The 50,355-nt window shown below is 39.4% G+C and carries 47 protein-coding genes (1 of these 47 running past the window's edge); 25 read left to right on the top strand and 22 right to left on the bottom strand.

What is annotated here, in order from left to right:
- Positions 1 to 115: 115 nt before the first annotated feature.
- From QVH07_RS06470 to QVH07_RS06405, 14 genes are all read right to left on the bottom strand, one after another.
- The gene (locus tag QVH07_RS06470) at positions 116 to 763 is read right to left on the bottom strand and encodes a hypothetical protein (protein ID WP_289999341.1); all 648 of its coding nucleotides are present in this window, start codon (positions 761 to 763) and stop codon (positions 116 to 118) included.
- Positions 760 to 1,677: a DUF5655 domain-containing protein gene (locus QVH07_RS06465; RefSeq protein WP_289999340.1), complete on the bottom strand. Its 918-nt coding sequence runs from the start codon at positions 1,675 to 1,677 to the stop codon at positions 760 to 762. The genes QVH07_RS06470 and QVH07_RS06465 overlap by 4 nt, the downstream gene beginning before the upstream one ends.
- 321 nt (positions 1,678 to 1,998) lie before the next feature.
- The gene (locus QVH07_RS06460) at positions 1,999 to 5,169 is read right to left on the bottom strand and encodes a type I restriction endonuclease subunit R (protein WP_289999339.1); all 3,171 of its coding nucleotides are present in this window, start codon (positions 5,167 to 5,169) and stop codon (positions 1,999 to 2,001) included.
- Positions 5,170 to 5,200: 31 nt separating this feature from the next.
- Positions 5,201 to 5,551 carry a four helix bundle protein gene (locus QVH07_RS06455; protein WP_289999338.1) on the bottom strand — a complete coding sequence of 117 codons (351 nt, stop codon included), beginning with the start codon at positions 5,549 to 5,551 and terminating at the stop codon, positions 5,201 to 5,203.
- Between the two features lie 88 nt (positions 5,552 to 5,639).
- The gene (locus QVH07_RS06450) at positions 5,640 to 6,917 is read right to left on the bottom strand and encodes a type II toxin-antitoxin system HipA family toxin (protein WP_289999337.1); all 1,278 of its coding nucleotides are present in this window, start codon (positions 6,915 to 6,917) and stop codon (positions 5,640 to 5,642) included.
- Between the two features lie 2 nt (positions 6,918 to 6,919).
- Positions 6,920 to 7,231, bottom strand: a complete 312-nt coding sequence (locus QVH07_RS06445; protein WP_289999336.1) for a helix-turn-helix transcriptional regulator — start codon at positions 7,229 to 7,231, stop codon at positions 6,920 to 6,922.
- A gap of 116 nt (positions 7,232 to 7,347) precedes the next feature.
- Positions 7,348 to 7,734: a DUF413 domain-containing protein gene (maoP, locus tag QVH07_RS06440; protein ID WP_289999335.1), complete on the bottom strand. Its 387-nt coding sequence runs from the start codon at positions 7,732 to 7,734 to the stop codon at positions 7,348 to 7,350.
- Positions 7,735 to 7,761: 27 nt separating this feature from the next.
- Positions 7,762 to 9,165, bottom strand: a complete 1,404-nt coding sequence (locus QVH07_RS06435; protein WP_289999334.1) for a hypothetical protein — start codon at positions 9,163 to 9,165, stop codon at positions 7,762 to 7,764.
- A 200-nt stretch (positions 9,166 to 9,365) separates the two neighbouring features.
- A complete protein-coding gene (locus tag QVH07_RS06430) occupies positions 9,366 to 10,034 on the bottom strand; it encodes a hypothetical protein (protein WP_289999333.1) in 669 nt (222 codons plus the stop codon).
- On the bottom strand, positions 10,031 to 11,053 hold the full coding sequence (locus tag QVH07_RS06425; RefSeq protein ID WP_289999332.1) for a hypothetical protein: 1,023 nt from the start codon (positions 11,051 to 11,053) through the stop codon (positions 10,031 to 10,033). Before QVH07_RS06425 ends, QVH07_RS06430 begins: the two co-directional genes overlap by 4 nt.
- An 8-nt stretch (positions 11,054 to 11,061) precedes the next feature.
- Complete coding sequence (locus tag QVH07_RS06420; RefSeq protein ID WP_289999331.1) at positions 11,062 to 12,996, bottom strand: ATP-dependent nuclease; 1,935 nt, start codon at positions 12,994 to 12,996, stop codon at positions 11,062 to 11,064.
- Between the two features lie 11 nt (positions 12,997 to 13,007).
- The gene (locus tag QVH07_RS06415) at positions 13,008 to 13,301 is read right to left on the bottom strand and encodes a WYL domain-containing protein (protein WP_289999330.1); all 294 of its coding nucleotides are present in this window, start codon (positions 13,299 to 13,301) and stop codon (positions 13,008 to 13,010) included.
- 11 nt (positions 13,302 to 13,312) lie between these two features.
- Positions 13,313 to 14,641, bottom strand: coding sequence for a restriction endonuclease subunit S (locus QVH07_RS06410; RefSeq protein ID WP_289999329.1), 1,329 nt, complete (start codon positions 14,639 to 14,641; stop codon positions 13,313 to 13,315).
- Complete coding sequence (locus QVH07_RS06405; protein ID WP_289999328.1) at positions 14,631 to 16,211, bottom strand: class I SAM-dependent DNA methyltransferase; 1,581 nt, start codon at positions 16,209 to 16,211, stop codon at positions 14,631 to 14,633. Before QVH07_RS06405 ends, QVH07_RS06410 begins: the two co-directional genes overlap by 11 nt.
- A gap of 334 nt (positions 16,212 to 16,545) precedes the next feature.
- Here QVH07_RS06405 and QVH07_RS06400 point away from each other — a divergent pair, with 334 nt between their 5' ends.
- On the top strand, positions 16,546 to 18,381 hold the full coding sequence (locus QVH07_RS06400; protein ID WP_289999327.1) for an alpha/beta hydrolase-fold protein: 1,836 nt from the start codon (positions 16,546 to 16,548) through the stop codon (positions 18,379 to 18,381).
- A 7-nt stretch (positions 18,382 to 18,388) separates the two neighbouring features.
- On the opposite strand, the gene QVH07_RS06395 is transcribed toward QVH07_RS06400, so the two are convergent.
- Positions 18,389 to 19,687: a serine hydrolase domain-containing protein gene (locus QVH07_RS06395; RefSeq protein WP_289999326.1), complete on the bottom strand. Its 1,299-nt coding sequence runs from the start codon at positions 19,685 to 19,687 to the stop codon at positions 18,389 to 18,391.
- 310 nt (positions 19,688 to 19,997) lie between these two features.
- Here QVH07_RS06395 and QVH07_RS06390 point away from each other — a divergent pair, with 310 nt between their 5' ends.
- Genes QVH07_RS06390 through QVH07_RS06380 form a run of 3 tightly spaced genes read left to right on the top strand, consistent with a single transcriptional unit; the run spans position 19,998 to position 21,386 of the window.
- Entirely contained in the window at positions 19,998 to 20,450 is a 453-nt protein-coding gene (locus QVH07_RS06390; RefSeq protein WP_289999325.1) for a hypothetical protein, read from the top strand.
- Between the two features lies 1 nt (position 20,451).
- Positions 20,452 to 20,793: a hypothetical protein gene (locus QVH07_RS06385; protein WP_289999324.1), complete on the top strand. Its 342-nt coding sequence runs from the start codon at positions 20,452 to 20,454 to the stop codon at positions 20,791 to 20,793.
- Positions 20,794 to 20,810: 17 nt separating this feature from the next.
- On the top strand, positions 20,811 to 21,386 hold the full coding sequence (locus QVH07_RS06380) for a uracil-DNA glycosylase family protein (protein WP_289999323.1): 576 nt from the start codon (positions 20,811 to 20,813) through the stop codon (positions 21,384 to 21,386).
- A 1-nt stretch (position 21,387) separates the two neighbouring features.
- Here QVH07_RS06380 and QVH07_RS06375 read toward each other — a convergent pair whose 3' ends face one another.
- Entirely contained in the window at positions 21,388 to 23,610 is a 2,223-nt protein-coding gene (locus tag QVH07_RS06375; RefSeq protein WP_289999322.1) for an alpha/beta hydrolase family protein, read from the bottom strand.
- Between the two features lie 142 nt (positions 23,611 to 23,752).
- Positions 23,753 to 24,190, bottom strand: coding sequence for a hypothetical protein (locus tag QVH07_RS06370; protein ID WP_289999321.1), 438 nt, complete (start codon positions 24,188 to 24,190; stop codon positions 23,753 to 23,755).
- A gap of 191 nt (positions 24,191 to 24,381) precedes the next feature.
- On the opposite strand from QVH07_RS06370, the gene QVH07_RS06365 reads away from it, so the two are divergent.
- The 9 genes from QVH07_RS06365 (at position 24,382) to QVH07_RS06325 (ending at position 32,363) form a co-directional block, all read left to right on the top strand.
- Positions 24,382 to 24,747 carry a VOC family protein gene (locus tag QVH07_RS06365; protein ID WP_289999320.1) on the top strand — a complete coding sequence of 122 codons (366 nt, stop codon included), beginning with the start codon at positions 24,382 to 24,384 and terminating at the stop codon, positions 24,745 to 24,747.
- 135 nt (positions 24,748 to 24,882) lie between these two features.
- Positions 24,883 to 25,383 (top strand): azurin, encoded by a 501-nt coding sequence (gene azu, locus QVH07_RS06360; protein ID WP_289999319.1) that lies wholly within the window; start codon positions 24,883 to 24,885, stop codon positions 25,381 to 25,383.
- Positions 25,384 to 25,498: 115 nt separating this feature from the next.
- A complete protein-coding gene (locus QVH07_RS06355; protein WP_289999318.1) occupies positions 25,499 to 26,926 on the top strand; it encodes a serine hydrolase in 1,428 nt (475 codons plus the stop codon).
- A 368-nt stretch (positions 26,927 to 27,294) separates the two neighbouring features.
- On the top strand, positions 27,295 to 27,912 hold the full coding sequence (locus QVH07_RS06350) for an NADPH-dependent F420 reductase (RefSeq protein ID WP_289999317.1): 618 nt from the start codon (positions 27,295 to 27,297) through the stop codon (positions 27,910 to 27,912).
- Positions 27,913 to 28,012: 100 nt separating this feature from the next.
- Positions 28,013 to 28,672 (top strand): ROK family protein, encoded by a 660-nt coding sequence (locus QVH07_RS06345; RefSeq protein WP_289999316.1) that lies wholly within the window; start codon positions 28,013 to 28,015, stop codon positions 28,670 to 28,672.
- 72 nt (positions 28,673 to 28,744) lie between these two features.
- Positions 28,745 to 30,991 carry a heavy metal translocating P-type ATPase gene (locus QVH07_RS06340; RefSeq protein ID WP_289999315.1) on the top strand — a complete coding sequence of 749 codons (2,247 nt, stop codon included), beginning with the start codon at positions 28,745 to 28,747 and terminating at the stop codon, positions 30,989 to 30,991.
- A gap of 18 nt (positions 30,992 to 31,009) precedes the next feature.
- Positions 31,010 to 31,219 (top strand): heavy-metal-associated domain-containing protein, encoded by a 210-nt coding sequence (locus tag QVH07_RS06335; RefSeq protein ID WP_289999314.1) that lies wholly within the window; start codon positions 31,010 to 31,012, stop codon positions 31,217 to 31,219.
- Position 31,220: 1 nt separating this feature from the next.
- The gene (locus QVH07_RS06330; RefSeq protein WP_289999313.1) at positions 31,221 to 31,742 is read left to right on the top strand and encodes a CHY zinc finger protein; all 522 of its coding nucleotides are present in this window, start codon (positions 31,221 to 31,223) and stop codon (positions 31,740 to 31,742) included.
- 126 nt (positions 31,743 to 31,868) lie between these two features.
- Complete coding sequence (locus QVH07_RS06325) at positions 31,869 to 32,363, top strand: 3-keto-disaccharide hydrolase (protein WP_289999312.1); 495 nt, start codon at positions 31,869 to 31,871, stop codon at positions 32,361 to 32,363.
- 10 nt (positions 32,364 to 32,373) lie between these two features.
- Here the strand turns inward: QVH07_RS06325 and arfB are convergent, their stop codons facing one another.
- Positions 32,374 to 32,799 (bottom strand): alternative ribosome rescue aminoacyl-tRNA hydrolase ArfB, encoded by a 426-nt coding sequence (arfB, locus tag QVH07_RS06320; RefSeq protein WP_289999311.1) that lies wholly within the window; start codon positions 32,797 to 32,799, stop codon positions 32,374 to 32,376.
- An 85-nt stretch (positions 32,800 to 32,884) separates the two neighbouring features.
- Between arfB and QVH07_RS06315 the strand changes: the two genes are divergently transcribed.
- Entirely contained in the window at positions 32,885 to 33,916 is a 1,032-nt protein-coding gene (locus QVH07_RS06315; protein ID WP_289999310.1) for a sugar phosphate isomerase/epimerase family protein, read from the top strand.
- Here QVH07_RS06315 and QVH07_RS06310 read toward each other — a convergent pair.
- Positions 33,913 to 35,058 carry a methionine aminotransferase gene (locus tag QVH07_RS06310; protein ID WP_289999309.1) on the bottom strand — a complete coding sequence of 382 codons (1,146 nt, stop codon included), beginning with the start codon at positions 35,056 to 35,058 and terminating at the stop codon, positions 33,913 to 33,915. The two genes, QVH07_RS06315 and QVH07_RS06310, sit on opposite strands and share 4 nt — an antisense overlap.
- Positions 35,059 to 35,151: 93 nt before the next feature.
- On the opposite strand from QVH07_RS06310, the gene QVH07_RS06305 reads away from it, so the two are divergent.
- The 5 genes from QVH07_RS06305 to QVH07_RS06285 are packed head-to-tail and all read left to right on the top strand — an operon-like array spanning position 35,152 to position 39,439.
- Positions 35,152 to 36,612 carry a hypothetical protein gene (locus QVH07_RS06305; RefSeq protein WP_289999308.1) on the top strand — a complete coding sequence of 487 codons (1,461 nt, stop codon included), beginning with the start codon at positions 35,152 to 35,154 and terminating at the stop codon, positions 36,610 to 36,612.
- Positions 36,609 to 37,118: a YdeI/OmpD-associated family protein gene (locus QVH07_RS06300; protein ID WP_289999307.1), complete on the top strand. Its 510-nt coding sequence runs from the start codon at positions 36,609 to 36,611 to the stop codon at positions 37,116 to 37,118. The genes QVH07_RS06305 and QVH07_RS06300 overlap by 4 nt, the downstream gene beginning before the upstream one ends.
- A gap of 40 nt (positions 37,119 to 37,158) precedes the next feature.
- On the top strand, positions 37,159 to 37,884 hold the full coding sequence (locus tag QVH07_RS06295) for a LamB/YcsF family protein (protein ID WP_289999306.1): 726 nt from the start codon (positions 37,159 to 37,161) through the stop codon (positions 37,882 to 37,884).
- Complete coding sequence (locus tag QVH07_RS06290) at positions 37,881 to 38,570, top strand: 5-oxoprolinase subunit B family protein (protein WP_289999305.1); 690 nt, start codon at positions 37,881 to 37,883, stop codon at positions 38,568 to 38,570. Before QVH07_RS06295 ends, QVH07_RS06290 begins: the two co-directional genes overlap by 4 nt.
- Positions 38,567 to 39,439, top strand: coding sequence for a 5-oxoprolinase subunit C family protein (locus QVH07_RS06285; protein ID WP_289999304.1), 873 nt, complete (start codon positions 38,567 to 38,569; stop codon positions 39,437 to 39,439). The genes QVH07_RS06290 and QVH07_RS06285 overlap by 4 nt, the downstream gene beginning before the upstream one ends.
- Positions 39,440 to 39,442: 3 nt before the next feature.
- Here the strand turns inward: QVH07_RS06285 and QVH07_RS06280 are convergent, their stop codons facing one another.
- Together QVH07_RS06280 and QVH07_RS06275 are read right to left on the bottom strand one after the other, a co-directional pair.
- The gene (locus tag QVH07_RS06280; protein WP_289999303.1) at positions 39,443 to 40,537 is read right to left on the bottom strand and encodes a hypothetical protein; all 1,095 of its coding nucleotides are present in this window, start codon (positions 40,535 to 40,537) and stop codon (positions 39,443 to 39,445) included.
- Between the two features lie 325 nt (positions 40,538 to 40,862).
- Positions 40,863 to 41,921, bottom strand: coding sequence for a hypothetical protein (locus tag QVH07_RS06275; RefSeq protein ID WP_289999302.1), 1,059 nt, complete (start codon positions 41,919 to 41,921; stop codon positions 40,863 to 40,865).
- Positions 41,922 to 42,278: 357 nt separating this feature from the next.
- On the opposite strand from QVH07_RS06275, the gene QVH07_RS06270 reads away from it, so the two are divergent.
- The 4 genes from QVH07_RS06270 (at position 42,279) to QVH07_RS06255 (ending at position 47,626) form a co-directional block, all read left to right on the top strand.
- Positions 42,279 to 43,457: a histidine kinase gene (locus tag QVH07_RS06270; RefSeq protein ID WP_289999301.1), complete on the top strand. Its 1,179-nt coding sequence runs from the start codon at positions 42,279 to 42,281 to the stop codon at positions 43,455 to 43,457.
- Positions 43,454 to 45,277 carry a sensor histidine kinase gene (locus tag QVH07_RS06265; protein ID WP_289999300.1) on the top strand — a complete coding sequence of 608 codons (1,824 nt, stop codon included), beginning with the start codon at positions 43,454 to 43,456 and terminating at the stop codon, positions 45,275 to 45,277. Before QVH07_RS06270 ends, QVH07_RS06265 begins: the two co-directional genes overlap by 4 nt.
- Positions 45,274 to 46,026 carry a LytR/AlgR family response regulator transcription factor gene (locus QVH07_RS06260; RefSeq protein WP_289999299.1) on the top strand — a complete coding sequence of 251 codons (753 nt, stop codon included), beginning with the start codon at positions 45,274 to 45,276 and terminating at the stop codon, positions 46,024 to 46,026. Before QVH07_RS06265 ends, QVH07_RS06260 begins: the two co-directional genes overlap by 4 nt.
- 91 nt (positions 46,027 to 46,117) lie before the next feature.
- Positions 46,118 to 47,626, top strand: coding sequence for a DUF4301 family protein (locus QVH07_RS06255; RefSeq protein ID WP_289999298.1), 1,509 nt, complete (start codon positions 46,118 to 46,120; stop codon positions 47,624 to 47,626).
- A 27-nt stretch (positions 47,627 to 47,653) separates the two neighbouring features.
- Here the strand turns inward: QVH07_RS06255 and QVH07_RS06250 are convergent, their stop codons facing one another.
- Entirely contained in the window at positions 47,654 to 48,814 is a 1,161-nt protein-coding gene (locus QVH07_RS06250) for a THUMP domain-containing class I SAM-dependent RNA methyltransferase (RefSeq protein ID WP_289999297.1), read from the bottom strand.
- Between the two features lie 127 nt (positions 48,815 to 48,941).
- Here QVH07_RS06250 and QVH07_RS06245 point away from each other — a divergent pair, with 127 nt between their 5' ends.
- Complete coding sequence (locus tag QVH07_RS06245; protein ID WP_289999296.1) at positions 48,942 to 50,327, top strand: 3-keto-disaccharide hydrolase; 1,386 nt, start codon at positions 48,942 to 48,944, stop codon at positions 50,325 to 50,327.
- A gap of 11 nt (positions 50,328 to 50,338) precedes the next feature.
- Positions 50,339 to 50,355, top strand: partial view of a Gfo/Idh/MocA family protein gene (locus tag QVH07_RS06240; protein ID WP_289999295.1) — the 5' end (the start) only. The gene runs 1,330 nt beyond the window's last position; 17 of the gene's 1,347 nt are visible here — the first part of the coding sequence; it begins with the start codon at positions 50,339 to 50,341; its stop codon lies beyond the right edge, outside the window.

The following is a 50,355-nucleotide window of genomic DNA, read 5'->3' as shown; positions in this document are numbered from 1 at the left end:
CCTTATTTAGCTGTTTAGCGATAGTTTTTGTTGCTTATTTGTACCTATAAGCACGTAACTACCTGATAATCAACGTACATTATATTTTGTATCGGGAAGTAACACTAAGAAAAAATCATTCTATGGTCTTACCATAGCTCCAAAAAATGAAATCCAACTTCTTTAAATCAGATAAGCCATTATCAGGAAAGAACTCATCAAAGTCAGATAAGAGTGATTTAAAGGATTTTCTATCTAAAATATAAGAATAGGTTTTCCTTATTACCTTATGTCTACTTTGATAAACATTAAATTTGTGATCAAATGTGCCCGCAGGATTGTAAGCTGATCCTACGATAGCCTTTGAAACTTTTGAATCATAAATAGGGAATTCTGGATCAACGGTATTTAGAAGTTTCGATACAAATGAAAATTGAAAACTACCTTTTTTCTGATTCTTTTTATTCTCCTTGATTCTGGGATATTTTTCGAGTTCAAGGAGTAAATCCTTAATTCCAATCGATTGATTATCTCGTTTTTCCTCCATCAATTCAAAATATCTTGATTTAAACTCTGGGGTTAATCCAGCATTATCAAGGCGATAGTATGATCGAAATACGAATTGAAAAAGATAATTTTTGCTAACATCCCCCTTTCTAAACTCAGAAATTAGAAACCTGTAAACATCAATAGCCTCCCTATCAAGGTTTGCTAATATTCCTTTTGTGTTTTCCTTGACACATTTAATAAGCTTTTCAGCGTCTGATTCATTAAAGGCGTTCACTGACTATTATGATAATTATAGCTCTGCTTAATCAAGCTCATTAAGTAGTCTAAATCGGTTTCAGAAGTAATTGGAGCCTCATAATCTCCGTATCCGAAATGTCCTACATGTGAGACATCTCTAAAAAGACCCTTTGGATCGTCTAGTTGACCTTTGTTTAGATTAATCCTCATCTTCAGTCTTGCCTTTTGCACTTCGACGTCAAAAATCCATTTTTTACTAGCTTTAAAATTTATCCAGTGTTTCAAGGGGTTAATATCAAAATCTCCAATCCCTGACACTTTTTCTTTCAATTCCTCATAGAGCTCTTTCAGAGTATCAGAAGCTTTAGCAAAGTGATCTTCCTCAGTATAAACCACAATTTCTTTGCTCACTTCCTTTGCCCTGTTGTCTTTAGAGCTAATTGATTTTACGCTCTCTTGACTTACAGATTTATGCTGGCTTAATGCAATCGTATTGTTGGAGTACTTCTTTATTTCCCATAATTCGAAAGGTAAATCTTTGAAATCTATACTTTTCCTCTGATAAGTAGTGAATTGCGGAGATATAAAAATGACTCGAGATTGACTCCAGTCTATTTCATTCCTTTTTAAGTTGAGTCCTGTTCGTTCTTGATACTCCAGAATGAAGTCAGCTTTATTATTTATTAATAGCGCCAAATAAGAATACCCTTGATCTATTACTGAATCATTCTTTCTCTTTTTATACTCAATGATCACAAAGGACTTTGATTGCTTATCGAACCCTAATGAATCAATTCGTAGACCGTTTAATTGAAATTCACTCGTAACAAACTCAAGTCCAAAGAGTATCTCAAGATTTCCTTCCACCAAAGATTGAATATCCTTTTCTAGTTTAAAAGGTAAATTTTTTACTTCCTCGAGTTTGCCACTTTTGAGATTGTAGAGATCCATTTAGCTATAATTATTTAGAGTTTCTTAGTACTTAGATTTTTTGTAAAACCTCCATTGATAAAAGTTAGGATTACTTGTATCCACGATAGAGTTTGGAACTATTGCTTTGAACAAACCTGCTTTGTGCATTTTTCTCAAAAACTGATTGAATTCCTTCCCCGTCGGGAATTTGTCCTTCAAGCCCTCCTATCTCCTTATATAATCGTAAATGTCAGTTGATCTGGTTTCTGGATTAGAATTTGGAGCCTTGAAATATTTATTAATTTCTTTTGAAATCCTTTTCAACAAATTAAAATCTTCATTTGAAACATTCATATTTACCTAATTTGAATACCTCCTAAAATTCTCTGCCTGCTCAAATATCTCTTTATAGACTTCATCTCGATCTACAGGAGGATAATCGTTTTCTGCCAATAGGATGATCAAATCCACTTTCAGCTCGGCCTTGATATCATCCCTCTTGCTCCAGTCGGTGTATTTGGCTTTGTCATCAACTACATCTTTGACAAGCTGAGCTAGATGGATCAACTTATCTTCAGGATAGACGAAGTCATATTTGATCGCCAACTCCTTCAAAATATCATAAAAGGCCTTTTCCTCAAAGTCTATCCCCATCTCTGCAAAAGAATCTTTCTCCTTTTTCATCGCATAATAAAGGTCAATGATCTCATTAGTAAAGTCCTCTAAAACTTCACTTTGCAGGACATCAGCTTCTTTCCGCTCGTTATATTTCTCAACCAAGTGCTGCATCTTCTTAGAAAAATCAATGCCTTTAATCTTGTTGATCTGCTTGAATTCATCAATCGCTTTGGAAAGCAGTTTCTGCAAAAGCTTGATTTTGGTATTGGGCAGCTTAATCTTATCGATCTTGGCCAAATAATCAGGATCAAAAATATCCACTCCTTTTTTGCCGGTATCCCCAAGTTTAAAAATCTCTTCCACCCCTTCGCTAAGTATGGCTTCCTGGATCATCTCCCGCACTTTCGCATTCATCTGGTCGGTATCAGGGGCTTCTCCCATGGTCAGTTTGAAGACTATGGAGCGAACCGCGATGTAGAAATGAATCTTATCCTTAGCTTCATTGGTGAATTCCGCAGAACCCGAACAGATATCATAAGCGGCTTTCATACGCTTAACCAGATTCATAAATCGCTTTTCTAAGGACTGGGTAACTTGAACAAATTCCGCCGCTTGATTTAGGGTATGCAACTGCTGTAAGGGCGTTCCATCGAAATAGTCACTTGAATCAAATTTATGGAAAATGGCATCCAACAAATCCAAGTGATCTTTAACCACGATGATAGACTGTTCGATATCTTCAAAGTTTTGGCTGTCCTGAGTAGAATACTGCTTCAAGGCCAAATTCATCTGCTTTTTGATTCCGATGTAATCCACCACCAAACCCTTTTCCTTGCCTTCAAATTTCCGGTTTACCCTAGAAATGGTCTGAATCAAACTATGCTGCTGCACTGGCTTATCAATATACATGGTATCTAAAAAAGGAACATCAAAGCCTGTCAGCCACATATCCACCACGATGGCTATCTTAAAATTACTCTTTGCGTTTTTAAACTGCCTATCCAATTCCTTTCGATCATCTTTTGTCCCCAATAGGTTGTACAAAGCTTCAGGGTCATCTTTTCCCCTGGTCATGACCATATTTATTCTGGCCATGGGTAGAATTTCTTTTTGTTCTTTTTCGCTAAGCTCTACTCCTTCTGCGGCGGTAATTACTTCTCCCCATTCAGGTCTTAGCGCAAGAATCTCCTGATACAACTGAAAGGCTATTTGCCGGTTACTGCAGACAAACATGGCCTTTCCCAATATAGTGCTTCCCTCCTCAAGCCTATTTTCATAATGTTTTACAAAGTCTTTTGCAATGGCTTCTATCCTTCCCGGATCACCGAGTATAGTGCCCATTTGGGTCATTTGCCGCTTGCTTTCGTCGATCTGGTATTCATTCCCTCCAGATTCGGCCACCATAGAATAATACTCTTCTATCTCCTGAAGCTTTTTATTCTCTAATAAGACCTTGGCAGCCCGACCCTCGTAGACGATCCGTACCGTTATATCATCCATTACCGATTCAGTCATGGTGTAGGTATCTACGATTTCACCAAATACATCCATTGTCGCATCGATTGGTGTTCCCGTAAAACCCACATAAGTAGCATTCGGTAATGAATCATGAAGATGCTTCGCAAAGCCAAAACTCTTTTTCACGCCTTGTTCGGTGATCCGAACCTTCTGATCTAGATTGGTTTGGCTACGGTGTGCCTCATCAGAAATACATATCACATTAGAACGATCGGTCAATAGATCGGTGTCCTCATTAAACTTATGAATCGTAGTCAAAAACACTCCCCCAGAGCTTCTGCCCTTTAGTTCTTTTCGCAGATCCTCCCGGCTTAGCACCGACTTGATTACATTATCTCCTATAAAACGCTTGGCATTAGTGAACTGATTACTGAGCTGATCATCAAGGTCCGTTCTGTCAGTAATCAACACAATCGTCGGACTGGCAAAGTCCACGCTTTTCATCAGTAATCGAGTCAGGAAAAGCATGGTAAAACTCTTACCGCAACCTGTTGCCCCAAAGTAGGTCCCCCCTTTCCCATCACCATGAGGATGTGAATGAACTTTGATATTTTCAAAGAGCTTGGTGGCAGCATAGTATTGCGGATAGCGGCATACGATTTTTTCATCTTTCTTAGAGCTATCCGGTAGGTAAATAAAATTATGAATGATATCCGTCAGTCGATGCTTGTCCAGCATCCCACGAATCAGGGTGTACATGGCATCTATTCCATGAACCTTGGTCGACTTACCTGTAGTAGGGTCTATTTCCTTATCCAGTCCTTTGATTTTCCGCCAGGCATAGAAGAACTCATAGGGAGCAAAAAAACTTCCCGCTTTGGTATTCACCCCATCAGAGATTACGCAGAAAGCATTATACTTAAATAAATCAGGAATATCGCGCTTGTAGCGAGTGGTCAACTGCACATATGCAGAATGCAAAGTGGCATTCTCTCGTATAGAGGACTTAAACTCAAAAACCACCAGAGGTATACCATTGATGTAGATAATTCCATCTGGAATTCGCTTCTCAAAACCCTGAATCTCTAGCTGATTGACAAACTTAAAATGATTCCTTTCCGGCTCTTCGTAATCGATCAGCTGGATAAAAAGATCCTTTTGATTTCGATCTTCCCGCTTAAGTAGAAAGCCATCCCGAACCCAGTGCATGATCGTCTTATTGGTTTCATAAAGATCTGATGCAGGAAGCTTCTCCAAATCTCGAATGATAGAAGAAATTTCATTAGGAGTAATTCCCAGATCTCCATATTGCTGATGCAAATAACTCTGCAGATCTTCTCGAATCAGAACTTCTTCCTTTCCCCTGATAATCTCCTCACCCGGTACATAGGGATAACCTTGCTCACTTAGAAGATCAATAAAGGCTTGTTCAAGTTGGGATTCGGAAAACTTCATTTTAAATGGTTAATTATTAGATGTTCAATGTTCACTGGGTTTTTGAAGATTTTAATATAGCTGTGATTATTTTAATGATTTCAACTGCATCAGCTTTCATACTTTCAAATTCACTTGGGGTCAAATAATCTGTTTGATGCAATAATTCAAGCCAGTAAATAGTCTCATTAATTTCTTTTTGAGCGATGCCCATTTTATGGTTAAAATCCTTCTTTGTTTCAGCGTGTTCGGCTTCTCGAACCATTGCTCCCACAGAAGTTCCGCTTCTTAGCAGTTGTTTTGAAAGAACAAATTCTTTTTTTTGATCACATAAAAACTGATACAGCTTTACCACTCTCACTGCAAATTCTAAACTCTTATTCTTCACTACATTCTCTCTCATCTCATTAACCATTTATCATTAACCTTTAACAATTAAAAAAGGGTAAGTCAAAATTGAGCTGTGGTGAACATGTTCATTGCTTACTTAATTATTCTACTAGTCTAAAAGCATTGGCCTTTAATTCTATTTCTCCACGAGATATACCCATCTCCTGAGCAAGTGTAGACCATTTTCTTACCGAATTCTTTACCTCTTTAATGATTGCTAATGCTTCTTTTTCTTTGATTCTAAAATAAGGAATTACTTCCATGGCCAAATCAAGATCTAAGGCATTATCATCTTCTGAGACATTGAGCTTAAGCCCTGTTCCTGTTTCTACTGGGTTGATGTCATAGGCTGGAGACAAAATCCATCCTGAAGTAGTCAGCATAAACCCATGATTTCTCAAATGATCATCCGTATTAGATACGCACATACTAAAAACAATTCTTCTCCATAATTCAGCTAAGTCTTGTTTAACATTTGCTCCAGACGTGGTGATAAATTCGACCAATTCAAGATAACTCACTCCTTCGTGATAATCATCACCATCGGCATAGCCTAGCATGGTCATGGCTGAGGCAAAGTGAAGTCTCCCCCCTTCTGCTGTTCTATCGAATCGCTTGGCTAAAAACGTATGGTGAGCAGCTGAAAATGTTCTGGCCTGTGCAGGCCCCATGTTTATTCCGCTTTCTAGAGCCAATTGATAAGTTATCCATTCCCATGCTCCAATATTTCCCTCGTCATTTTTGCTGGGGAATTTAGCGATCCACAAATGCCCATCTGGATCCTGCACACTCGCCTTGGGTCTCGCCCCCCCCAGAGATGATCCAGGTGCAATCAACATATTCAGCCAATTCAAATATTCCGGATCATCCATGACATCATCTCCTTCTAACTTTAAGCTGATCTCCTCTAATTGACGGATAGAAGTCCAGGGTGGAGAGGCAAGTGCCCGGTCATTGTTTAGAAAAGGTCCATCTTCGGAGAGCTTAAATCTCAAAGCCCCCATTCTATGCTCATCATAGACACCAAGCAGGTAATCCGTTTCAAATAAATTTCTAGGCGAACGCTCTTCCTTTCTAGCCACGGCTGCTTCCCTCCTGCGCATAAGTACACGGCCCCATCGGTCCGGGGAGGAATCTGTAAACACCCCAAAGTTCTGCCTCTCTGCTTCTGCCAAGTATTGCCGACCTGAGAATAATTGAAGATCAGGGTCTATGACTTGTGCATACTTATTCTTAAGCCAAGACTCGCTATAGCTAAATGAAAAGACCTCAGAACCGCGCACACGCTCAGAACTTAGTACACCAACAGGTTCAGGTCCACCTAGACCTTCCCAATCGGCATAAACCAGAATTTCTCTATGGTGATTTGGGTTTGGCATTTTTATCTTTTAGGAGCTCTGCTCTTTGTTTTGAGCTCGGCATCTTGAATTTTCCTACCCAGCTCATCGTCTTTGGCTAGTAATAGCAGGTCTTGTTCCAGTCCTAAAACCTTTAGCACATTCAATATATTTCCTATGCTCACGCCAGGATCTCCTTTTTCTATTCTTACCAAAGTAGACCGACCAATTCCCGAACGCTCCGCAACTTGCTCGCTACTTAGCTTTCTTCTTAATCTTGCCAGCTTTATCTGCTCACCTACCATGGATAGCAAGCGTGCCTGTTTAGGTAATAATGAAGGACTTGAATTTGCCATAATGTTCTATTATTGAAACAAATATAGATTTTTTGTATCATTAATAATACATTATAGTGTTTTTTAAAAAATTGATTGATCTGGGTTTAAGAGAACTTGATGGAAAGATCAACCATTTATCTTCGATGGTTTTTATTCATTTCTGATCCCATCATGCTTCTCATCTGTTTGAATTGTTGACGAGTATAAAAACCCTTTTCTCTTGCCTGGTAATTCAATTTAAACTTATCAGGATCATCAGATTCAAGTTTTTTTCTTCCCAGGTATTTATACCAGGCGATTTCATGTTCTGTGGTGGGTGATTTTTCGCCTCTTGCACTTCGGATAAACTCTTTCTGGGGTTCACTTACAGGTTCAATCAGACCAAGGGTCAAAGCTTCATACCAATGGCCAAACCTCCTTAGGTTTTCTATTTCTTCAGGACTGAAAATAGCTAAACTCACATCTATGGTAAACTCTCCGGACTGATGCAAATACCTGAGGTGATCTGATAAAGTGCTCATTTTTAAAAAAATAAATTCAAGACTAAATTAAAAACTAAACATATAGCCTACACTTATAAACCAAGAAGTATCCAAGTCCTGGACTAGTACCGAGGGTTTTTCAGTAAACATACCTTCTGGTAGCCCTTCCTCAAATTCCTTGGCTAAAACATCCACATAACCTCTTGCCCAACCCACATCAATTACCAAATGATTCTTTTCTCCAAAGGAAAGCCCTCCTCCATAAAGCATTCTTGCCCTGATATCCTCACCCAAAGAAACACCTGTTCCTACACTTGCATGAATCCCTACATAAAGACTTCCCAGCCTAAACCGCCGTCCTGCATGAAATAAGGCAGATACTCCTATTTCTCCTTCTTGTGGGTTTTCCTCTAGCACCTTAAACTGTTGCGTAGAATCAGTGACATTGATGGTTTCAAAACCTACCCTTTCATTGCTTAAACCTGAGAAATACATTCCCGGTCCCACTGCCCAATACCAGGGTGATTTTCCAAATTTCACAGGTGAAAGATGATAAACCTGAAGATTTGAAGCTGAATCCTTTGGGATAAAACTCATTTTGAGCTCAGCTTCATCGCCGGTAAACTGGATGGGGAGTGAGGTAAAGGTATTATTAGTATAAAGATGAATTACAGAAGTCAAAATCTTATTTACGTTGTCTGTACTTATTTGTGTGATGGCCTTTGATAATCCCGCCTTCAGTGTAGAATAGGCTTTTTCCGTTTTTTCTTTCTCTTGTTTTAATTGCGTTACTGGTCCAATGTCACCCTTAAAAAAATCAATTATATCAGATTGTTGAAAGAAATCAGTAAACGCTTTAAAGTCCTTGCTGTAAGAAGAATTAAGTGAAGATAATTCTGTTTTAATCTGCTCAAAGGCCTTTATTTTTTCATCTATCTTAAAGTCTGTGAGATCAAAATCAGCTGTTTCTGATTTTGCTTTAACCTTGAAAATCATTATGTCAAAGCGTTCTTCATCTATACGATCAGTCAAGGCCTTAAATTTTTCACTTTCTACCCTTACTTGGGCTTGTTGTTTCTCCAAGAACTCTCTTATCTGTTCTGGAATATTGTCGGCAAACTCTAAAGACTGTTGAGCGGCAATAGGCTCAATTTCAGAAGCAGACAATTCTTTTACCACACCCTCTAAACTGGAAATATCAATCGATCCAAAAACAGGAAAATCTATCGCAGAACTATAATAAACCGAATCCTTGATGGTCATCTCCACTCGGTAATTATTCAAATTGATATTATGAACCATCACCTGATAGAAATCTCCTTTCTCCATCCACTTGGGAATCGTGATTTCATCTGGATCCGAAAAATTAAATTCTATTTTCCGATCAGATGATTTAATGGGTTTAACTTGAGACTGTACTTGAATGGAATAAACCAGGCAAAAGGCCAGGAAAAGATAAAAAGGTTTCATGTCGAAAAATTTAAAAAACACAGAATAAAAAATTTCTTTTAAAACTGCAAACCTAAGTATATTTTGTTTTAAGAACTGATTCGAACAGACATCTCATAGGATATTTATAGCCCTAGAATGAAACAGAATGGCCTTGTTTTATAGAAATAAGTGAAGGGTGGCTAGAATTACCTTATAGTGGATTGCATTGATCTCAGAGTTCAGGAATAAATGTCTGAAAAGTAATGCCAATTAATTTTTGAAAACTCGGTCTTTGCTCGCTCCTCAATCTTTCTCAGAATTGATCTCCGATGTCCTGAACCAATTAACATCAAACCATTTTTAACATCGTTTCCCTTACAACAGGTGTATACATTATCCAAAATAACATCTTCCCGTTTTAAAACCACTTCTCGATCTTTGTGATACTTGTCCTTTAATTTAGGGTCGTTTAGTTTTTCTAAAGCCGCATGAATTAAAGAAGCTTGTTTTTCCATATTCATGTCATTCGAATCATCATTCAAATAAGAAAAACCATACTCACCTATAACGGTTTGAACCTGGTCTAGAAAACTTCTAAGCTGAAACGATTCATATCCCGCGCCATAAAACAGCTTATCAAAAATGGAGTTTTGTATACTTTCATAGTTTGGTGGCTTTTGATACGTATCTACCGGAATATGTGGCACATCGTATTTTGACACGTATTCCCGAATAGCCATGGATTCTAAATTGTTGAGGGTTTTCTCTTCATACGCCTCCTGATAAAGTGCTTCCGAAAGTTCCTCGAAAATCACATCGGGCTTTACCCTTTCTATAATTTTTAAGAGTGCCTGTACATTACAGGCTCCATGCTCTTTATGCCTTGAAAAGATCAAGGTGATTTTCATAGCTCCTCAATCTCCTTCTCAATCAACTTAAATTGGTCTTTTACTTCTTCACCCATGTAAAAGTCCAGTAAGTCTTTTTTGGTGAGTGTGCCCGTTTCGAAGAAACGGTTTAGGTACAACTGATTGAACTCCATGAGCTGCATGGATTTATCCAATTGCTTTAGTATAGCCTTGTTGTTATCAATGTTCTTCTCAACTAATGACTTGATAGAACGCACCTCCTGAATGTCTTTAATGATGCGAGTTAAGATGAAGCTCAAGGTTTCTTTATCGAAGTCTGTTTGTTTGGCGTTAATGGCAATGTCTCTGGCCAACATGTAGGCGATGGCTAGATTGGTGTAATCTCCTTTTTGCGAATCGATGATGGCAATGAAGCCGATCTCGGGAATGAAGCCGACATTCTCGGCAAACTTGAGAATAGAATTATCTACCAATGAACGATCTAACACAATGATGCTCACCTTGGCTTCACGGTTGGCTTGGGCCTCCATTAACTGGCTCCAGGCGGTATCTGTCTTGCGAATGAAAATGTCTTTGCTGTCTATTGGACCAAGTTTGATGCTCTTATCAAACTTACACTCAATAGCAATCTTGAGTTCTGGTGTACCATTGACCTCACAAACAATATCACCGGTTTTATTTTTAGGAATAGTGCCAGCAGCATTGCCCGTAAGTAAGGCGCGGTCTTTCATTTTCTTTTCTGCGAAATACTCATTTAAGAACTCTGCAATATCATCTTCTGCCAAAACTCCTTTTATTGTGGACTTATAGAAGAGCTCTTGCTTCATATCAAAGATCATTTTGAGGCTCTCTAGCTCTGTGCCCAACTCGTTAGATGTTTTGGAAAGAAAAGAAGAAAAACGGTCCTCCATTAAGGCTAGCACACCGATATAAATGGCTTTTAACAGTTTATCGTCTCTTTCAGCCGCTGGAATAGAATCAAAGTAGTTGAAAACGATTTCATTATCGAGTTCAAATGAACTTATCTCAATTCGTTTATTTTTCTGATTTAATCTCATATTCGCTGTTATTCTAAAACAAATCGTTTATCCGTTATTCCATTCTCTTTAACCCATTGCTGATAGTATTCAAGCATCCCTTCACATCCGTTTTCAAATGCTTCTTGATCTGCCTTTTTAGATAGCAATTCATCAAGCAAACTTTCGATTCTATCTTTTAATCCCTTGTCGGTAAAAACAGCATGATAAAGAGCGTAGGGTTTGGCACTAGATGAAGGAAGTTTGACTTTACCATCTTTCACTCGTACTCCGAAAAGTTCCAATTCTAAAGTTGTAATGGATAATCTATGGACAATGCGCAATCCACCTTTTCTAGAATTCTCAATCTCATCAAACAAAACCTTGTTGAAGGTCCAAACTCCATTAGGTTTACCAGCCTTATTCTTAGGATAATCTGAATCATGAAGAACAGAAAAATCTACTTTGAAGTGAGATAACATTTTGATTAATGGCAGAATTGTAAACTTTCCTCTTGCTCTGATGAAAAGTGGACGAGCCGATATTGGATACTTTTCACTTTCTATTTCCATAACCCTTTGGAATCCTGCAAACTCAGTGTCTCCTTCGATGATTATAGGGTACTGACCAAAAAACATTTCTGATAGATTTTGATCAAATGTGTTAAGTAAGGTTAATTGATCCTTTTCTTCTGGTGAAAACGATATTGAATCTGAACGATAAGTTTTGGGAGAAGGAGACTTTTTGTTTCTGTCTAGCCTTACAATTGTTGTGTTATCCTCAAAGGGATTTATAAATAGAGGGCTATGGGTAGTCAGCATAATTTGCCATGAGTTACTTTGTGCTAGCTCATAAAGGTACTTTGATGCGGCTCTAATTCCGTTTGGGTGTAATGCAACCTCTGGCTCATCTATTAATAACATAAATCCAGGCAGGAAAGAACCTTCGTTTTCTTGCTCTATTTGGCCTTCAGGATCCAATCCTTTTAATTCTTCATATTCCGCCAGTAGAGCTTCTATTTTTGCGGTCTTATCGGCTTTTGTCGCTTCTCGGACTACATTATCCCGCTCTTTTTCAAGTTTTCTTATTTCTGACTCAATTCTTGTGCACCTTTTTTCAGTCTCTGACTTTAAGGTATTAATAGATTGTAACCGAGATCTAACCTGGAGTAATGACCAGAATAAGGCTCGTTTTGAACCAGTCCCTTGTTGAACCCAGTTTACGGTCTGTTCAAATTCTGTAATAGTCAGATTTGATCCTCTTAACAAGTAATCAATTGGATTTATATCAATTTCTGCTAGCCCAATTGAAAGATCAATTCCCAAATTCGGGAAAACTGATGAATGGCTTTTTGAAATGTCATTTCCATATTTTTCAATTTTCTCTTTTTCAGCCTCTACTGGCTTCGTAGCCTCGATATTAAATGCTTTTAGGGCTTTATTTAATTCAGATTTATCATCTTCTAATTTTTTCTTTAATGCTAATCCAATTGGTTCAACTATTAATTTCAACAATTGCTTTAACTCTGCTTGTGGGCTTTCCAAAGCCCCAATTCTAAACGGTATTGGCAATCGACTTTTAAAAACATTGTCCAAGCCAGCGGCATTACCCTCTTCAGCATATTCACCACTTTCTGGGTCATAGGTTTGCCTTGTTTTGTTACCCTCTTTATCCCAAGTCCATTTGCTCTTAATTCTTCTGAAATCTCCATCAACCTCTTTCCACTTTTCTGCAATATTTTCTACCCCTTCTGGAATGTGGACGGAAATTTCTATTGATGTTTCTTTATCTGAATAGTTACACCTATCCTTTTTGGTATCATAATTCACATTGCCAACGGCTAGTTCGTACGCACGGAGAACTGTTGATTTTCCTGTATTATTATTTCCGACCAAGCACAAAATATTGTCCAAATCAACAGTTAGTCCTTCATCGCCAATACACCCGAGGTTTTTAATGGTAATGTCGAGTAATTTCGATCTCACGTTTGTTATATCTACAGTTCAGCAATAACCCTTACCATTCTGCTGTCACCAACAGAATAACCCGGACGTGTTCCGTCAAAACTATCGTCTAGTATTTCTAAATACTCAATTTTTGAAAGGCTAAATAATCCCCAACATGGTACTGATCCGCGTGCACTATCTCCTGCGGTTTGATATGCAGAAAGTGTTTCTTTCCCTGTTTTGGAAACACCTAAGGTATGCGGTTCAACAGTTCTTGAATACCCATCATATTCAAATTCGAGGAGATTTCTGTTTTCAATGGCTTTGATAATTGTGTCTTTCATGATATTTGGGTTTAATTCATTCGTTCTATCACACTCTCCGGCACTCTTACCTTCCCACTAATCAATTGCGGTAATAAGGTATCGCGGAGTTGGGTAAGAGTTTCGGTTTCACTTTCATTTGCTTCTTGCTTATTGAAGTACTTAGTAACCAGTGAATCAAAAGATTCTAAAATCGCCTGACTGGGCAATAAAATATCCATACTATTCAATTGAGCAGTTGTCATACTGGGTACTGCTGAACCTTCATTCATTTCATCGAAATTCAACCGATTCATTGTGTAAAAGAAATACTTGGCGAAATCCTCCTTTTCCATGATGGTATAGAACATTGTATCAACAGACCAGAATGGGTGGTTGACATAAATAATATTATTCAAAGTGCCCTTTCTTGGGATGAGTACTGATTCATGATCATAAAGAGCTTGCTCTACATGTCGCATTATTCCTCCTGAGCCATAACATGGAATTTCACCTTCCTCAAGTTTCTTATGGTCTTTCCCATATTTAACACTTACTAATTCAATCAATTTCATCACCTCCCACTCCTCAGGGATCCATTTGTTTAAGGTTTCGTTGAAAACGAAGCTAGAAGGGAAAAGGGCTGATAGTGCTTGGTTGGTGTCGAGGAGTCGACCACCTCGCCCTGTGGGCACTCCTCCTTCCAAGGAGGAGAGTTTTTTACGCTTTTCAGCTTTAAACTGTAGCGCTTCTGGAATTTCATGACCTGCGGCTAAGGCATTGTCCAACACCGGATCAAAATCCACAAACCAGCTTTTGAACAGGGCTTGGGCCATAGCCTCCAGCGTTTGGTTCATCTGGCGGTTGAGTTCGATCTTTTCGCTCAGCTCAAAGTATGTTTCTCCAATATATTTTTGGATCCCTCTATCTTCTGGCACTTTCAAAAACAAACTGTCAAAGTCACCTTTCTTAAAATGTGGAATCATTGTTCCGACATGCATATTCTCGATCATTGTTAATGTTCGATTCTGTCTAAGCAGAGCAAATAGAAACTTTGAATCAACTATTCTTTCATTTGCACGAATGGCTAACATGTCTTGGGCAATGCAAAAATTGACAGGGTTGGGTGTCCATGCTACTCTGCCAGGAGAACCTTTGCAAACAAATATTATATCACCCGGTTCTGGGTGGCCTCTAAACCAATTTTTATAGGTTTCATTCGAGACATGCCTTACTTTTTCAAAAACTGGATACAGTGTATCCGCTTTTATGCAATTAGTAGCAATAAGAGGTAAACCAGTGTTACTGACCGGACAGGTTTTTCCTCTATTATCCACGATATTTGAAAGAAGTTCTTTGAAAGAATATGTATTAAATTTCATATCCCAACGCTTTTAGGTTTTCGCGAATGGCAGCATCCAAGTCTTCAGCTTCGGCCATTTGACTTTTCAAAGTAGTCGTCAGGTCAGTCATCTTGTCTTCAAAAGGAACTCCATCATCTTCTTCTTCGGCCACCCCTACATAACGCCCGGGAGTGAGCACGTAATCGTTAGCCTTAATATCTTCCAAGGTGGCAGATTTGCAGTAGCCGGCTATATCTTCATAGACCCCCTCCCGCTTCGCGGACTCCCCCTCAACAGGGGGAGAGTTTCTCCAATTATGGTAAGTACTGGCGATATGGGTAATGTCGTCTGTGGTGAGTTCTTTTTGGGTGCGGTCTATCATCGTACCCATGTTGCGGGCATCAATAAAGAGGGTTTCGCCTTCGCGGTTGCGGTAGCCGTGGGTTTTGTCTGCCTTCTTGTTCTTGGTCATAAACCACAAACACACGGGTATTTGCGTGGTGTAGAACAATTGTCCGGGCAGGGCAATCATACAATCTACCCGGTCTTTTTCTATCATCTGCTTGCGCAATTCGCCTTCGCCTGTGGTGCTCGTACTCATTGAACCATTGGCCAATACAAAACCTGCGGTACCGTTTTCGCTGAGTTTGCTCAGCATGTGCATGATCCATGCATAGTTGGCATTGCCGGTGGGTGGCGTGGTGTAGCCGGCCCAACGGGGATCGTCTTCCAGCTCATTCTTTTCGCGCCACTGGCTTTGGTTAAAGGGCGGGTTGGCCATGATGTAATCGGCCTTGAGATCGGGGTGCTGGTCTTTAAAAAAGGTGTTGGCAGGTACATCGCCCAGGTTGGCCGAAATACCGCGAATGGCCAGGTTCATTTTGGCCAGTTTGTAGGTTACGGCCGTAAACTCCTGCCCGTAAATGGAAATGTCCTTGGTGTTGCCCTGGTGGCTTTTCACAAAGTCGATACTCTGCACAAACATGCCGCCACTGCCGCAGCAGGGGTCGTAAATCTTGCCCTTGTAGGGTTCCAGCATTTCGGCAATGAGCTTTACAATGCACTTGGGCGTGTAGAACTCGCCTCCGCCCTTTCCTTCGGCTGCGGCAAAGCGCCCGAGAAAATACTCGTAAATACGGCCTACCACATCTTCTTCTTCGTCACCCGTGGTGTTGATATTGTTGATGGTATCCAGCAGGGCCGCCAGCTTGCTGGGGTCCATATTGAGGCGAGAGAAGTAATTGTCGGGAAGAGCACCTTTGAGAGAAGGATTGTTTTTCTCAATAGTATGTAGTGCAGTATCTACAATCAGCGCGATATCATCCTGCTTGGAATTCTCTATCACATGCGACCAGCGACTTTCAGGGGCCAGAAAGAAGACATTCTTCATATTGTAGAATTCCTTCATCTCCACATATTTCTCTTTGCCCTCGGAGATGAGTTCAGCTCTTCGCTCTTCAAACTTATCCGAAGCGAATTTGAGAAAAATCAGGCCCAGGACGACGTGTTTGTATTCGGAGCTCTCTACCGTCCCTCTTAATTTATTGGCGGAATCCCAAAGGGTTTCCTCCATGGACTTGGTGTTTTTTGGGGCTGCTTTTTTAGCCATTGTTAACCTTAATTTTTTAATTCTAGCTTAAAGCTAAGATTTCGGGTGGAATTTGAGGAAAAGAATTCCATGACTGTCATTTATTGTCTTGGGAAAATATAGGGCTTAAGCAAACTCAAGATTTGAAATTCTTGAATTTGCAGTTTACAAAAGCTTTGTAAACAAAAAATACCCAGTACTGGGTATTTAAGAACCAAATAAGGATCATAAATGGATTTTTGGAGAGAAAAGAGAAACTGGCCAGAGCCATCAATAGCGGAGCCTACTAAATAAAAGCGATTGGACAACTTCTTTCTAAAAGCTATTTTTACTCTAGACCTAAACCCAAAAACCTATGCAAAAGACTTTTCTACTCACCCTATTTCTATGCCTTGGACTGAATCTAGCCTACGCCCAAAAAGGCACCAAAGAGCGGATTAAGGTCCATAGCCTTGCCTTGGAGGGCAATCTAATCGGAGATCCGGCAGATCGAGATGTAACGGTTTACCTCCCTCCTTCTTATCAAACTGACCCGGACCGGCAATACCCAGTTCTCTACATGCTTCATGGGTTTACAGATAATGATTCCCAGTGGTTTGGTTGGGAGGATCACTGGATCAATCTTCAGAATGTCATCGAGCAGTCACTGGCTGCAGGGACGTCCAAGGAGATGATTGTGGTTATGCCAAATGCCTACAATACCTTTAAAGGAAGTATGTATGCGAGCTCACCAACCGTTGGAGATTGGGAAACTTTCGTTGCGAAGGAGCTGGTAAGCTACATTGACGCCAAGTACAGAACACTTCCTAATAAAGCCAGCAGAGGACTTGCCGGACACTCCATGGGCGGCTATGGTACCTTGCGTTTAGGGATGAAATATCCGGATGTTTATTCGGCCATTTATGCCTTAAGTCCATGCTGTATGGATGGAGGAGCAAGTACGAACCCTGAGTTGATTTCTAAACTCGAAGAGTTCACTCCTGAACAAATTGAGGATGCTTCATTTTTTGAAGTAGCGACACTTGCCACTTCAGCGGCTTTTGCACCTAATCCTCAAAACCCTCCTTTTTACCTTGACCTTCCGGCAAAGGATGGATCACCAAGGCAGGACATTATCAATAAGATCACAGCGAATCGCACGCTTACGGTAATCGATCAATACATTCCCAACCTGAAAAGGCTGAAAGCCATTGGGATGGATGCAGGAACAGAAGACAGAGGCATCAGTGAAGCCACCAAAAAGCTGCATGAGATACTAGACTCCTATCAGATAGAGCATCTTTACGAAAGTTATCAGGGCGACCATCTCAATCGTATAGCCGAACGCATTGAAACCAAAGCTTTACCTTTCTTTTCGGAACATTTGGCTTTTCAGCAGAGCACGGTTAGCGAAGTCATTGAAGATGGAGGTACTGGTGAATATCCTGCTGTAATGACCTCTGAGATCAGCTTACCTACTCATACCATCTTTAGACCACAGGATATAAATAGCTTTGGCAGAGCCAATAAGCTCCCAATTATCGCCTGGGGAAATGGTGCCTGCTTTGATTCCCCTTGGGAGCATGTCAACTTTCTAAACGAAATAGCATCCCACGGCTTCCTTGTGGTTGCGATTGGCACTATGCCCAAACAGACGGATGTTCGTTCCAAATCGCAAAAACTTCTTGATGGGATAGATTGGGCTATAGCCCAAAATAATGATCCAAGCAGTCCATATTTCCAAAAGATCGACATTGATAAGATTGCCGTGAGTGGTATGTCATGCGGAGGGCTGCAGACACTAGAAGTTGCAGGAGATCCTAGAATTTCCACTGTTGGGGTATTTAACAGTGGGGTCTTAAGAAACTCCGGAGGTGGAATGCCCGGGATGCCCCAGGTCAATAAAGACCAACTAAATAACATCAAGGTACCTACCCTTTACTTGCTAGGAGGAGAATCCGATATCGCTTATGGAAACGGGATGGATGATTTCAATCGGATCAATCATATTCCTGTTTTTGTGGGAAATCTGGATGTGGGACATGGAGGCACCTATGGGCAGCCTCATGGTGGAGAATTCGCGCGAGTTGCTCTCAAGTGGTATCAGTGGCAATTGAAGGGTGATGAGGAAGCAGGAAAACTATTTACCACCAATCCTCCAGGTTTGGCGAATTCAGAAGGTTGGGTAGTAGAAAAGAAAAATATAGATTGAGTTAATGTTATCTCTCTTCCGCCTGATAAAACACGTCTTGAACTGCTTCTCTTATACCCAAATCGTATAATTTTCTATGATCACGGTTTGGGTTAACCCGATTCGATAAGAAGATATAAGTAATCTTTTTTTTAGGATCTGCCCAAACAAACGTCCCCGTAAACCCGGAGTGTCCAAAGCTTTCAGGGCTTGCCAAATGAGAAGGGTATGCTTCGCCCAAAGGAAGCTCGGCATGGTTCAATAAGGGTTTGTCAAAACCCAGACCTCGGCGATTATCGTTTTCTGGAAATTGAACTTTGGTGAATTCCCGAACTGTCTCAGCTGAAACGAGTTGTTCCCCATTCACCTTTCCGTAATTCTGATAAAAAAGCATCAATTTCGCCAAGTCATTAGCCGTTGCAAATAGGCCTGCATTTCCTGACACACCACCTTTCAAAGCTGCATTTTCATCGTGCACCCAGCCCTTAACCAGGGTCTTGCGAAACAGGGAGTCGAATTCTGTAGGAACGATCTCATTTTCGAAATTTTGAGCCACCGGCAAATAGCCCAGAGTGGAACAGCCAATGGGATCATAAAAATTCTCCTTTAAATAACTTTGATAATCCATTGCGGTAAGCTCCTCTATAAGGCTTGGGAAAATCAAAAATGTCAGTCCTGAGTACAAATATTTCTTTTCTTCTGAAACTTTAGATCTATTAATGATCCGGTTCATTTTTCGTTCAAAGCGATCATTAATATAAATTCCATCATACACCTGTCCCCGGAATCGTTTGTCAGGTAAGTCCTGTAAAAATCTCTTTTTGACTTTCTCATTTTTCCGAAGCACGTTGTTTAAAAACACAATGTATGGAACCAAGCCAGCCTGATGAGCCAAAATCTCCCGAAGAGTAAGGTATTTTTTATCCTTTCTGTTTCTCCAAGGCTTCCAATAGGTGCTAAAAGGCTCGTCAAGATTTAGTTTTCCTTCATCTACCAATTTCATTAAAGCAGGTAAAGGCCCGGTAATTTTGGTTACGGATGCTAAATCATAGAGGTCATTTAAAGCGACCGCTTGCTTTTTTTCATAGGTATGAAACCCATAAGCTTTATGAAAAATAACCGTATCATTCTTCGCTACTAAAACCTGTGCTCCGGGAAAAGCCATGCTATCAATCCCCATTTGCATAATGGAATCCACTTTTTGGTTGATGAAATTCTCATCAAAACCTAGTTTAGAAGGTGAAGACTGGGGCAATTCTTTTTGAGCAAATCCGAGCTGGGAGTACAAAAGGATCAAGAGGAAAGAAATAGCTATTTTTTTCGGCATGCTGGAATTTAATCTTAAATATCTGACTAATCACCCTCTAAATAACTGGGTTTACTTTTAGAGTCATATTCCTAAGCAGTTTTTCTTTGAGAAACCAAGTCCTTCGCAAATGGTCAATTGAAGACTAAGAGCATTTATGATTTTCTGCTTTTTATATTTTGCTCATTTGGCTCCATCCGTGAATTGCTATTCACGGTAAGAATTATTAGCTTATTTAAACTTTTCGGCTGGATACAGCCATAGAATCAACTTTTACGAATTCAAATAATTACCAATTACTGAAATTTAAGGTAAGCCTAACTATTTAAATATGAAGAAAATCTATAAGAGTTTTGGGATTTTGCTGCTCCTGGCTATTCTTAGCAGTTGTGGAACGAGCACGGCATTTTTTGACCAAATGTCCTACAAGGAAACCATTTCTGCTAAAGTTGAAGCTTTGGCACTCATGGATAAAGCTGTTAATGATTACTCAAGTGAACAAGCGAAAATCGATGAAGTGAACCTTGCCATGCAGAAAATGTATGAGTACGAAAAGAATCGTGAGAATAATACCGAGACGGTCAGAATGTGGGAGATATTGCTGGATCCAGAAAAGAACCTTTACGGAGGTTTTATCAAAAGATGGGAATCAGAATCAAAATTAAGTAAGGTCTTCGTAAATGAGGCAAAACCTCAAATCGAAAAGGCATTCGACATTATCCTCGGTTTAGAAACCAAGAAAGTAAAACCAGAAGAAGCCAATTCATTTTTAAACAGCAACTGATATGAAACCTGATTTTGAAGCAATTTTTGAGGATTTAAAAACTGGAGCTCTGGAACTCTCCAAGCTCACTGTAAAGCAATACAAGGATGAAGCCCAGGCCGACGTAATGGCCTTTCTTAAAGATTCTAAGGAGTCTCTAAAAAGGTGGACTAGCCTTTTGGCTGCTGGGGAATTGACAGTTGCGGATTTTGAATGGTTAGTGGAAAGCCAGAAGGATCTCCTTCTCATGAATGGGCTTAAACAGACGGCGTTAAGCAAAATTCGTATGGAGCATTTTAAAACCAGCGTTCTAAACTTCGTGGTCGATACTGCCTTAGACCATGTGGCTAAGGAGCTTTCCTAGAGTTCTGAAACATAAGAATGCAAAAACTCCTCAGTGAAATCCGAGCCTGTGAAATTTGCAAACCTTATTTAAAAGATGGAGTTCGTCCCGTGCTTCGAGCAGATACAGCGGCACGTATCGCTGTAATTGGTCAGGCCCCCGGCAGCAAGGTTCACAAGTCCGGAATCCCTTGGGATGATCCAAGTGGAATTCGCCTGCGTGATTGGATGAAGGTGAGCCCAGACCAATTCTATGATGAAAAGATCTTTGCTATAATCCCAATGGGCTTCTGTTATCCCGGCAAGGGAAAGTCAGGGGATCTACCTCCAAGACCGGAATGTGCCCCGAAATGGCATAGACCATTATTTGACCAACTGCCAAACATTGAATTGATTATATTAATCGGTTCTTATGCCCAAAAATACTATTTGGAAAATGGTGTTTACACCACACTAACCAAAACGGTGAAGAATTTTAAAGATCATTTACCTCAATACCTTCCTTTGCCCCATCCTTCTCCCAGAAATAATTTATGGCTGAGAAAGAATCCCTGGTTTGAGAAAGACGTTATTCCAATTCTACAAGAAAGAATTGAAGAGATAATCAATAGATAATCTAATCTTCTTTAGATTCATCTTTTTCTTCAGGAAAGAAATACTTCTCATAAAAGGTTAGCATTCGCTCCCACTGATCGTAATAATCACTTTCTACACTAGCCCAGCCTGCACCATGACCACCTCGCATATAGTTCACCCAAGTGACGTCCTTACCTAGCCTTCTCATGGCATAATAAAGTTCACGGGTATTGGTTCCCGGAACATTCCAATCCCCTTCCCCAGTAAGGAGCAAATGAGGAGTTTTTATTCTATCAGCATACAAAACAGCTGTGGTTTGAAAGTACTTTAAAGGCTCATCCCAAAACTGTCCCCCTATCCGATCCTGTCCAACTTCTGCAGCTGCATAATTTCTGGTTCCGATCTTTGGGCTATCGCCCAAAAAGCTAATAATATTCACCTTGCCTGAGATATTTATGGCAGCAGCGAATCGATCCGTCTGAGTGATAAGTAAAGAGGTGGCATATCCACCATAGCTAGTTCCATGAATACCTACTTTATCATTATCAACTTTTCCTTCTTCAACAAGCTTATTTATGGCTCCAGCTACACCCTTCATCCAGGCTTCTCCGGGATAACCTTCTTCTAAATCTACTGATGGCCTTAGCCCAAAATAGCCTTGATTGGCAATAAGATTCATGGATGATCTATAGCCATTATTGAAAAAAGTCTCATAAACTTCCAGAACCAGTGGGTACTTTTTCTCTGGATCATAATCTACAGGGTAATATAAAATTCCTTTGAGCTCTTCCCCGTCCACATCCCGATAGGTAATGAGCTCAGATTTAGTCCACTTCTTTTCGCTTACCCATGGATTTAAATCAGTGAGGCGATTTTGGTTATCAAAAGCCAATGTGCTTGAGTAAACATCATCTGGTCGATCCCCATCAGATAAACTGTAAACGACCCTATCAGATTCATCAGCAAAACTCCAATTTGAATACAGGTCAGAACTAGTCATCAAATCTTCAAAATCGCCCTCTAAGATATTAAATCGCTGGATTCCCCGATTCCATTGATCTTTTTCAGAATAGCTCACATAAATGAAATTTTCATCCTCAGACCACTTAATATAATTTCGACTTGGTGCTTTATCTCTTTCCTCTTTTTTAGGTAGTTCATAAATTTGAGTCAGGTTATCACCATTCGAGTCAATAGTCCACCAGGCATTCTCGGATGAAAGCAAAAGTTGATTCCCTGAGGGGCTAAAGGAAGTAATCGAAAACTTTACCTCTTTTTCTTTCTCCTCGTCCTCGAAGGCTTTTCCTTTGGTGAGATTAAGAGGTTCTTCTAATGGACTTTCTAATGAATTGATTAAGACATTCCCTGAATCTAGCCAAGCGTATCTCAGCCCTTGATCGTCCCAGTCATAATTCCGCCTTTTTTCATTCCTCTCATAGATATACTTGACAGAATCAGGCGTCTCCAGGTCCAAATATCCTACTTGGTACTCCGATTCGTCATTTCGAGAATAAGACGTCTTATTTCGAATGGTCTCATTAAATCTGAGAAATTGGCCATTCTCTGAAAACTGAATTCCCGAATAGCTCGAAACCGGGAGAAGTTCAGAAATTCGTCCAGATTTTAAATCAATGGATACCAGTGAAGCTTGGGAAGCAGTGACTCCTATCTGATCCCACTTCAAAAAATCTGCACTTCCATCATAGACCACAATTGGTCCTTCGGTTGCTTCCTTATACTCTTCCATGGCTTTATCAAACCAATCTTCTTCCCTCATTCCAACTATAATGGATTCACCATTAGGAGAAGGAGTTATTCCAAAAACATCTGTAATACGATCGCTATTATTAATTTTAGGATAATCCACCTTGTTTTTTTTGACATTATAAGAGCCTAAGACCAACTCCTCATCCTTCTGTTCAAAGAAAAAAAGCGTTCCTCCATCTTCAGACCATGTCAAGTCCATTATTCTTGCCTGAGCACCAAAGATCTCCACCTGCTCACCTGATTCCGTGTTGATCAAAACCGGAATCCCAGGCCTTACATTTAAGTAACTCGGATCCCTAAATCGGAAATGATCTGTTCCAAACCTCGCTTTTCCGTCAGAAATAATACCTGCAAGCCAGATCCCGTCAGGGCTCAAAGTTTGGCTATTAAGAGATTTTACACGAAGGATATCTTCAACAGTGAATTCTGTTTGCTGAGCAAAGACTAGTGTTGAAAAGAGAAAGAAAGTGGGGATTAAAAGCTTAATTTTTTTCATAACAACAATTAAAGTTCCATGAAAATAAGTCTTATCGATTACTATCCTATCAGGATTTTTATAAAGGGTATCTTATAAGTCGATGCTTCAAGGGGCCTTGAGTTTGAGACAACCCATTGAAAGAAATGATAATTTATACTCGTTATGACCCAAAAAAAGATGCAGTCTTTAGCTTTATTTTGTCCATTGCACTGATATTGGCCATATTTTCAGACATTTTTTCTTTTACCTTTTCTATAGCCTTATTTGGTCTAATCATGACTTTAATTTCCTGAATCTTTCCCTTTTCATTCCATTTGATGAGGTCAACGCCATTGATTAAAACTCCTTCGATTTCGCAGGTAAATTCCAACATAGTATCAGTGTCTGAATGAATTTCACGGATATACTTAAAGGAATTATTTCCAATGCCAAAGAACATCTTATATGCACTTTTCAAATACAATGATGTTAAAGCCCTTCCTACTTGTGGTTTGAAAACCAAGGGGGAATAGAAAACAGTCTGCCTATCCAATAAATCCTTCAGTCCTTCTAAGTTTCCTGTCTTAAACAGTTCATTCCACTTTTTTACATTGTTCATGACTTCGATTGGTTAAGTGAATCATAAAATTCCATTTTCCACAAAAATCTATCTGAGACTCCATTTTTATAGAGATATGACAAATTAGTGCTATTTTGAACATTATTCAATAAAAGATTCCTTCCTACGCATTAATGGTTTCGCTTGCTAGAGAGTAATCAACTATAAGTGAAAATATTAACATGTCATAAATGGAAAACTTCTCACACGCCGCGACTATTCTACCTGCACGAGACATGTCAAAATCTATAGATTTCTACACGAAAAAGCTGGGTTTCAACCTGGAATTTTCTTGGGAAGATCCTGTGAGTTATGCTGTTCTTAGACGTGGAGAGGTAAATATTCATTTAAGTCTTATGGATAAAAATGCTGATTCAAAAACATTCAGATCCTTGATCTATATTTTTGTTCATGATATAGAATCCATTTATGAAGAATGTCTTAAAAAAGGTGTGGTTGTGGAAACTCCTCTAGCCTCTAGAGATTACAAAATGAAGGATTTCGACATCTCAGATCCCGATGGCCATCAAATAACCTTTGGATGTGGTGACTCCTGATTAAACTATCAGCACTTCAATTTAAAATTCCATTTTTCTTATTTAGGGAATCTTCTTTAATTTGAACCACTTTTAAAACAAGTAGTTATTACCCTATAGAATTAAACCGATTTAAAACAAAACAACACATAAAAGATGAAACTACGATTAGTTCAAATTTTCTCAATTGTATTCCTTTTAGCTAGCTGTGGCGGTGGCGGAAGCTCAGAATCAGAAAGTTCTACTACAGATACTGCTACTGAATCAGTTCAGGAGGATGTACCTGCTGAGGTTACCCTGGAGCTTTCCTCAAATGATCAAATGCAATATGATAAAGCTCAATTCAGAGTGAAATCAGGACAAAAGGTAACCCTAACCTTAACACATACTGGCCAAATGGATAAGGCTGTAATGGGTCATAACTTTGTTCTTCTTAAGAAGGGTACCGATGTTGCAGCGTTTGCAACAGAGGCCATTTCCGCAGCAGACAATGAGTATATTCCAGAAAGTGATGCTATCATCGCTCACACTTCCCTAATTGGAGGCGGAGAAACTACTTCGGTTACGTTTGATGCACCGGAGCCAGGAATCTACGATTACATCTGCAGCTTCCCAGGACACTACTCCATCATGAGAGGAAAATTCCTCGTAGAGTAATTGAAATTCTAAAATATAATTAAGCCTCGGGTCAGACCCGAGGCTTTTTTTGTTTTGAAGCATTCTAAAGGGAAGGATAAATGGGTAAATTCGCACCTAACTCAGCACTATTGAAATGAAAAAACTATTAATAGCATCGCTTTTACTTTTTGGCTTTGCCTGCACAGAAAATGATGAGAATAAGGAAGAAGAGCTTGCTCAAAAAATATCCAGAATTGAGAATGGGCTTCAGCCAAACCTCCAAATAGAAGGTGATAGTATCCCCAGATTTAACATTAAGAGCCGCCTAAAGGAATTAGGGATACCCGGTGTGAGTATAGCCGTGATTTATAATGGTGAAATCGAATGGGCAAAAGGCTATGGTATAGCAGACAGTTCTGAAAACCGAAAAGTCACCTCGAAGACCATGTTCCTAGCAGGTTCCATAAGTAAACCTGTTGCTGCGCTTCGAGCCCATCAACTGGCCGAGCAGGGCATTATTCATTTAGACTCAAATGTGAATAATTACCTAAAGAGCTGGAAACTTCCTGAAAATGAATTTACCCAGAAGGAAAAAGTTACCACTAGACGAATCCTGAATCACACAGCAGGGCTTACCGTTTGGGGTTTTCCCGGATATGACAAGGGTGACACCGTTCCAACGGTACCCCAAGTTTTGGATGGAGAAGGAAATACAGATTCTGTTCGGGTATATAAAGAACCTGGGGAAAGCTGGATGTATTCTGGCGGTGGATATACGATTATGCAGCTAATGATTACTGATCTAGAATCTTCAGACTTCCCTGAAATAATGCAGGAGAATGTTTTAAATCCTATTGGTATGACAGGCAGTACCTTCGCTAACCCCTTGCCTGATGAGTTTCATTCCATCGCAGCCACAGGTTACCGTTCAAATGGCGCCGAGGTGGAAGGAAAATGGCCAATTTATCCAGAAATGGCTGCAGCAGGCCTATGGACAACTCCCTCAGAATTAATCCTTTATGCCAAGGAGATTCAAAATATTTACCAAAACAAAGAGAATGGTATCCTTAAAGTATCTACGGTAGAAGAGATGTTAACTCCCGGATTAGAAAACCATGGCCTTGGCCCAGGAGTGAATGAGTTTACCTTCGGACATGGCGGAGCAGATGAAGGCTTTCGGGCCAATCTAGTTGCTTGGAAAGACCAACCTGTGGCAGTGGTAATTATGGTTAATTCAGATAATGGAAGCATAATTCAGGAAATTCTCCTCAGCATAGTAGAGGAATATGGACTGCCAGGGATCACCCCAAACAAAAAGAAGGTGGTTCAACTGACTGAAGATGAAAGAAATAGATTTGTAGGCACCTATAAATTCGAAGATTTCGGCGAGGTTTATATCACACTAAAAGAAAATGGTCTAAATATAGAAGGGAATGTTTTGGATAAACCCGCACTACTCCTTCCCACTTCTGAGACCAGCTTTTTTGATAAGAATGATGGTACTACTTTCGAGTTCAATTTAGAAAGTGAAAAAGTGACAGGGCTAGAAGTTCAAGGATTCTCTGCTGAAAAAATTAAATAAGGCAACCATTCACTTCTTTTTAATTAAATCAATTTCTGGTAGGAACTTCAAAAAGAATCTGAATTCGGCAAAAGCCGCTAAAATCTAATGTTAAAATAAAATTACTTGAATCTTCGAAATAATTGGCGATAACACTCTGCAGAGTCACCTTTTTACTCTTTAATTTTTTTCTCTGGTAATAGTATCCTACAGATTATTAAAAAATGTAGAGACGTTTTTGTATTTCAAAGAAAGTAATATGTTGTTAGCATGTCTTCAGCGAAAGTACAAAATAATAGTTTGATTTTACTTCATTATTGGCTACTTTACAGAAGTTAGTTTGGTTCGTCTAAATAACCAACCCCTTCTCACCCTTAAAAATAATTTAGATGAAAATCGGAATAATTGGAGGCACCAGCCTCGCCAAGGCTCTAGGAAAAAAGTACCTGAATGCAGGAATTAATGTGGTCTTCGGAATAGACGAGGATTTTGATACAAGCCAGCCCGAATGGAGAGTTCTCAATAAGTTTTATGACAAGCTTTGCCCATATTCATCTGCAATAGATCAATCGGAGATTATCCTTGTCTGCAGTGAGAATAAGGATCTTCCAAATATTCTTGAAAGTCTATCAAAGGCGGACCTGGATGATAAAATTATAGTGGACTGTACAAACAGCAGCTATGAGCATCAATTACAAAGTGAAAACACAGCTTTAATAAAGGAAGTTTGTAAGGAAGCTCCTGTTTTTAAAGCATTCAATAATCTAGGGCTTGATTATCCAGCTACTGATAAGCTCGGAGTCATCAAAGAAACTTATTACTGTGGTGATCAAAATCCTCAGAAAAATCGGATTAAAAGACTTATCGAGATCATAGGTTTTAAAGCTATTGATGCTGGAAAAATAGAAAATGCCACACTTCTAGAGGCATTTTATCATTTAAGGAAGGAAATTGCAGTACATCTAAGACAGGATTCGAATTGCCATTTCAAATTAGTCTCAGTCTGATTGAGTTGACAAATTAAGTTGGGTTCTCTTTGTTTTCCCTTTCAAAAAAATCTAACTAGATTAGTTCCGATTTAAGTAAACCCAACAAACTAAAGCTTCATTGAAAACCCTTGTTGTTGACGTTGGAGGTTCCAATGTTAAAATCCTTGCCTCCGGCCAAACTGAACGCATAAAAATTCCCTCGGGAAACGATTTTTCACCCGAACATTTAATTCCTCTTATTAAGGAAAATGCCAAGAATTGGGAATACGACACTATTTCAATGGGTTTTCCCGGAAAAGTAAAAAACAATCAAATTCTGAGTGAGCCTGTAAACCTTGGGCATGGCTGGGAAACATATGATTTTGTGGGCGCATTTGATTGTCCTGTCAAGATTATAAACGATGCTGCCATGCAGGCCATTGGAAGCTACGAGGGGAAGAAAATGCTTTTCCTCGGATTAGGAACAGGGTTAGGTACAGCCATGGTCATTGGAAAAACGGTGGTTCCAATTGAGGGAGGACATCTACCTTACAGAAAATCAACTTTCGAAAATTATGTTGGCAAGGCCTATTACGCCAAAAAAGGACACAAAAAATGGGAGAAGCACGTCTTTAATACTGTCGAAATTTTGGCGGATGCTTTACAGCCTGACGATATTGTTTTGGGAGGTGGGAATTCAAAAATTCTAACCAAGATTCCCGAAGGCTGTAGATTGGGGACGAATAAAAACGCTTTTAAAGGAGGTTTCAGAATGTGGGAAGAGGAGTTTATTTACTAAGACTCATTCTTTTTTAGACAACATCTAGATTTGGAATCATCCTAATTGTTCTCATGTTCTTTAGCAGCAAACATGAGTAGTACCGTCAAAGACCTTCAAAAAGAAACCTTCCCTGTCACTGGCATGACCTGTGCAGCCTGTGCCTCATCAGTAGAAACCATACTTCAATACACCGAAGGTGTAAAGAAAGCCCAAGTCAACCTAGCGGCAGAGACAGTAAATGTTGAATTCGATTCAAACGTCAGTCCTGAAAGCTTAAATGATGCATTGTCAGCTGTTGGTTATGGGCTCATACTTAGCGCTGAGCCGCTTGAAAAGAGTTTGGCAGACAAGAAAAGAAAAGAATATTCCAAAATTAAGAATAGGACTATAGGTGCAGGAATCTTTACCCTACCTGTATTTATTCTAGGAATGTTTTTTATGAATTGGGAGCCTGGTAAATGGATCAGCATGATTCTATCCTTACCCGTCTTATTTTATTTCGGGTCCTCTTTCTTTTCTGTAGCATGGAAGCAAGCGAAAATTGGGAAAGCAAACATGGATACGTTGGTGGCTTTGGGTTCAGGGATCGCCTTTCTATTCTCTTCTTTCAATACCATATTTCCAGAATTTTGGCTCGAAAGAGGTTTGGAGCCACATGTTTATTTTGAAGCCTCGACAATTATAATATTCTTCATTTCCATCGGAAAGCTTCTCGAGGCGAGAGCCAAAACCAAAACAGGTTTTGCCATTCAAAAACTACTAGAATTACAACCAAAGAAAGTCTCCCGCATCAATGTGGATGGCAATACAGAGGAAATTGATCTAAACGAAGTAGCTGTTAAGGATACCCTATTGATACGGCCTGGAGATAAAATTCCTGTCGATGGGTCTATCACTAACGGAGAATCTTATGTGGATGAAAGCATGATTTCGGGTGAACCAATCCCTGTATCAAAGACTCTTGAAAGTAAGGTTTATGCAGGAACCATTAATCAAGATGGAAGCTTTCGGATGATAGCTGAAAAAGTCGGCGCCGACACTCTTTTGTCTCAAATAATTAAAAGGGTTCACGAAGCACAAGGGAGCAAAGCAGAAATACAAAAGCTTACTGATAAAATCGCTGGGATTTTTGTACCCATTGTTCTACTGATTTCAATTCTCACCTTTTTTGCCTGGTTTGTAATTGCACAGGAAAATGCTTTTTCATTTGGGTTGCTAAGTGCAATATCTGTCTTGGTCATAGCCTGTCCATGTGCCCTAGGTTTGGCCACGCCAACAGCCATTATGGTCGGTGTTGGAAAAGGAGCTGAAGAAAATATACTAATCAAGGACGCAGATAGCTTGGAAATTGGTAGTAAGATAGACACTGTAATTCTTGATAAAACAGGAACCATAACTCAGGGAAAACCCAACGTTTCTTCCGTAATTTTCTCTGAAAATTTTGGAGGAAATTCCAAGGATCAGTCCAAGTGGTTTTCCTATCTCTTTGCCTTAGAAAGCAACTCAAAACACCCTTTAGCAAATGCTATAGCTAAATTCTCACACACCTCTGAAAATCAGAACTTAAAGGTATCAGATTTTAAAAACTACACCGGCTTTGGTATCATGGGTAAAATAGAAGAAACAGTCTATAGAATTGGTTCCCAAAAGTGGATTACAGAATCGGAAATTCAAATCCCAACAAACCTGATTAATGAATCAGAAAAACTCTCTTCAAGAGGAGAAACGGTGGTTTGGTTTGCCAATGACAAAGAAGTGATTTCCATCATTTCTATCAGCGACCCAATCAAGGGGTCCTCAAAATCTGCCATTGAAAAAATGCAGAATTTGGGGCTAGAAGTAATCATCCTTAGTGGGGATCAAGAGAATACCACGACCAGAGTGGCGGAAGAAACCGGCATCCGAAAGTTCAAAGCAGGGATGCTCCCACAGGACAAGGCTAATTATATAAAATCGCTTCAATCGAACGGTAAAAAGGTAGCTATGATCGGAGATGGAATTAATGATTCTGAAGCTTTGGCCACAGCAGACCTTAGTATTGCTATGGGACATGGAGCCGATATTGCGATAGATTCGGCAATGGTGACCTTGACCACATCTGATCTTACGAAAGTGGTGGAAACCCTAAATCTATCCAAATTAACCATGTCCGGGATCAAACAGAATCTTTTTTGGGCATCTGTTTTTAACCTGATCGGGATTCCAATTGCGGCAGGTGTTCTTTTTCCTTTGTCGGGCATTTTACTAAATCCAATGGTTGCTTCGGCCGCTATGGCCATGAGCTCCGTTTCCGTGGTAACGAATAGTCTCAGGCTAAAAGGAAAGTCGCTAAATTAGTATTTGAAATAGATGAAAATGAAAAGTCAAAGATTCAAAACAAACATAAACTGTAGCAACTGCCTGGCAAAAGTCAGCCCATTTTTAAACGAATCAGAAAAGGTGAAAGAGTGGAGTGTAGACCTGGATAGTGAAGAAAGAATTTTAACCATTCAGTCAGAGGATATGTCAGAAGAAGAGGTCTTTCGCACCGTTCTGAAAGCCGGCTTTATTGCCAAACCTGAATAGTATGAGAACTTTTATTCAAGTCCTCATTTTGGATTTTCTTCTTGTTTTAACTCATACTACCTTGGCGCAGAAACAGCCTTCATTATCCGTAATAGATTCCAAAATAAAGGGTATCAATATTTACGGGAAACCAGTGGATAACCAGACCAGATGTCAGCATTGGCATTCGGCCTTAGACATTATTGCAATTAAGTTTAATTGTTGTGAGAAGTATTATCCTTGCTTTTCATGCCATTCAGAAACCGCTGATCATAAACCTTCAGTTTGGCCAAAAGAAGAATTCTCTGAAAAAGCCATTTTGTGTGGGGTATGTGGAACCGAGCTAGGCATACAGGAATACTTTGATTCAGAAAATACCTGTCCGAATTGTAATTCGAAATTCAACCCAGGTTGTAGTAACCATTACCATCTCTATTTTGAAACAGAAGATCAGGACATAGGAGATGTTGAATCGAGCAAAACTAGAACCAATGGTGAGGCTGCGCAAAAACCAATGAAAGAAATTTCTTGCCTCCTATTTTAATTCGGTCTAGCTTTCAATCTATAATAGCCACTCAGTCCAAGTATGATTCTTAGAAATTCTACATTTTTAAAATTTGGGTTTCTTTTATCCTTTGCTCTGCTCCTCTCCTGTTCGCAAAAAACCGAAATGTTAGATAATGAGCTATCCATATGGGAGACATATGGGGATGCGGATTGGAACTTAGAGGAAGGGGTTTTGTCAGCTTCAGTATCAGATACGGTTGGCTTCGTAATGACAAAAGAAAGCTTCAAAAACTTCGAATTGGAGCTAGAGTTTTGGCCGGATAGCACGATTAATTCGGGTATTTTTGTCAGATGTTTGAATAGAGAATTAAGTTTTGTAGACTGCTATGAGATCAATATTTGGGATGCCCATCCAAATCAAGATTTCCGAACAGGGTCGATTGTCAACAGGGCAAATCCATTGAATTATGTAGAAACCATAGGAAAATGGAATACCTATAGAATAAAGGTGAAGGATAACCGAGTCGAAGCCTGGGTTAATTCCATCAAGACTGCAGATCTTGAAAATATGGACCTAAAAGAAGGGTTTATAGCACTTCAGGCCATGGGCACAGGAGAGGTCAAGTTCAGAAATGTGAAGATTGAGGTCCTAAATTAAATTTACTGTTTTACTCTCTTTTCCATCCCCTATTCGCCTTAATCTCAGATCTGGATTTTTTTTCCTTTAATCGCTTTTCAATTGCTGACTTTTTCGGTTTGGTCTTCTTCCTCACTTTGGTCTTTTCAAAGGCCTTGACCAATAACCGATTAAATTTTTTAATGGCAATTTCCTTATTCTGGATTTGAGATCTCTTTTCCTGAGAAGAAATCTGAAGCACTGCCTCAGTACTTATTTTTGACTTGAGTTTTTTCACGAGGAATTCCTTTTCTTCTTCAGTCAACTCTTCGGAAGCTCTAATGTCAAAAGAGAGTAGAACTTTCGTCTCTACCTTATTGACATGCTGCCCTCCTGGTCCTCCACTCCTTGCGGTTTGAAACTTAAGCTCTTTCAAAAAATTCCCCGATGTTACTCGTTCAGTGATTGGGTTTTTCATCAATGTAAATTAAAAGGCTCAATGGGATTATCAATATTTTCTAAAAATCATTAACTTATTTACATTCAAAAATTTCAGCTTTGACATGAAAAACAGAAGAGAATTTTTAAGGAAGGCCACACTTGGCATTTCGGGTTTAGCTTTGGCCCCTACCTGGTTAGAAGGAGCACCAGCAATCATTAAGAACTATCATAAGAACAAAACTCTCATAGAGGGAGTAAAGTTGGGCTGTATTACCTATTCTTTCCGTCAGATGAAGGATCAAAGTGCAGAAGCAATTCTCGGCTATATCAATCAAGCTGGAGTAACTGCAGTCGAACTGATGGGTGATCCAGCGGAAGAATTTGCAGGTAAGCCTATGATTGGTTTCAATAGAATGGATCTATTCATGCTCATGGGCAAAGAAAGAAACGAGACCATAACGGAAGACGAAAAGAAAGAACTCGAGGAAATGAGGGGTTCCGTGGATTCTTACAATCAAGAAGTTGCAAAATGGCGCGAGGGTGCTGACATAAGCAAATTTGATGAGCTGAAGGCAATGTTCAATGATTCTGGTGTAGAAATCTATGCCTACAAGCCAAGTACTTTCGGAAAACTTAATAGTGATGCGGAAATTGATTTTGGGATGCGTGCTGCCAAAGCTTTGGGCGCTAGCCATGTAACTCTAGAACATCCATCTGACGATGCCCACACGATGAAGCTCGGTAAAATGGCCGAACAACATGGAGTTTCTGTAGCCTATCATGGACATGAACAACAAACCTTTACTTTTTGGGATACTGCTTTAGAGCAAAGCCCAAATAATGCACTGAATCTGGATATTGGTCATTACATCGCCGCTGGAAACACGGATTTGATGGAGCTAATCACAAAGCAATCAAATCGAATTTCTAGTATGCACGTTAAAGATCGTCAGACTCCGGAAAACGGAAAGGGTAATGTTATTTGGGGAAATGGTGATACCCCAATCGCTGAAGTTTTAAAGACGATGAAAGACAATTCCTATTCTTTCCCGGCAACTATTGAGCTCGAATACCAAATTCCCTCAGGTTCGAACCCAGTGACCGAGGTTAAGAATTGCTATGAATATTGCGCCAATGCCTTAAGTCAAGCCTAAAAAAGCCTGTCTAAATTCTCTAATCTGGAGGTCGCTTCAATCAGTTCATCATCATTTTTCGCGAAGCAAAAGCGAATGATTTTATGATCACTTCCATCTGCGTAGAAACTTGAAACTGGAATACAAGCAACCTTGAGTTCTCTGGTCATTTTCAAGGCCAGTTCCCGATCTGGCATTTGAGAAAGATGTCCATATTGAGCTTGCTGGAAAAAACTACCCTGAGCAGGTTCAAACTCTAGCGAGGAGTTTTCTAGGCCATCAGTAAATAGGTTTCTTTTCTTTTCATAAAAGTCCGGAAGGCCCAAATAAGTCTCTAATTTGAGGTATTCTGCCAAAGCATGTTGAGCGGGTCTGACAGTGGTAAAAGTCACATATTGATGAATTTTTCTGAATTCTACAGTCAGTTCAGGGATAGCTACACAAAACCCTATTTTCCAGCCAGTTATGTGAAAGGTTTTTCCAAATGAACCGCAGACAAAAGTCCTCTGCCTGAGTACAGGATGCGAAAGAAGTGAATAATGCTCTCGCCCATCAAAAATAATATGCTCATAAACCTCATCACTTACCACAAATAGGCCAAATTCCTCCACCAAACTTGCCAGCTCCTCCAAGTCATTTTTGGTCCAAACGTATCCACTCGGATTATGTGGTGTATTCACTATTATCAGTTTTGTTTTATTTGAAACTTTCTCCCTGATTAAATCCCAGTCAGGAGAAAAATCCTTCAGGCTCAAAGGAACATGGATGGGAATTCCCCCATTTAATAAGATGGCCGGAACATAACTATCAAAAGCCGGCTCAAGTACGATTACTTCATCTCCGGTTTCCACCACGGCTGTAACTGCAGAAAAAACAGCCTGAGTCGCTCCGGAAACAATGGTCCACTCAGAATCCATATCTGTTTTCACTCCTTGGCATTTTTCAGTTTTGAGAGACATGGCTTCACGAAGCGCAGGAATTCCCATCATCGGGGCATATTGGTTACTACCATTCTGGGTAAAATGTGCAATAAGATCTCGAAGCCTGGAATCGGGTTGAAATCCTGGAAAGCCCTGAGAAAGGTTGATGGCATTCGCTTCCAGGGAAGCCCTATTCATGGTGGTAAAAATCGTTTCTTTAATATCTGGCAACTTAGATTTCATAGTCTTAAAGATAGCTTCCCTAAAACTTTTGGCAATTGAATCCACAATTATCCACCCAGTAATTTTTATCTTCAATCATATTCCTCTATTAGTATGAAAAAATTCACCGTCCTTCTTTGTCTTGTATGTAGTCATTTTGGAGCATCGGCTCAGGAACCTATTAAGCTTCTGGAAGCCAATCCTCATTATTTCGAATATAAGGGAGAGCCTCTGGTCTTGGTTACCTCTGCTGAACATTATGGTGCATTAATAAATACGGCTTTCGATTTCGAAACCTATCTCAAAACACTTAAAAGGGATGGGATGAATTACACCCGGATATTTATGGGGAGTTACTTTGAGATCCCTGGAGATAGCTTTGGTATCAAGCATAATACCTTAGCTCCTGATAATGGAGAGGTTTTGGTTCCCTGGGAAATGAAAGAAGAAAATGGGCAGATTAAATATAACTGGGCCATTTATAATCCCAGATATTTTGAAAGACTTCATGAATTCATGAGTCTGGCACAGGAATTAGACATTATCGTAGAGGTTACTTTTTTCTCCTCCATTTATCGAGATGAACATTGGGATATCAGTCCGCAAAACCCAAAAAACAGATTAAATGCAGAAACCAAAGAGCTTGATCGAAGATTAGTACATACCCTAGAAAATGGAGAGCTTTTAAGCCTTCAAAAAGGATATGTCCAGAAAATTGTGCAGGAGCTAAATTCCTATGATAATTTCTTTTTTGAGATTCAAAATGAGCCTTGGTCGGATAGAGGTTTGGGAGTTTTAAATCTTATGAATCTTTATGTCACAGATGGACCAGATTGGACTCAAGAAGTAGATTATGCAGATCAACTCTCTCTTGATTGGCAAAATGCCATGGTGGAGACCATAGTCAGTACGGAGTCAGAATTGCCACAAAAACATCTAATCGCACAAAATTTCACCAATTTCAAAGCCCCACTCTTCGATGTACATCCCGAGGTCTCTATCGTCAATTTCCACTATAACTGGCCGGAATCTGCTGAATGGAATTACCACTTAGATAAGGTAATTGGTTTTGATGAATCAGGTTTTGCTGGAAATGAGGACTGGGTCTATCGTAGACAGGCTTGGGCCTTTATGATGTCAGGAGGAGGTTTATTTAACCATTTGGACTATTCATTTTTTGTGGGCAAAGAAGATGGAACCGGAATCAATGAGGCTCCTGGAGGTGGTAGCCCAGAATTCAGAAAAGAGATGAAAATCTTATCTGATTTCCTTCATTCCTTGAACCTAGAAAACTCAATCCCCGCTAAAAATAGGATAAAGGCTTCTCCTGGTTTGCTTGCCTTTGCTCTTGAAGACGGAGATGGAGGGATAGCTGTTTATGCTATTGAAGCAGGAAAAAGGGATAGTTCAGTTTCGCTAGAAATTGATCCAGGTAAATATGAAGTTCATTTCCTTGATCCAATTTCAGGCGAAAAAAAGCTTATAACAACTGCTGAAATTAGTGCTGATGAATTGGTGTTGACCATGAGCCTTGAAAAGGGCGAAGGACTATTTCATGTGAAAAGAAAAAAATGATCCAATTCAAATCAAAAATAGATAAGTTCGACTTTAATCACTGGCAGCATCACATCCGGATTCCTGATAAATATGTGGACCAGTTAATGGATGATAAACACAGGCGCGTGTTGGTTCATTTTAATGGTCATGGACCGATACATCTTGCCATATTCAAAGCAAAGTCTTATTGGTACCTTTTAATCAACCAGCAAATAAGGAATAAACTTAAAGTTCGGGCTGGTGATGAAATCGAAATTGAGATAGAAAGGGACCACAGTCAATATGGACATGAAGTTCCAGAAGAATTTTCAGTTATGATGGAACAGGAGCCGGAGGCAAAATTGGTCTTCGATAAACTCACCCCAGGCAAACAAAGAACTTTGATTTACATCGTGAACAAAGTCAAAAATCCTGAAAGTCGGATGAAAAAAGCCCTGGCAATAACTCATCACCTGAAGCTTTGCCAGGGTAACCTCGATTATAAACAGCTAAATGAGCTGATCAAGTATTACAATAATTTGTAGATTTTTGATCCAAACTAGTCGCTGCCCAAGACATGGCCCCATGAATATTTCATCTATCCCATTAATCAACTGTGACCTTGGAGAAGGAATTGCAAGCGAGGAAAAAATCTATCCATACATAGATTCAGCAAGCATCGCGTGTGGAGGTCATTATGGTGACGAAAGTAGCATGATTGCTTCAATGCTTCTGGTTAAGGAGAATGGCGTAAAAATCGGAGCACATCCCTCCTATCCGGATCGAGAAAATTTTGGAAGGAAATCTCTTTCTATGGAATGGGAGTATTTGGAGGGATCATTGATTGAACAACTTGAGCTTTTTAAAAAAATGGCTCACTCCTTAAATCTTGAAATTCACCATATCAAAAGCCATGGAGCCCTGTACAATGATTCGGCAAAATCAGAAAGGCTAGCAAAAAACTTAACAAGCCTTTATGGGAAAACTTTTCCTGGCGTCCCGATTTTTGTTCCTGCAAATTCTCAAATGGAAACTATGGCAAAGCTTAAGAGCCTTCCAGTTTACACAGAAGTTTTTGGTGATCGGACCTACAACGAGGATTATTCTCTGGTTTCAAGGTCAGAACAAAACTCACTTTTGACTGATTTGAAGAGTGTTTCCGAGCACTTGGATCCAATAATATCAGATCAAGTCATCATTTCTAAATCAGGTGCCAAGCTGCCCGTAAAAGCGGATACGCTTTGCTTTCATGGAGATAATCCAGGGTTGATGAATTTCCTTCCACAAATAAGAAAGCGATTTTGGGAATGAAGTATAAACTGAATCTAGTTGGGAAAAACTTCACTGAGATAACCTTCCTTGAGGAGATTTCTAATGAACTCCTGAATAAAAAAACGTCCATTTTGAACTTGATTCAATCAAGCTTTTCTGAAGAGATAAAAGATATCAGGACAGGTTTCAAAACGATCTGCATCCAATGGGCAAACGATCCTAGCAATGGGGAATTAAAAAGGGTATTAAAGAATCATCATCCTTCTAATCATCCGATTCACCATAATATCTGGCAGATTCCGGTTTGTTATGATCCGCAATTAGCCCCTGATTTAGAGAGCTTTGCGCGATTGAAAAATATTTCAAATTCAGAAGTAATCAGGTTGCATACCTCCTCTGATTATAAGCTACATTTCTTTGGCTTTCTTCCTGGATTCATGTACTTGTCTGGGCTTGATCCAAGGCTTTTTTGTCCACGAAAAAAAGTTCCTGATCTATCTATTCCAAAAGGTTCTGTTGCAATTGGAGGAAACCAAACAGGGATTTATCCTAGTTCTTCACCCGGAGGATGGCATGTCATCGGCCGGTCGCCTATCTCGTTTTTTGAAGCTAAATCAGAGAACCCCGTTTGGGCAAAGCCAGGAGATTCCATTCGATTCAAAGCCATATCTAAGGAGGAACTGGAAGAGTTAAATTCAGGTGAAGCTAAACCTACTTTGCTGTGATTAAGGATCTGGGAAACGCTAAAATTCTCTCCACTGGACCTCAATCACTTATCCGGGATTTAGGAAGGTTTGGTTATTTTTCGATTGGAGTTCCTGTTTCTGGCCCTTTGGACCATAAAGCTTTTCAATGGAATAATCATCTGCTAAGGAATGATCCCAATGATTCTCAAATTGAAATTAATCAACCGGGCCTTAAAATTCAGTTCGATTCGGATACTTGGATTTCTTTAGCGGGTGCCAAATGCGATGTAAAAGTAAATGGGTCAGGAACTAAATACTTTGGACCAATCAAGATTAAAGCAGGGGACATTCTTTCTTTTGGCAATTTTGAATTGGGAAGCCTGATATATATGGGTATATCCGAAGGATTTCAAACTGAAAAAGTTTTGGGATCAAGAAGCCAGCTTCAATGTATAACCTCAAGCTCTTCATTAAATAAAGGAGATCTTCTCCCCTTTTTCACCAATTCAACTCCAGTTCCCTCAAATCGATTTGCGAAAGCAAAATGGGATACCGAATACTTGGAAAAAACTGAAATTAGAGTTTATCCAGGGTTTGATTGGAACCATGAGATTGAAAAAATTCTAGACCCTGCTTTCAAAGAAAGATTGCATATTTCAAAGCTAAAAAATACCATGGCTGCACAATTAGAAGAAGTCTTTCCAAATGACATCTCCCCTATTGCGACCGCCCCCGTGTTTCCTGGTTCCATTCAACTAACCCCGAGTGGAAAATTGATTTGCCTTTTGAGCGATGCACAGGTTACCGGTGGATATCCTCGAGTGTTGCAGATTCATGAAGAGGATATTTCTATTTTGGCACAAAAAAAACCGGGCCAAGAGGTCCGATTTGAAAAATTAGGAGTCTAAAAATCATCTCCCCGGTCCAGGGAGGGAATCTATCCAAATGACTTTCATAACAACATACATTTGGTGCAAATAAAGAGAACGATAAAGCTGTATACTCCCAAGGTCAAGGTCACCACTCGAGTCATAATTTGAAGATATTAGCTGATTAAGCACCCCATATCCTCCAAAGGCAATGAATGAGCCTAATGACTCCTCAGAGTTTAGTCCATACCATGAGTAAAATGCATCAATACTTGCCCTTCCTTGAGTTCTGCCTTTACCCAATTGACTAGATCCTGCCTGAGGAGATCCAGAAGGATCATTAAATTTTTGAACTGCAGGTAAAAGCAATCCTATTAGTGCGGGTTCTACCCCACCATTATAAATTAAATCATCAATCAAATCCCTAGTTTGGTTGGGTTCTGCATTTATCCTGTTAATAACCAAAAGGGCATCCAATGCCTCTTCAATCTGAGGTGGTTTTACAGGCGGGATACTATCATTACACCAATCACAGGCACTGTTCGACTTCTCTCCAACACCAATAAATTTTGAAATTGGAAATTCTCGATTCGGGTCTCTCAAGCTTTCCCCGGGAAGGTCTGGATAATGTACAAACACAGAACCAGCGGCTGTAGTAACTGGACCTGAAGGATTAGCCAATTCCGAATCCACCGCAGTTGAGTTAGCAGCTTCCTGAAGTGATAGAATGTCTATCCAGCATTCATGGCAATCAGCACCCGTAGATGCCTGTGCCTGTTGACTTAAGAAATTACCTCTATTCTTCAGAGTCTCATCAAAAACTTCATTCGAATACTTAATCATCTCTTCAAGAAAAGAGTTTTCATCAATACTCCTCTTGAGTATGGCCTCCACTTTTTCCTTGGGAAATTTTCTCTGAAAATTGGCAAAGGAATATTCTACCAACCGATAATTTCTCTCAATTTTCTTTAAAGCCTTGCTTGTTGAATTTGATTTCCTGGCATTTTCATCCGAAGTATATACTTCTAAAGATCCCTGGGAATCTACCGCTGGGTTAACTGAATCCTGTTCCAGGCTATCACAGCCAATGGCCAAAAAAAGAGCTGAAACACTAAAGATTAAAAGATACTTTTTCATCACTTGAGTTTTTTATGTTTAAAAGATTTGGGAGTCAGTGTTGACTACCTACAATTCAAACCTAAAAAGACAAAATGGAAGAGTTTGGGTACAATTCTCGTGCTCCTAAGACTAATTGATGGATAGGTGATTTCGCTTTATTCTTGAGATAAGCCTTAAAAAAAGAGGCATTTTTGACCCAAATTGTAATTCATCAATTGAAATCTGAAAATCATAAAGTCAAGTTGGCATTTCGTGAATTCACGGTTTGAAGAAAAAAATAGCCCAGAAAAAAAAGTGGCCAAAGCTAAGCTTTGACCACCTTACAATAGAAAAAATAAGTTGGTTATCTTCCTGTTCCTGTTGGGACTTCAGACTGCCTTGAGTCCCAATATTGGGTCCACAGAAAGTACATTTCAAATTGAAACTTTGTGCGGTTCAGTTGTATAGATGCCCAATCCAAATCTCCATCCGATTGATATTCTTCAGAGACCAGTTCTAGAATGGACCCCGCTCCACCATACTTTAAAAATTCTCCTTTTTTATCTTCTAAAGACAAGCCATAATAGGTTCCAAGGGATTCTATTAAAATATCAGCCTTTCCCCTGGCATTTCTTCCTGCCGCCTCTCTCACCTTTTGTACTGCAGGTAGTAGCAAGCCAATAGCTACTGGCGAAATTCCTGAACTTAATTCAAGCTCTGTAAGCGCTGAACTTGTTTGTGCCGGATCAGCATTATAACGCTGTACACCAAGCAAAAACTCATAAGTTTCTTCTAGCTCAGGCTTCTTTACAGGTGGAATACTGTCACACCAGGGGCCACAATTATCAGTTCCGGCGGCTTGTGGTCGTCCTGTATAATTGAAAAGCTGAAAAGTAGTTCTATCACTAAAACTAGCCAGCATTTCTTTTACCCTTAAAGAAGCTTCATTTCTTGTGTTATTCAGTCTCACCCCTGCTACGATATCATAAGTAATTTCGTGTTCATCACCTGCTGAATGATCCTCCTCTACCAAAGCAAGGTGGTTTCTTCTGGAGTAATCACTGAGAAATTTTCCATTTGACTGAATGTTTTTGTCAAATATTTCTGTGGACTTTTTCATCATACCCACAACAAAAGATTCTTTATCCCTACTTGAAGACAGGAACTCATCTACTTTACTTGAAGGAAGAGCACTCATTAAATTAAAATAACCGTTCTCCACTAAATCGTAATTTTTACTTGCTTTACCGATAGGATTACCTGGTAAATTTCCAGATTTTCTAAGGTTCTCCCCGGAAGAATTATCTCCCAGAAGATTTGACTCTACGCCATTATCAGGAATTGTATTCTCTGAATTTAGGCTGTCACAGGATGAGGTCATTAAAAGACCTCCGATTGTAAAGATCAAAAGATACTTTTTCATCACTAGATTTATTTGAGTTAAAAGAAATGGAAGAATTTAACTTCCGATGCCCCAAACATAGAGGAAGAAATTGTACTGTTTCTCGGGAAATCAGCGGTTAGATTCTACCAATTGATAGAAAGGATTCATGAATTGATATGGGTTTAAAAACGCTGACAATTGCAAAAAAAGGGACTTTCGGTTTTCCAGATTTAACCCGATCAATTGATATAGCTAATTCATCCATCCAGATGAGTGATTCATGAAAGTGTCAGAAATCAGGGAGTTTTACAGTCTAATTTTAATTGAATTCCCCTAGTCAAATCCGACTGAAACTCGGAGCATTTACTAAATTGATAGAAACAGTTGAGTACTTTAATGAAAGAAATATCCCCAAAAGAAATCCAAGAGATTCTTCTTCACTTTTCAAATTCCATTCAAGGAATTAAGGATGAGAATGAACTCCTTTGGGATTTGGTCCATAACTGCATTTCTATCCTGGGATTAGAAGATGCCGTTGTTTATCTGGTAGATGAGTCTGGTGAAAGGCTTGAGCAGAAAGCTGCCTTTGGTATAAAGAACCCAAAGGAAAAGGAGATTCTTAATCCTATAAAAATTTCATTTGGGGAAGGAGTAACTGGAAAAGTAGCCCAAAATGGCATCCCGATAATAATTAAAGACAATTCCAAAAATCCGGATTATATAAAGGATGTCAAATTCATGAAGTCTGAGATCGCTGTCCCATTAATGCTTGAAGGAAAGGTCATTGGGGTAATCGATAGTGAAAACTCACAGGCTGCCTATTTTGGACAGCAGCATCTACAAATTTTTCTTGCCATAGCTTCTATTTATAGTGGTCAGATTGCTCGAATTCGAGCTGAAAGACATTCAGAGAAAATCCTTAAAGAAAAACTGGAGATTGAAAAAAAGGCCAATAACCTCCAGATGCAAGCCATTTCTGCACAACTAAGCCCACACTTTGTATTTAACTCACTTAATGCAGTACAGCATTTCATTGTCCTCGAAGACAAAACCCGCTCTTTAAAATTTTTAAACCTCTTTGGTAAGTTATTAAGGTACTTTTTGACCACTATCCAACAGGAGCAAATTGAGGTCAATAGAGAGATACAAATGCTTAATTGGTATCTTGAAATTCAGTCAATGAGATATCGTGAAAAATTTAAGTACAAATTAGATCATAAAGGCCTAGATGATTTTCCGAATGCCCAAATTCCAGGAATAATAGTGCAGAGTCTGGTCGAAAATTTACTGGAAAGTCACATTTACAAAAGTGATGGAAACTTAAAAATCAATATAGATTTCCGAATATTCAAGGATGAAGTTTTAATGAATGTGGCTATGGAAAACCCTGATAATAAATCTATTAGAGTAAAAAACAAAGAATATACATCAAGCCTTCCACCTTGGGAAGAATATGTGAAATTACTCAACGATATCAGGCCCTACACGATAAAAACTAATGTAAGGGAGAAGTCACCAGCTTCAGGTCTGATGCAATTTAAGATCATAGAAATCACCTTCCCAAATTTAGGATGAAAAATACTCTGGCACTTTTTAGTTTATGTTTTTTACAAATCAGTGCCTTTGCACAGGGATTCATTGGAGAAGCTTATTTTTCGGCTGAAGCAAAGTATTTCGAAACTACCGAAAGTCTATCCTTCGAACAGGTTTTAGAGTATAATAGATCCGGAAATTTTCAATCTTGGGAACCCGGAGTGAAGACTAAGACCAATGTCAATTATTGGGTCGAAATAAATCTGGAAGAAATTCTTCCAGAGTTTGAAAAAGATGACTCACTCTATTTTTATCCGAATGGGTTTGAAGCAATGGATATTTATCTTAATTCTGAAGGTCAAGTCCGGAAGTTAGAATCAGATCGGTTCCTAAATGATATTTTCGAGCGAATTACCTATCAAAACACCCTTTATCTAAAAATTCCCAAAGATGAGTTGATAGAGGGAAACAAGCTTTTTTTAAGATTAGAGTATAAACGAAATGAATTGGATCTTTCCCGTCAAAGATTCTTTTTCAGCGATTCAGACGGACATGCTCTTTTTTCACAATACATCGCTTCTGATTCCTTTAAGAGCCAGCTTCTTGCTTATTTTTTTCTTGGTATTGCTTCTGTACTCATGGTTTTCAACCTCATTCTTTTTTACAATATGAGGGAGAGACTTTATATCTATTATGGGGCATTTCTCCTCTTTCAGTTGATGTATTATTCTCGAATTAGTCCACTGCTTGCAAGCTATTTTGGATATGATAATCTACACTGGTTTCTCTGGCTTAGTACCGTTAGCCAGGTTTTAATAAATTTGTCGTATCTACTTTTCACTCGTCATTTCCTTGACTTCAAAGAGACTCTCCCAAAGTTCGATAGAGTCGTAAAAGGCATAGCAGTTTTGCTGGTTCTATTCGCTTTGGTAGTTGGAATTTCAATTTGGATCAACCCCTATGCTTCTTTAGCATATGACCTAATGAATGTCCAGAGGATTTTTATGGCAACATTTGCATTTCTTGGCGTGGCTTACCTCTGGAGGGTATATCCAAACAAACTGGTCTACTTTGTGGTCGCAGGAACGGTTGTTTTTACTACGGGTGCCCTTTTGACTATGTTCTTACTTAATCTTGATTTGATGGTGGCAGGATCTGCGATTGAAAGCACCATCTTTGCCCTCGGCCTTTCCTATAAAATCAAAACCATCACACAGGAAAATCAGAAGGCCCAGCTGGAATCCTTATCAAGCAAACTTGGTGCACTTCGAGCACAAATTAACCCTCATTTCATATTTAACAGCTTGAGCTCCATCCAGTATTTGATCCAATCGGAGCAAAAAACCAAAGCCCTCTCCTACCTAACCAAGTTTAGCAAATTTGTAAGGCAAGTTTTGGAAAATTCTATCGATGTCAATGTAACGCTGGAAAAAGAAATTGAGCTTTTGAAAGTGTATCTGGATTTGGAAGCCTTGAGATTCGATCACGCATTCCAGTATCATATTGAGATACCGGAAAATGACTCTTTAATCTTTGAGGAGGTACCGATGATGATCATTCAGCCCTTTGTAGAAAATGCCATCAAGCACGGCCTAATGCCAAGTACCGAGGCCGAAAAGCATCTTTATATACGCTTTAAAGAGGGTGATAATTTTATTTATTGTGAGGTAGAAGATAATGGTATAGGCCGTGAAGAGGCCAAAAAAAGAAAGAAGAAAACACAGCATCGCCCTTCAAGAGGGCTGATGCTAACTGAAGACCGTCTTAAATTAAGCAACTCAGGGAGTGAAGACGAACAGTACATAGAGTTTAAAGATTTACCGGAAGGCACCCTTGTAATCATAAAAATACCGAAACAATGAAAAGGTTAACCACAATCATCGTCGAGGACGAGTTTCACAGCAGGGAAATGCTGAAAAGCTTTCTTCGGGAATACTGCCCCGAAGTGGAAGTAAAAGAGGAAGCTAAAAACGTGGAAGAAGCAGTCCAAAAAATAACTACGATAAAGCCAGAGTTGGTTTTTATGGATATAGAACTTCAGTCTGGCACCGGATTCGATGTACTAAAAAGCCTCGAGAAAATGGACTTTCATTTGATTTTTACCACGGCCTTTGAGCATTACGCAATAAAGGCTATAAAATTCTCCTCCCTTGATTACTTATTAAAACCCATCGATGTAGAAGAACTTCAAAATGCAGTAAGAAAAGCGGTCAACGCTTCAGAAAACAACTCCCAACAAGAGCTTCTGAAAAACCTGATGAATAATCTTTCCAGCCCTGGAGAGAGCAATAAAAAGATCTCTTTGGCCACTGCGGAAGGAATTGAGTTCATTCCTACAGATCAGATTTATTTTTGCGAAGCAAATGGCTCGTATACTAATTTTCACCTGAAGGATTCCAGAAAGCTGGTGGTTTCCAAAAATCTAAAAGAATATGAAAATATGCTTCTGGATTCCCGTTTTATGAGGGTGCACAATAGTTATTTGATAAATCTTCAAGAGGTAAAGCGTTTTGTAAAATCTGAAGGAGGCTATATCGTCATGAATAATGATGCACAAATTTCTATTTCGAATTCCAAGCGAGAAGAATTCTTGCGGCAAATGGGTCTTTGATTTAATGGCATGCTTATCAAAAATTAATTGGAAGTCCTTGAAGACTGCCTTTTCAGCTAGTATATTTCTATCCTAAATCAAAAATATTTTTATGGATTCTGTACTCAAGGAACGAATAGTAGCACAGGGAATGAACCCTGAAACGGTAGAAACTCAAATAGAAAATTTTAAAAACGGTTTCCCTTTTCTGAAAATCATGGGACCTGCTGTCCCCGGTGATGGCATTCAGGTTTTGAGTGAAGAAAAGCTTTCTAAACTTCAGGAAGAATTTCCGATATCTGCTCAAGAAAAGGAAGTAGTAAAATTTGTTCCTGCCAGCGGTGCGGCATCCAGAATGTTTAAGGACTTATTTGCCTTTATGGATGGGGATGGTAACCTGAGTAAAAGTACTTTTGTCCAGAAATTCATGGACAATATTGAAAAATTTGCCTTTTATAAAAAGCTGGATCAAGCACTGAAATCTAAGGAGTCCTCTATCAATCAAGCCCTTGATAATCAAGATTATAAAACCATTCTGTCTGCTCTTTTAGATGAGGATGGGCTGAATTATGGAGCTTTGCCCAAAGGGCTACTTAAATTCCATAGCTATCCTGAAGGAAACAGAACTCCTGCTTATGAGCATATGATAGAGGGCGTTCAATATGCACTGGGAAAAGGAAAATTGGTGAAAATTCATTTCACCGTTTCTCCAGAGCATGAAGAAAAGTTCAGAAGTGAAATAGAATCAATTCAATCTGGCTTGGAATCTGAATTTGGAGTCAAGTTTGAAATCAGCTATTCCCAGCAGAAGAAGAGTACAGATACCATCGCTGTGGATATGGAAAACAATCCATTTGAAGAGGATGGAAAGATTCTGTTTCGGCCGGCTGGTCATGGGGCTTTACTTGAAAATCTGGATGATATTGACGCAGATGTTATTTTCATAAAGAATATAGACAACGTGGTTCCTGATTCCTTAAAGCCTGAAACCAAGAAGTATAAAATGGCAATTGGAGGTTTATTATTGGAGGTACAGGCCAAGGCTTTTGAAGCTTTAAAAAAGCTAGATTTAGGAATTAATGAAGGATCAGTGGCCAAAGCACAGGAAGTATACACTGGGGATCTAGGAGCCAAACTTCCATCTGATTTTGAAGGTAAAAGCCTTGAAAATAAAGGCGAATTCCTCCGGGAAAAGCTGAACAGACCAATCAGAGTTTGCGGAATGGTGAAAAACACAGGAGAACCAGGTGGCGGTCCTTTCTGGGTTTTGGAGGATGATGGTTCTCAGTCTTTACAGATTCTTGAAACAGCCCAAATTGATCTTAATGACCCGGAATCGAAAGCTCATATGAATGCGGCAACTCATTTCAATCCTGTGGATTTGGTTTGTGGAACCCGGAATTACAAGGGTGAATCCTTTGATTTACTTAAGTTCAGAGATATGAAAACAGGTTTTATCACTGAAAAGTCAAAAGGAGGAAGAGAATTGAAAGCGCTTGAACTACCCGGTTTATGGAATGGATCCATGGCTGGTTGGAATACCTTGTTCGTTGAGGTTCCTTTGATAACTTTCAATCCGGTAAAGACAGTGAATGACCTTCTTCGGGACGAACACCAGTAGTTTTAAGGTTTTTAACTTAAATCTATCTTAGTCTCTTTTACCAGAATATAATTCATATTTCAAAAGCCTGCAGTCGATAGTTCCATTCCAGAATTCTATCCTTCTGCTGGCTTTCAAGCCCACTTTTTTGGCGAGAGCCAAATTTCCAGTAAAAATATAACCTCTATATCCAGCACATTTTTGCTTCATAAAATCGCCCATTCGACGATAGACTTCCTCAAGCTCATCGTCCACTCCTAAACGATCTCCATATTCTGGATTAAACATTACTACACCCCTGGGTTTTTCGGGTATTTCTGTATCAGCAAAATCACACACCTGGAAATCTATCATGTGGTCTACTCCCGCTGTTTTTGCATTTTCCTGTGCATAGGAAATGGCCTGCAAGGAGATATCAGAGGCTACGATCTTCAGCTCAGGGATCTCCTCTATTTTATTTTCAAGCTTCCTTTTTTTCGCAAAGTAAGCTTCAGATTCATATCCAATTATATGCTGAAAAGCATAATCTTCCCGAAAAAGACCAGGATACCTTTTACTGGCCATAAGGGCTGCTTCTATGGCAAGGGTACCCGAACCGCACATAGGGTTAATAAAAGGCACACGAGTGTTCCATTCTGTGGCATAGATTGTGGCTGCAGCCAAAGCCTCCATCATAGGGGCTTTTCCTGGAATTTTTCTATAGCCATGCTTTGCAAGTGTTTCACCAGAGGTATTGATGTACATTCTGGCCTGCGTTTCTTTCCAGAAAAGCTGGAAAACCAATCCTGAGAAATCAGAACCTGAATCCGGCCTTCGTCCAAACTTATCTCTAAATCTATCTACGATGGCATCTTTTACCTTCACATTCACTATCAAGGGAGTGGTCACACTTTCATTGTCCACGACCGAATTCACCGAAAAGTAGCCGTCCACATCCAGGTACTCTTCCCATTCTATGGCTTTTATTCTTCTGTAAATATCCTGAGCACTTCTAAGGTAAAATGACTTGATTTCATATAAAACATGCGATGCAGTCCTCAAGTGAAGATTTAAATCCATACATTCCTCCATGCTGGCACTAATCTCAAGACCTGTTCTCATGACATAATCAGGCACAAAACCCAATTCTCTAACCTCCTTTTCAAGGTATTCTACAGACCTATCTTTACAAGTGATAAAGACCTTGGACTTTTTGTTAAAATCAAGCATAATCAAAAGTAATAAAGTTTGCCCTCATAGAACCGCTCTTACAGTTCAATAAGCGATTTGTCATTTAAATTTATTTTTTCACTGAAAGCTTTGTGTATCTTAATGTGAAAAGTAATACCCAAAACTTATGAAGAAACTCCTGACACCTTTCATTTTTCTCTTTTTAATTGGATTGTCATCTTGTGAACAAAAATCAGAATCTGAAGAAAATTCAGGTTGGATCGAGCTTTTTAATGGTGAAAACCTCGATAACTGGGAAGTTGTGGCCGGAAGCGCCACCTTCGAAGTAGTTGACGGAGTGATAGTAGGTAAAGCAGTGGCAGGTTCTCCAAACACTTTTCTTCGAACTAAAGAAACCTACGGAGACTTTATTCTCGAATTAGAATTGAAAATTGATCATCTGTCAAGTAATTCGGGTATTATGACCCGCGGTCAATTTGATCCCGATGCAAGGGACGGAAATGGATTGGTTTATGGTTATCAGGTGGAAGCTGACCCTACTGATCGAGCTTGGTCAGGTGGTATTTATGATGAAGCCAGAAGAGGTTGGTTATATCCCCTTGATTTGAATCCCAGAGCTAAATCAGCTTTCAAAATGGGAGAGTTCAATAAGTATAGAATTGAAGCCATTGGGAATGAAATCAAAACCTGGGTAAACGGTCAGGAGGTCGCTTATTTAGTGGATGATATGGATGCTACAGGTTTCATTGCACTTCAAGTGCATAGCATACAAAACCCTGAGGATGAAGGTAGAACCACTGAATTCAGAAATATCCGAATCAAGACCAAAGATCTAAAACCACAACCTTTCACAACAGACATTTTTGTGGTAAACAATAAGCTGAATGAGCTATCCGATTATGAGAAGCTTATGGGTTGGAGATTACTATTTAACGGTGAAAATTCAGAGGGCTGGAAAGGTGCTTATCAGGATTCCTTTCCTGATTTCGGCTGGAATGTGAATGATGGAATTCTTACCATTGAATCTTCAGGGGGAGGAGAATCTACCAATGCCGGAGATATTGTCACAAAGGAGAAATTTAGTGCTTTTGACCTAGCCTTTGAATTCAGGTTAACAGAAGGAGCAAATAGTGGTGTAAAATACTTCGTTACCCTTTCCGAGGGGAATGAAGGTTCAGCCATTGGATTGGAATATCAGCTACTAGACGATGAAAAACACCCTGATGCCAAAATGGGACGTGACGGTAACCGAACCCTGGCCTCTCTTTATGATTTAATCACTGCCGAAAAACAAAGCCGTTTTGTAAAAGCACCTGGAAACTGGAATAAAGGCAGATTAATCGTTTATCCTGACAATAAGGTCGAGCATTATCTTAATGGTGTAAAAGTCTTAGAATACGAGAGAAAATCTGAGAATTATAGAGATTTAGTAGCCATAAGCAAATACAAAATCTGGGAAGATTTTGGAGAAGCCGACGAAGGCCATATCCTCCTCCAGGATCATGGAGATGAGGTGAGCTTTAAAAACATTAAAATCAAAACATTGAATTAAGCCCTTAACCTATGAAAAATAGCCGTCG

It is taken from the genome of Algoriphagus sediminis (genome assembly GCF_030403435.1).
Classification (GTDB): Bacteria; Bacteroidota; Bacteroidia; order Cytophagales; family Cyclobacteriaceae; genus Algoriphagus; species Algoriphagus sediminis.
The sequence above is the reverse complement of the archived record's forward strand: the minus strand, read 5'-3'. Positions and strand labels throughout refer to the sequence as shown.

Coding starts and splice junctions, on each gene's coding strand:
- QVH07_RS06380 (WP_289999323.1), top strand. CDS start 20,811: ATGCAAAAACTCCTCAGTGAAATCCGAGCCTGTGAAATTTGCAAACCT.
- QVH07_RS06375 (WP_289999322.1), bottom strand. CDS start 23,610: ATGAAAAAAATTAAGCTTTTAATCCCCACTTTCTTTCTCTTTTCAACA.
- QVH07_RS06260 (WP_289999299.1), top strand. CDS start 45,274: ATGAAAAGGTTAACCACAATCATCGTCGAGGACGAGTTTCACAGCAGG.
- QVH07_RS06290 (WP_289999305.1), top strand. CDS start 37,881: ATGAAGTATAAACTGAATCTAGTTGGGAAAAACTTCACTGAGATAACC.
- QVH07_RS06450 (WP_289999337.1), bottom strand. CDS start 6,917: ATGCCAAACCCAAATCACCATAGAGAAATTCTGGTTTATGCCGATTGG.
- QVH07_RS06270 (WP_289999301.1), top strand. CDS start 42,279: ATGAAAGAAATATCCCCAAAAGAAATCCAAGAGATTCTTCTTCACTTT.
- QVH07_RS06370 (WP_289999321.1), bottom strand. CDS start 24,190: ATGAACAATGTAAAAAAGTGGAATGAACTGTTTAAGACAGGAAACTTA.
- maoP (WP_289999335.1), bottom strand. CDS start 7,734: ATGAGCACTTTATCAGATCACCTCAGGTATTTGCATCAGTCCGGAGAG.
- QVH07_RS06365 (WP_289999320.1), top strand. CDS start 24,382: ATGGAAAACTTCTCACACGCCGCGACTATTCTACCTGCACGAGACATG.
- QVH07_RS06395 (WP_289999326.1), bottom strand. CDS start 19,687: ATGCCGAAAAAAATAGCTATTTCTTTCCTCTTGATCCTTTTGTACTCC.
- QVH07_RS06350 (WP_289999317.1), top strand. CDS start 27,295: ATGAAAATCGGAATAATTGGAGGCACCAGCCTCGCCAAGGCTCTAGGA.
- QVH07_RS06275 (WP_289999302.1), bottom strand. CDS start 41,921: ATGAAAAAGTATCTTTTGATCTTTACAATCGGAGGTCTTTTAATGACC.
- QVH07_RS06405 (WP_289999328.1), bottom strand. CDS start 16,211: ATGGCTAAAAAAGCAGCCCCAAAAAACACCAAGTCCATGGAGGAAACC.
- QVH07_RS06390 (WP_289999325.1), top strand. CDS start 19,998: ATGAAGAAAATCTATAAGAGTTTTGGGATTTTGCTGCTCCTGGCTATT.
- QVH07_RS06325 (WP_289999312.1), top strand. CDS start 31,869: ATGTTAGATAATGAGCTATCCATATGGGAGACATATGGGGATGCGGAT.
- QVH07_RS06300 (WP_289999307.1), top strand. CDS start 36,609: ATGATCCAATTCAAATCAAAAATAGATAAGTTCGACTTTAATCACTGG.
- QVH07_RS06305 (WP_289999308.1), top strand. CDS start 35,152: ATGAAAAAATTCACCGTCCTTCTTTGTCTTGTATGTAGTCATTTTGGA.
- QVH07_RS06425 (WP_289999332.1), bottom strand. CDS start 11,053: ATGAGATTAAATCAGAAAAATAAACGAATTGAGATAAGTTCATTTGAA.
- QVH07_RS06340 (WP_289999315.1), top strand. CDS start 28,745: ATGAGTAGTACCGTCAAAGACCTTCAAAAAGAAACCTTCCCTGTCACT.
- QVH07_RS06385 (WP_289999324.1), top strand. CDS start 20,452: ATGAAACCTGATTTTGAAGCAATTTTTGAGGATTTAAAAACTGGAGCT.
- QVH07_RS06315 (WP_289999310.1), top strand. CDS start 32,885: ATGAAAAACAGAAGAGAATTTTTAAGGAAGGCCACACTTGGCATTTCG.
- QVH07_RS06445 (WP_289999336.1), bottom strand. CDS start 7,231: ATGGCAAATTCAAGTCCTTCATTATTACCTAAACAGGCACGCTTGCTA.
- QVH07_RS06465 (WP_289999340.1), bottom strand. CDS start 1,677: ATGGATCTCTACAATCTCAAAAGTGGCAAACTCGAGGAAGTAAAAAAT.
- arfB (WP_289999311.1), bottom strand. CDS start 32,799: ATGAAAAACCCAATCACTGAACGAGTAACATCGGGGAATTTTTTGAAA.
- QVH07_RS06245 (WP_289999296.1), top strand. CDS start 48,942: ATGAAGAAACTCCTGACACCTTTCATTTTTCTCTTTTTAATTGGATTG.
- QVH07_RS06430 (WP_289999333.1), bottom strand. CDS start 10,034: ATGAAAATCACCTTGATCTTTTCAAGGCATAAAGAGCATGGAGCCTGT.
- QVH07_RS06455 (WP_289999338.1), bottom strand. CDS start 5,551: ATGAGAGAGAATGTAGTGAAGAATAAGAGTTTAGAATTTGCAGTGAGA.
- QVH07_RS06250 (WP_289999297.1), bottom strand. CDS start 48,814: ATGCTTGATTTTAACAAAAAGTCCAAGGTCTTTATCACTTGTAAAGAT.
- QVH07_RS06460 (WP_289999339.1), bottom strand. CDS start 5,169: ATGAAGTTTTCCGAATCCCAACTTGAACAAGCCTTTATTGATCTTCTA.
- QVH07_RS06400 (WP_289999327.1), top strand. CDS start 16,546: ATGCAAAAGACTTTTCTACTCACCCTATTTCTATGCCTTGGACTGAAT.
- QVH07_RS06310 (WP_289999309.1), bottom strand. CDS start 35,058: ATGAAATCTAAGTTGCCAGATATTAAAGAAACGATTTTTACCACCATG.
- QVH07_RS06330 (WP_289999313.1), top strand. CDS start 31,221: ATGAGAACTTTTATTCAAGTCCTCATTTTGGATTTTCTTCTTGTTTTA.
- QVH07_RS06355 (WP_289999318.1), top strand. CDS start 25,499: ATGAAAAAACTATTAATAGCATCGCTTTTACTTTTTGGCTTTGCCTGC.
- QVH07_RS06410 (WP_289999329.1), bottom strand. CDS start 14,641: ATGAAATTTAATACATATTCTTTCAAAGAACTTCTTTCAAATATCGTG.
- QVH07_RS06280 (WP_289999303.1), bottom strand. CDS start 40,537: ATGAAAAAGTATCTTTTAATCTTTAGTGTTTCAGCTCTTTTTTTGGCC.
- QVH07_RS06255 (WP_289999298.1), top strand. CDS start 46,118: ATGGATTCTGTACTCAAGGAACGAATAGTAGCACAGGGAATGAACCCT.
- QVH07_RS06295 (WP_289999306.1), top strand. CDS start 37,159: ATGAATATTTCATCTATCCCATTAATCAACTGTGACCTTGGAGAAGGA.
- QVH07_RS06265 (WP_289999300.1), top strand. CDS start 43,454: ATGAAAAATACTCTGGCACTTTTTAGTTTATGTTTTTTACAAATCAGT.
- QVH07_RS06335 (WP_289999314.1), top strand. CDS start 31,010: ATGAAAAGTCAAAGATTCAAAACAAACATAAACTGTAGCAACTGCCTG.
- QVH07_RS06435 (WP_289999334.1), bottom strand. CDS start 9,165: ATGAAACCTTTTTATCTTTTCCTGGCCTTTTGCCTGGTTTATTCCATT.
- azu (WP_289999319.1), top strand. CDS start 24,883: ATGAAACTACGATTAGTTCAAATTTTCTCAATTGTATTCCTTTTAGCT.
- QVH07_RS06415 (WP_289999330.1), bottom strand. CDS start 13,301: ATGAAAGACACAATTATCAAAGCCATTGAAAACAGAAATCTCCTCGAA.